This is a genomic window from Lonsdalea quercina subsp. quercina (assembly GCF_000688695.1).
Classification (GTDB): Bacteria; Pseudomonadota; Gammaproteobacteria; order Enterobacterales; family Enterobacteriaceae; genus Lonsdalea; species Lonsdalea quercina_D.
Genome location: NZ_JIBQ01000018.1, coordinates 1 through 57671 on the forward strand (window position 1 = coordinate 1; position 57671 = coordinate 57671).

The following is a 57671-nucleotide window of genomic DNA, read 5'->3' on the forward strand; positions in this document are numbered from 1 at the left end:
ACGGCGGAAGTGGAGCTAAAAGACTACAGCTTCAAGACCCCGGCCTATGNCCTGTCGCACAAAAAGTTGGGNGACGCGTTAGACCATCAGCGCGAAAGCTATCAGCACTACGACTACCCGGGACGCTTCAAGAAAGACCCGAGCGGCAAGGCATTCAGCGGCCACCGGCTGGATGCGCTGCGCGCCGACGCGGTCACCGGACAGGGCGCGTCAAACTGCGCGGCGCTGATGCCGGGGAGCGCGTTTACCCTGACGGAGCACCCGAACCTGACGCTGAACATCGGCTGGCAGGTGGTGACCGTCAGCCACACCGGCACCCAGCCGCAGGCGCTGGAAGAGGAAGGCGGCGGCGAGCCGACGACGTTGACCAACACCTTTGGGGTGGTGAAGGCCAGCACCACGTGGCGAGCGAAAATGCCGCATCGCCCGATGGNGGACGGTCCGCAAATCGCCACGGTGGTCGGCCCGGCGGGGGAAGAGATTTACTGCGATGAATACGGCCGGGTGAAGCTGCAGTTCCCGTGGGACCGCTACGGGGCGAGCGACGACCAGAGCTCGTGCTGGGTGCGCGTCAGTCAGGGCTGGGCGGGCGGTCAGTACGGGATGATGGCCATCCCGCGTATTGGCCATGAGGTGGTGGTGAGTTTTCTGGAGGGCGACCCGGACCAGCCGATCGTCACCGGGCGCACCTATCACGCCACCAATCCCGCGCCCTATGAGCTACCGGCGCACAAGACCCGTATGAGCATCAAAAGTGCGACCCACAAAGGGGTCGGCTTCAACGAACTGCGCTTTGAAGACCAGGCCGGGCAGGAAGAGCTGTTCCTGCATGCCCAAAAAGACATGAACACCGTGGTGCTGAACAACCGCAGCACTTCGGTCAATGTCGATCACAGCGAGAACGTCGGGCGCGACCAGACGCAGGTGGTGCAGCGCAATCAGACGGTGTCGGTACAGGGCGATCAGGTGACGGAAATTCAGGGACAGCAGACCATCGCCGTGACGAAAAACCGCAGCACGGTGGTAAACGAGGCCGAGTCGCTGCACGTAAAAAACAACATCACCATTCAGTCGCTGGAAGGCAGCATCCAGATTGGCACCGGTAGCGGCTATATCCTCATCACTCAGGATGGCAACATCAATATCGTGGGCAAGAACATCGTACTCAACGGCACCCGCATCGATTTGAACTAAAGGACGGCAACAGCATGTATCAGATGAATGAAGGCACCCTGGCGATCCCGGCGGACTGGCGCGACGAATCTCTCCATGTTTTTGTGCTGCCGGGCGACACGGCCAATCTGGTGGTCAACCGTACGCCGATTGAGTTCGGCTTGACGCCGGAGACGGTGTATCAGCAGACGCTGGAGCAGTTCGCCGCGCACCTAAAAAATTATGAGGAGCGCGCCGCCTGGGAACTCACGTTGGATGGCGAACCGGCGCGCGCGCTGGAGTATACCTGGCGTTCGACGGAGGGACCGATGCATCAGGTGGTGGTGATGCAGGTGCGCGGTCAACTGCTGCTGACGTTTACCGTCACGGCGGCGGGCGAACTGCGGGAAGAGCAGAAAACTGCGCTATTAGCGGTGGTGGAGAGCTTTAAAAGCGCGTCCTGAAGGGAGTCGACATGCTGAACGACATACTGAACCGGGTGGCCCGCGTGGGGGCCATGCATGCGGGGAGTCAGCCCGCGCCGCCGGCGGAACGACCACAGCCGTGTCACGGCAAACCGCCGACCTCGCCGGGCAAGACCATCAAGCACGCCAGTTTTCTGGGCGCGCTGCTGGGGGCTATCGCCGGGGCGTTGGTGGCCGCAGCGGCCTTTGCCGTAGCGGCCGCTGCGGTGACGGCGGTGGTCGCCTTGACCGGCGTTACCGGAGGGCTGGGGCTGGCGCTGGTAGTAGGAGCGGTCAAGCTGGCGGCTGGGTTCGGGCTCACCTATTTGCTCAAAGATCAGATTGCCGCGATTTCCGGCGGCGTCGCCGCGATGGTAGACAGCGTGACGCCGCCGTTTGGCCCGGTGATCACCGGCTCCGGCAATGTCTTCGTCGAGAAACTGCCGGTGTCCCGTGCCGTAGTCGATAAGGTCGCCTGCACCAAACACAACTCGCCGCAGCCGATTGCCCAGGGCAGCGACACGGTGTACGTCAATCAGCATGCCGCGGCGCGCATCGATGATAAAACCGTGTGCGGCGGCACCCTGAAAGAGGGGGCGTCCACCGTCTATTTCGGCGCGGGACAGCAGACCCTTTTGGATATTCAGGACGAATTTAGCTGGTGGGAAAAAGCCATCCTGATTGCGGTGGAGTTTCTGGTGCCACCGAGCCGTGGCCTGTTCAAAGGGCTGGGAAGACTGTTGACCCACCCCCGAGCCGCGCTCAGGGGAATGTACGCCGGTGCGTTGATGACCGCCCGCGAGTTAAAACGTATCGCGGGGTGCGCCAGTCGCGCTTTTCGTGATAGCAAAGGCCTGGCGCGCGTCAAGGAATCGGTAAGAGCCTTTCTGAAAGACCCGGTGTATATCGCCAGCGGCGAAGTGATTGAGTCGCGGCAGGATATCGCGCTGGGACAGACCCTGCCGCTGGTGTTCGAACGGACCTACCGCACGGCCTCGTCGCATACCGGCTTGCTGGGGCACGGCTGGCACGACAGCTGGAGCGAAGTCGCCCGGGTCAGTCAGGAAGGATTGAATACCCATGTCGTCATCACGCTGGCGCAGGGCTATGACATCGACTTCACCTTTCATCAGGACATCCAGGCAGTGTTCTGTCCGCTTTACCCCGCTTTTACCCTTTACCGCCGCGGCGAAGGTTTCAGCCTGTGGCACCGGGACAGCCAGACCTGGCGCACATTCAGCGTGGTGCGAGGTGATACGCGGTTGCTGAGTGAAATCCGCGACACCCATGACAACCACATCGCCCTGCTGCGTGACAGTCAGGGTCGCCTGCAGCAGGTGCGTCACAGTGACGGCATCGATGTGCGGCTGGTGTGGCAGGGCGAGTTCGTGCATCAGCTTATCCGCACCGACGGCGCCCAGCACACCGAGCTGGCGTTGTATCGTCAGGACGAGCAGGGCCGCCTGATGGAGGCGGACGCCACCCAGCTGTACCACCTCTACTACGAGTATGATGCGGCCAACCGGCTGACGCGCTGGGACGACCACGACCAGACCTGGGCGCGTTACGAGTATGACGAACAGGGGCGCTGCGTCTTCACCACCTGCGCCGATGGCTTTCTGACCGGACGCTTCGAGTATTACCCCAACCGCGTCATCATGACCGACGGTCAGGGACACCGCAGCGAATACGGCTTTAACGACCTGTCGCTGATGAGCTATCAGCGCTCGCCGCTCGGCCATGAGACCCGCTACGAGTACGACGAGCACGGTAACCTGCTGCGGGAGATTTCGCCGCAGGGGCGCGTCACCGCCTTCAGCTATCTGGAGCAAACCGGACTGGTCAGCACCTTCACCGACGGCGGTGGTCAGATGNGGGCCTACGACTATGACGCGCAGGAACGGTTGTGCGGCGTGACGGACCCGCTGGGCCGCACCTGGGCGTGGGAATACGACGCGGCGGGCGACCCGGTGCAGCTGACCGGGCCTGACGCCAGCGAAGTACACTTCACGTGGAACCGCTACGGGCTGCTGACTCAGGTCAGCGACCGGGCGGGCGAGGTGCAGGCGCGGTTGCAGTATGACCATCGTCAGCGCCTGCTGAGCGCCACGGACGCGGAAGGCCGTATGCAGCACCTGCGTTACGACCCGCAGGACCGGGTGGTGCAGTGGCTGCGCCCGGACGGCGCGGCGTATCAGTTTGGCTACCGGCGCGCCAGCTGGCGTCTGCCGGAGCAGCTGTTGCGCCCGGATGAGCGTGAGGAGCAACGGCAATATGACCGTCACAACAACCTGCTGAGCTATATCGACGGCAACGGGGCGATGTGGCGTCAGAGCTACGGCGCGTTCGACCTGCTGCGCTCGCGCACCGATGCACAGGGCCGGACCTGGCGCTACGACTACGACCCGGAGACGCAGCAGCTGACATCGGTCACCGCGCCGGACGGCAGCCGCTGGCAGTGGTGGTTGGATGCAGATGGGCGAGTCATTCGCGAACAGGATATGGCCGGCACGGTCACCCACTACGGTTACGACGAAGACGGGCACTGTATCGAGGTACGCAACGGCGAAGGCGAGCAGCGTCGCTTCCAGTACGACGGACGCGGTTTACTGATACAGGAAACCTCGCCGGAAGAGACAGTGCACTATCGCTACGACGCAGTGGGACGACTGACCGAGGTGACGTCGTCGGTCAGCCACGTGCTGCTGGAATACGACCTGCGAGACCGGGTGGTGCGCGAGTGGCAGAACGGCACGGAAGTGCGCAGAGTCTACGACGAGCACAGCGTCACGCGCACCCTGCTATGGTCGGAAGAGGAAAAGGAAGAAGGGTTGACCAGCACCTTCTGCTACAGCCGCACCGGTGAGCTGAAGCAGGTGGTACTGCCGGACGGCGCTGAACTAACGATAAACCACGACGCCGCCGGGCGCGAGAGCGAACGCCGGGGCGGGCGCTTCCTGCAGACGCGCGAGTACGACGCGATGGGGTGGCTGACGCGCGAGATGAGCGGTCAGGCGCACGACGGACGCCTACAGGCGCAGCAGACGCGGGAATACCGCTACGACGGCGCGGGCAACGTGACGGGCGTGCGCACCAACCGCGACAGCGAAGGCTATCGGCTGGACAAGACCGGGCGGGTGCTGTCGGTCCTGACCGGCGGCGCGGGCAGGACGCCGACCGCCGAGACCGACTACCACTACACCCGCACCGGCCTGCCGCAGGAGAAAGGACGGCTGACCGAGTGGGAAGCAGGAAGGCTGGTACAGCGCGACGACACCTATTACACCTATGACCGGGCGGGGCGTCTGGTGCGCCGACAGGCGGTGAAACCGGGATTCCGGGCGCAGGTGTGGCACTACCGCTGGGACAGTCGCAACCAGCTGCGGGCGGTGGACACGCCGAGCGGAGAGACCTGGTACTACCGCTACGACCCGTTCGGGCGTCGGGTCAGCAAACGCTGCGCCGAGCGCGGCGAAGAGGTGCGCTACCTGTGGGACGGCGACCAGATAGCGGAAGTGCGGCACTATCATCAGGGGCAACAGACGTCGCGGCGTCACTGGGTGCACAACGGCTGGGAGCTGGTGGTGCAGCAGCGGCACACTGCGGCGGGCGGCTGGGACACGGATTTTGTGAGCAGCGCGCCAAATGGTGCCCCGCAGGCGCTGTACGATAGCGAAGGCGAACTGCGCTGGCAGGCCCCGAAAGCGACGCTGTGGGGCCAACGCACAGTTGCGAAAACGGAGAGCGCAGACCCGGAACTGGCGTTCGCCGGGCAGCTCCGTGACAGCGAAAGCGGCCTGTGCTATAACCGATTTCGGTACTACGACCCAGCCGGCGGCGGGTATATCTCGCCGGACCCGATAGGGCTGGCGGGGGGACATAACCCGTATGCTTACGTTCACAATCCGCTGGGATGGATAGATCCATTAGGGCTAGCTGGATGTTCTACTCTTGATCGCATTATTGCCGATGCTAATAAGGTTGCGTCACCTGGAGGGCATATAACTCCAAAGCAAGCAGAAATATTAAAAGGTAATTTACCGGTAGTTCAAAGACGTAGTGCTTTCCAAAATAGGCTGTCACGTAAAGAATTTGTGAGAGATCAAAAATATCTTATGAGTCAATGGGAAGCGAATACAGGAAGAGTTTGGCCTACTGGGGCAACTCCGCATCATATAATTCCATTGGAAAGTGGGGGGGCGAATAAATGGTGGAACTTAATGCCTACACATGGAGCATTACCAAACCACTCTTTACCTGGAATACCTGGCCCACACGCAGCAGGTGGTGTGCTTCGTACTACAGTCCAACAAGGTAGGAAAGCTTTACCGCCAGGAACCATAACCGATTTGAGATTGTAATATGATTGATATTAATAAAGTGTTGGAAGAAATAGAGAAGGCAAGCTTCTTTTCAAAAATGGGGATGTCTGATATCCAGAATGAAAAGGTTATTTTAATTAAAGATGTTGAAAAGGTTTTCATTAATCCATCTGATGTAGAGTTTAATGGCCTTTATGCTAGTACTGAGTGGCTTCCGACCTCGCCAACTCAAGATGACCCATTTTATAAAGGTCAAACTACATCTAAAGAGCTTGCAGAGCTTAGAATTAAAGTAAATAAAGCAGTATTAAATGCAACTAAAGGGTTACCTAAAGATAAATTTATATGCTTACCACATGATTTTAGCCAAGCGGCAAGAAATGGAATATGTTTTGCTTTTAGGCAGTATGTATCTGAAAAATATCTAAACCTAGGAGCTAGATGGGAGGATGTTGTGCGGATATATTATGCTGGGCATTGGCCTGTTGGCTTTGCTAAAGAAAAAATAATAGCTATTTAATATAAGGCTAGATAGATCCAAGAAGGATCTATCTAGTTATTTAGAACTGTGGTTACGCCAGCATATTCCCCTGCTGCACCCGAATCAATACCTGACCAGGCATCACGCTGATCGCCAGCGGTTGCCCGGTCAGGCCACACTGTGTCAGCCAATCCCCCGCCAGATACAACTCGCCGTTATCCCGTATCCAGTCCACGCCGATATTAGGAGCTGCGTCCACCTCCAATAATAACCGCTCAATCTCTGCCTCATCAGAAACAAACGTTATTATCAGCCCATCCCGATACGGCTCTATCTTAAATACTGCACCCGGCGTAAACCCCGCTTTAATAATATCCTGGCTATCGATAATCAGCTCAGGAATAAATCCGCCTGTGGTGGCCTGTATAATAGTGCCTCCGTTCATACGCTTCCCTCCACCTGAATAATCAATCTTCCGTGTTCAATATTTACCGTGACCGGCTGGCCGGTGATAAAACCCAACGCTTCCAGCCAGCGGCCCTCGAAGTTAATCGCGGACGGTGGGTTAGGCCTGCCATTATGCGGGGCGTATCCCACCGTGTAGTGTATCCCACCGTGTAGTAATGTACTGTTTTGGTTGCTTTATTCATTGTGACGTCGTCGGTCAGCCACGTGCAGTTGGAATACGACCTGTGCGACCGGGTGGTGCGCGAGTGGCAGAACGGCACGGAAGTGCGCAGAGTCTACGACGAGCACAGCGTCACGCGCACCCTGCTGTGGTCGGAAGAGGAAAAGGAAGAAGGGTTGACCAGCCCCTTCCGCTACAGCCGGACCGGTGAACTGAAACAGGTGGTGCTGCCGAACGGCGCTGAACTAACGATAAACCACGCCGTTGCCGGGCGTAAGAGCAAACGCCGAAGCTTACGCGTCATGTCCGCGGTAGGTGAGTGACGTTTGCCTTCCCGCGAGAGCAGGAAAGCAAACGGTGATGGTATGAGAGCGGCGCAGAGCGAGCCTGCGCCTGAGGTGGGTTTTATTGGGCCTGCGGCGTCGGCAGGGCGTCTGCCTCGGCTGCTGGCGTAGACTGCAACGACAGCAGGAGCCCTTCGCGGCGCAGCGTGGCGGCGTCTTCGTACCTTTTCAAACGGTCGTAGACGTCGGCGCACCAGGCGTAGTCGTAAGCGTCCGGGCGTAGCGCCAGCGCGGCCTGGAAAGCTTCGGCGGCCTGTTCCCATTCGCCGTGTTTCATCAGCAGCTGGCCCAGCGTACTGTGCAGTAGAGGAACGTCGGCGTGCTGTTTGATCAGCTGGCGCAGAATTTTTTCCAGCTGTTCCGGGTTACCGGCGTCCAGCCGCGGCATCAGCAGGATCAGTCTTTCGTCATATTGACGTTTCAAAGCGTCGACGATGGTTTGCTGCGCGGTCTGGTGGTCGTCGCATTCAATCAAATGCTCCGCCATCGCAACCTGCAACGCCTGCTCGTGCCGTACGCGGCGGCTCTGATTTTTCCACCACTGTTTCAATCCTTCGCTGCCGCCTTCCGACATCGCCTGATTCATCAGACCCAGTGTCGCCTGCTGTTGCAGGGCCGCCAACTCGGCTTCATCGTGCAACTGGGTTTTGCGCATGGCGGGCAGGATATCCAGCAGCGCGCTGTAAGCGTGGGTGCGCAGAAATGCCTGCTCGGCCAGCCTCAGCACTTCTGGATGGCGCGGTGCGACTTCCAGCAGACGATCCGCGCCGTGGCGTGCGGCATGGTCTTCATGACGGGCCAACTGAATACGAACACGGGTGATATCGACCGGTAGCTGGTCGGTGTCGGCGATTTCGGCGGCGCGTTCCAAATACTGCCGGGTGCGGAATTCATCGCCTCGCTGCTGTGCGGCTTCGGCCGCCAGCAGATAGTTCACCACCGGTTGATCGGCATGATCGGCGTTACGCGTCATTAGCTTCTCGACCTGACGATAATCGCCTTCCGCCAATTTGAGCAGCGCGGCTTTGGTCTGCTTGCGAGCCCGACTGCGTTTACGGCCGAGGAACCAGCCGCGCGTGCGTGCGCCGGTGCGGAAAACGCGTCGCAGTATCCACTCGACCAGCAGAAAGGCCAGAAGGAACAACACCAGCATGATGACCAGCCCGGTAACGCTGGTTTCCACGTTGTAGTTATCGGTCTGGATCAGCACGTAGCCCTGATGGCCAGCGACCATCGGTCCCGCGACCAGACCGGCGATCAGCACGATAAAAAGCAGAAGTACCTTAAGCATAATCACTCTCCCTGCGGCGCGGCTGACGGTTGCGCCAGCAGGTTACGAACCCGGGTCTGCATCACTTTTTCCAGCAGAGGCTGGCTTTGCAGTTCGGTAGGAACGTCCATCGAGACCGACTGTTGGCTGAGTGCGTCCAGCTGTTCCAGGAAGGCTTTGGTTGCCGCGTCGTTGTTATCGAAGTAAGCGCGAACCCATACCGCGGCGGTTTCCAGCGACTGTCGATAGGTTTCATTCTGATGACGCGGCACCGCCTGAGCGGCAACCAGCAGGCGGGCGCGGATATTTTCGCGCAGGTAGATATCCTGGTTCGGCGCCAGCAGCGGTTCGGCGCCGCTGTCGCGACGACGGACGGTGATGAATTCCGACAGGAAGTTGTGCCAGCTTTTGCTCAGATTCTGACGCCATTCGCTCAACGAGGCGGACAGGGACGTGTCGTTCTCGTCCATCGGCGCTTCGTCCAGATCGCTGTCCGCCATGCGCAGGTTATCCACCTGATCGGCCAACTGATTTACCTTGAGAATGATGCCGTCGAAATCGACCTGATTGACGCTGGCTAACGTGCTGATGTCTTGCGTAATGGCGCGGCGGAGGTCAATCAGACTCGGGTCTTTCATCTCCGCCAGGCTGGCGTCTGCGCTTTTCAGCAGCGTACCTGCGGTCGTGACGTCTTTGTCTGCCCACATTTTGCGGCCGGCCATTTTCACCAGGAAGTCGGCTTCGGACAGCAGCCAGGTTTTGGCGTCATGATTGGAGAGCGCATCCAGCTTTTCCTGCAGGTCGCCCACCTGACTGTTCAACGCCGTGAGACGCTGCTCGCTGGCGTTTTGCGTCTGGCTTTGCTGAGCCAAAGATTGCTGCCAGGACTGCTGGTTTTGCTGCTGTTGCTGTTTGAACCCGTCAAGTTGCTCCTGTAATTGCGCGACGAGCGCCGACTGTTTCGACGTCTGTTGATGCGCGTAATAGTAAACGCCGCCGCTTAAGCCGAGTGCGATAACGATGGCTGCGACACCCAGGAGCACACCGTAACGCTGAGGTGCTGACGGTGTCGGTTCGGGTTGTGTAGAGGAAGATTCTGCCCGTTCAACAACCTCTTCATTCGAAGTTGTGGGGGTAATGCGTTCCGTCATAATGAGACATCCTATGATCAGGTTTGTTGTAGTGCGCGCAGCAGCGCATCGTTATCTGCATTATCGGCGACCAACATGTCGCGCCAGCCAAAATCATGGGCCAGGGCGGCCAGTCGTTCGCTGACCACCACCATTCGGCAGCTCAGTAGCCACGAAGCCCGATAATAATCAGGAACTAAAGTATAGATCTGTTGCAGCATTTCTCCGCTGGTGACGATCAGCGTATCCACGCCGAGCGTTTGCCAGCGCAGCGTTTGCTCTGTGCCGTCATACTGTACCGGCGTCCGCTGGTAACATTCGCAGTAGCTGACCTGCGCGCCGCGCTGGCGGAGCGTATCGGCCAGCAACTCCCGGCCGCCGTTCCCGCGCAGCAGCAGCGCTTGCTTGCCTGCAACCTGCTGGAGCGACGGCTCATGCAGCAGCGTTTCGCTGGTGCCGTGACTCTCAGGATAGATGACCGGCCGACGGGTGACGGTATGAAGCGCCAGCCCGGTGGTGCGGCCGACGGCATAGTAATTCAACGTTGTCGGCCAGCGTAGACCCGCTTGCGATAACGCCGGCTGAGCAAACTTTACGGCCTGGTTGGAGAGTGCGAACACCAGATCGCCCGGCTGCAATGTATTCAGCATAGCGGGTAACTGGGGCAGTTCGCGACCCATCGTAAATTCAATCAATGGGTAGTGGTAGGCCGTGAGTCCGGCCTGACAGAGACGGGAAACCAGTTGCTCGCCCGCAGGAGAGGGGCGGGTAACTAAAATCGTCATGACGATGAGGCGCCGTAAACGGCCTGCAAAATCTCGGCGGCGCCGCAAGACAGCAGCTCTTCCGCCAGCGCCACGCCGATGCTCTCCGCCTCTGCGCGTGGTCCACGCCGTTCGCGCAAGAGGATGCGGCTGCCGTCCGGCGCGCCGACCAAGGCACGCAGCCACAGGCTATCGCCCTCCAGCTCCGCATAGCTGCCGATCGGCACCTGGCATCCGCCCTCGAGACGTGTGTTCATGGCGCGCTCCGCCCGCACCCGCGTAGCGGTGTCGGTGTGATTCAGCGGGGCCAGCAGGCGTTGTGTTCGGGCGTCGTCCAATCGGCATTCGATACCGACCGCGCCTTGGCCCACCGCCGGCAGCGAAGCTTCAGGGCTCAACGCACAGCGCACGCGGTCTTCCATGCCCAGCCGTTTGAGGCCCGCAACGGCCAGAATGATGGCGTCATATTCGCCGTTATCCAGTTTAGACAGACGGGTGCCGACGTTACCGCGCAGATCGCGCACCNCCAGGTCAGGCCGATTCGCGCGCAGCTGGCATTGCCGACGCAGGCTGGACGTACCGACACAGGCACCTTCAGGCAGCGCGTCCAGATTGGGGTAAAGGTTGGAGACGAATGCATCGCGGGGATCGTCGCGTTCGCAGATGGTGACCAGTCCAAGCCCCGGCGGGAAGTCTACCGGCACGTCTTTCATGGAGTGAACGGCGATATCGGCGCGATGTTCAAGCAGTGCCAGCTCTAACTCTTTGACGAATAGACCTTTCCCGCCGACTTTGGCGAGCGGAGTATCCAGCAGAACGTCTCCCCGTGTTACCATCGGCACCAGCTCCACCTGTAAATCCGGGTGACAAGACTGCAGCTGTTGTTGTACATAATGGGCCTGCCATAGGGCGAGCGGGCTCTGTCGGGTGGCAATTCTGAGAATATTGTCTAACATGCTGGATACCGTTGTTATCGTTTCGTTGCATCGTACCATTGATGCTGCGCCAGTGTCAGTTGCCGGGCCGTGGCTAAACCTCAGTTGGTGACGATTGCAATGATAGCAGCCATAAATCATAAATGCTGGCGGGGGTCTGAGTGAGCGACAACAGGACCAATCCCGCAGTGTAGACCGAAAATTCTGACTTTTTTTACTTTCTTTACGCCTTTTCAGCAAGGTGTTAAATTGATCACGTTTCCAGCAATAAACTGTCCGCCATTCCTCTAAATCATGACTCAGGACAGGTTTGGAAAAACGGCTTTTTTTAGTCACTGGGATAATCAGGCGAAACGTCTTGTACCTCTACATCGAGACACTGAAGCAGAGACTGGACGCGATTAACCAACTGCGAGTTGATCGCGCTCTGGCAGCAATGAGACCCGCTTTCCAGCAGGTTTACAGTCTTTTGCCAGTTTTATTACATCACCACCACCCCCAGATGCCGGGCTACCTTGAAGGTAAGGTTCCACACGGCATATGCCTCTACACGCCTGATGAAAACCAACAACGCTATTTCGATGATGCCCAGCTGATTGGCGGGATGGCGGAGCCGCTGTGCAAGCAGGGCGAATTTCCCATCAACGGCATTTATTCGATGGGCAGCACCTCATCGATTGGTCAAAGCTGTACTTCCGATCTGGACGTGTGGGTCTGCCATCAATCCTGGCTCGATACCGCAGAGCGTCAGCGCTTACAGCAGAAATGCACGCTGCTGGAACAGTGGGCGGCGGGGCTGGGGGTGGACGTCAGTTTCTTCGTGATGGACGAGAATCGCTTCCGTCACAACGAGAGCGGCAGTCTGGGCGGCGAAGATTGCGGTTCGACTCAGCACATTTTGTTGCTGGATGAATTCTACCGTACCGCCGTTCGCATGGCAGGCAAACGTATTCTGTGGAACATGGTGCCGATAGAAGAAGAGCCGAGCTACGACGAGTACGTCATCAACCTTTATTCGCAGGGCGCACTGGCGCCGAATGAGTGGCTCGATCTGGGCGGCCTCAGCACCCTGTCGGCGGAAGAGTATTTCGGCGCCAGCCTGTGGCAGCTCTACAAAAGCATCGACTCTCCCTATAAAGCAGTGCTGAAAACGCTGCTGCTCGAAGCCTACTCTTGGGAATATCCCGATACCTGCCTGCTGTCGGCCGAGATCAAAACGCGCTTGCATAAAGGCGAAATCGTGTCGTTCGGGCTAGATCCGTACTGCATGATGCTGGAGCGCGTCACTCACTATCTCACCGCCATCGACGATATGCCGCGGCTGGATCTGGCGCGCCGCTGCTTCTATCTCAAAGTTTGCGAAAAACTGTCTACTGGCGTTGGCAAAACCGCCTGGCGCGAGCAGATCCTGACACAGCTAGTTGAGCAATGGGGATGGGACGACAAGCGTCTGCAAATGCTGGATAACCGCGCTAACTGGAAAATCGAGCAGGTGCGCGAAGCGCATAACGAACTGCTGGATGCGATGATGCAGAGCTATCGAAATCTGATCCGATTCGCCCGGCGCAACAACTTGAGCGTCAGCGCCAGCCCTCAGGATATCGGCGTGCTGACGCGCAAGCTGTACGCCGCCTTCGAGGCGCTGCCGGGGAAGGTGACGCTGGTGAATCCGCAGATCTCTCCCGATTTGTCCGAGCCGGACCTGACGTTCATTTATGTCCCCGCCGGGCGCGCCAATCGTAGCGGCTGGTATCTGTATAATCAGGCGCCGTTGATGGATGCGATTATCAGCCATCAACCGCTGGAATATAACCGCTATCTGAACAAGCTGGTGGCCTGGGCCTATTTCAACGGTCTGCTGACGTCCGCCACGCAACTGCATATCAAAGGCGGAGATCGCTGCGATTTAGCCAAGCTCAAAGAGCTCGTGTCCGACGTCGCGAGTCACTTCCCGCTCCGCGTCGCGCCGCCCACGCCCAAAGCGCTATATAGTCCGTGCGAAATTCGTCATCTGGCGATTATCGTCAATTTGGAGCAAGATCCGACGGCGGCCTTCCGCAATCAGGTCGTGCACTTCGACTTCCGTCAACTGGACGTATTCAGCTTCGGTCAGCAGCAGCAGTGTCTGGTCGGCAGCATCGACCTGCTATACCGCAACTCCTGGAATGAGGTCAGAACCCTGCACTTCAGCGGCGAACAAGCGGTATTGGAAGCGCTGAAAACCATTCTGGGCAAAATGCATCAGGATGCGGCGTTGCCGGAGTCGCTGAACGTCTTCTGCTACAGCCAGCATTTGCGCGGACTGATCCGCACGCGCGTACAGCAACTGGTGTCTGAGTGCATCGAACTGCGCCTGTCCAGCACGCGACAGGAGCCGGGCCGCTTCAAAGCGGTGAAGGTAGCGGGACAGACCTGGGGACTGTTCTTTGAACGGCTCAGCGTGTCGGTGCAGAAGCAGGAAAATGCGGTGGAGTTTTACGGCGCGATTTCCAACAACAAACTGCAAGGGCTGCCTATACAGGTGGAAACCGCCGCGCAGGTGCACCTGCCGCCGGTGATAGACGGCGTCGCCAGCGAAGGGATCATTCAGTTCTTCTTTGAAAACCGGACGGATAACGAAGGTTTCAATATCTACATTTTGGATGAAACCAACCGGGTGGAAGTGTTTCATCACTGCGAAGGCAGCAAAGAGGAGTTGGTGCGCGACGTCAGCCGCTTCTACTCTTCCTCTCACGACCGTTTTACCTACGGCGCCAGCTCGATCAATTTCAATCTCCCGCAGTTTTACCAGATCGTCCTGGTAGACGGCCAAACGAAGGTGATTCCATTCCGTAAGAGCGACCTCTCGCCGATGTGTATGACCTCGTTTCAGGACGGTTCCCCGCGGTTGAGCCCGCGACAGCTTCAGACGCTGTAGTCCGACATAAGACCGAAAATCAGCCGCGGCATTAACGGGCGTTTCCCGACGCGCCGCCTTCTGGCGCTACTCGAGCGATACTTATCCCTCTCTTGACCTCAGCGAACCCCGTCAGCGAAGTGCCCTCGTGCATCGGTCCGATTCATTGAACTCGCCGCCGTTGATTTTCGATTCCTGTTGATTTTCATGATCCAGCTGCGATTATAGAGAGCATTAGTCTCTGAACGACAGGTTTAACGTTATGAAAACGCTATTTCGCCAGGCTACGCTGGCGCTGGTTGCACTCGCGGTGGTCGGCTGTGGTCTGAAAGGGCCGTTGTACTTTCCGCCGGAGCAGAAAAGCCCGACGCCGAGTGAGTCTCAGACGCAGAAAAATACGACACCGCAACCATCGGCTAACCGGCCATAACGGCAGACGATCAAACGGGATTTCCCATCTTTTAACAGGTCACGATAGCGTATTTACCGCGTCCGGTTGAGCCAGCGGAGTCAGGATAATGCAGTTCTCCAAAATGCACGGTTTAGGCAATGACTTTATGGTCGTCGATGCCGTTACGCAAAATGTCTATTTTTCGCCCGAGCTAATCCGCCGTCTGGCGGATCGCCACTGCGGCGTGGGCTTCGACCAGTTGCTGGTCGTTGAACCGCCGTACGATCCTGAGCTGGATTTTCATTACCGTATCTTCAACGCCGACGGCAGCGAAGTGGCGCAGTGCGGCAACGGCGCCCGCTGCTTCGCCCGTTTCGTGCGGCTGAAGGGGCTAACGAATAAGCGCGATATCCATGTCAGCACCCACAGCGGACGCATGGTGCTGTCGGTCACCGAAGACGAACTGGTGCGGGTTAATATGGGCGAGCCCAACTTTGAACCGCAGCAGATCCCGTTTCGCGCTGCGAAAGCCGAGAAAACCTACATCATGCGGGTGGCAGACCACACTGTGCTGTGCGGCGCGGTCTCGATGGGCAACCCGCATTGCGTCGTGCAGGTCGATGACGTCGATACGGCGGCGGTAGAAACGTTGGGGCCGTTGCTCGAAAGTCATGAACGTTTTCCCGAACGCGCTAACATTGGTTTTATGCAGGNCGTTAATCGCGATTCCATCCGGCTGCGCGTCTTCGAGCGCGGCGCGGGAGAAACTCAGGCCTGCGGCAGCGGCGCCTGTGGGGCTGTCGCGGTAGGGATTCAGCAAGGGCTGCTGTCGGCGGAAGTCAACGTGAAACTGCCGGGTGGCGAGCTGAATATTCATTGGGCGGGGCCGGGAAACCCGTTGTTCATGACCGGTCCGGCCACGCATGTTTATGATGGATTCATTCATTTATGAAACGCGTCGAGGAACAGCAGGAACAGGTCGATCGTGAGGTTGAACTAACGGATGACATGGTGCTGCAGTTTCTGCATCAAAACCCCGATTTTTTCATCCGCAATGCTCGCCACGTTGAACAGATGCGCATCCCGCACCCGGTGCGAGAAAGCGTGTCTTTGGTCGAGTGGCAGCTGTCGCGTCAGCGCACCCAGATCCAGCATCTGGAAGAGGACATTACGCTGCTGATGGAGCAGGCCGCGCAGAACGAGGCGCTGTTTAATCAGCTGTTGCAGTTACAACTGGCCTTGTCGGCGGCGGATTCGCTGCAGGATCTGCTAGACCGTTTGCAGCGCTGGGCGCGCAAACTGGGGCTGTCCGGCGCCACGGTGCGGCTGTTCAGCGATAAATGGCGTATCGGCGCGCCGTCTGATTTCACGCATCTCGCGCTGAATCGCACGTTGTTCGAACCCTTGCGCATTCAGCGGCTGGGAAAACGTAATCACTATCTTGGCTCGCTTAACGGACCCGAACTTCTGCTGCTGCTGCCTCAGGCGCGGCAGGTGGGGTCGGTCGCGCTGTCCATGATGGGCGAAAAAGGCGATCTGGGACTGCTGATTTTCAGCAGCCGCGACAGCCATCATTATCAGGAAGGGATGGGGACCGTACTCTTGCAGCACCTGGCGACGATTTTGCCGATGGTCCTGCAACGCTGGATCGAACGGCTATGAACGTCCCCGACTCGCCCTTGCTGACGCAGGCCGACGCCTTTTTACGCTATCTGCGCGTCGAGCGNCAGCTTAGTCCGCTGACGCAAAGCAGCTATGCGCATCAACTTCAGGCCGTTATCACCCTCTTATCCGCCTCCGGCATAAGCGACTGGCGTCAGCTGGACGCCGCCGGGGTGCGTGCGGTGGTGGCGCGCAGCAAGCGCGATGGACTGCAGTCCTCCAGTCTGGCGCTGCGCCTCTCCGCGCTGCGCAGTTTTCTGGACTGGATGGTGAGCCGCGGCGAGTTGAACGCCAATCCTGCCAAAGGGATTGCCACGCCGCGCGCCGGGCGTCATCTGCCCAAGAATATGGATGTGGACGAGGTTAACCGTCTGCTGGACATCGACGAGAGCGATCCGCTGGCGGTGCGCGATCGGACGATGCTGGAAGTGATGTACGGCGCGGGTCTTCGTCTGGCTGAGCTGGTCGGTCTGGACCTTAGACATATCGATCTGGACAGCGGCGAAGTCTGGGTGATGGGGAAAGGCAGCAAAGAGCGTCGTTTGCCTTTGGGCGGAACGGCGGTCACCTGGCTGCATCGCTGGCTGGCCCTGCGGGAAATCTATGCGCCGGATGACGACGCGGTGTTCGTGTCCAGTCTGGGCAAACGTATCTCCATGCGCAACGTTCAGAAGCGCTTCGCCGAGTGGGGCGTGAAACAGGGCGTGAACAGCCATATCAATCCCCATAAGCTCAGGCACTCCTTTGCAACACACTTGTTGGAGTCGAGCGGCGATCTGCGCGCGGTTCAAGAGCTGCTCGGCCACGCTAACCTCACCACGACGCAGATTTATACGCATCTGGATTTTCAGCATCTGGCTTCGGTCTATGATGCGGCGCATCCTCGCGCCAAACGAGGCAAATCCTGATGCACGTTTATCGTCCCCTCGGCCGAATCGAGGCCATCACCTTCGATCTTGACGACACGCTGTACGACAATTTCGAGGTTGTGCGGCGCAGTTCACGGGAAGCGCTGCAGTTCCTGCGTGATCTCCATCCGGGGTTGCGTTCGTTGACCGAGGCGGAATTCGGCACGATGCGTAGCGAATTGCGCGCGCAGGAGCCGGAGATTTATCACGACATGACCGAGTGGCGTCGCCGCACGGTCGTGCTGGCGCTACGGCGTCAGGGGATGAGCGAGGCGGAGGCGGACGACGGCGCAGCAAAAGCGATGACACACTTCGCCTATTGGCGCAGCCGCATCAGCATTTCGCAGGAAACCCACGATACGCTCGGGGCGCTGGCCCAACGCTGGCCGCTGGCGGCGATCACCAACGGCAATGCCGATCCTCATGCGTGCGGGCTGGGCGAGTACTTCCAGTTTGTGCTCCGCGCTGGTCCGGACGGCCGCGCCAAGCCGTGGCACGACATGTTTCATCAGGCCGCGGAACGTCTCAATTTACCATTGCATCACCTGTTACATGTGGGGGATGATCTCATCACCGACGTGGCCGGCGCCGTGCGCTGCGGGATGCAATCCTGCTGGATAGCACCGCAGGGAACTAACCTGATGCAGCTCCGCGAAGCTCGGCTACTGCCGCATATTGCAATTGCAAGGTTGGTTTCGCTGACGGCATTGCTATAATTCACGCCTTCCACTGTATGCATAAACAGAGGTGAACTGTCGCCGCGTGGTGACGGGATGCCCTTTTCACGGATAACCGACGCCTATGGACGTATCTGATCTGCTCGACAGCCTGAACGATAAACAACGCGACGCCGTCGCGGCTCCCCGCAGCAACATGCTGGTGCTGGCCGGGGCTGGCAGCGGCAAAACGCGGGTGCTAGTGCATCGTATCGCCTGGCTGATGTCGGTGGAGAACTGCTCCCCGTACTCCATCATGGCGGTGACGTTCACCAACAAAGCCGCCGCAGAGATGCGCCATCGTATCGAACAGTTGATCGGCACCAGTCAGGGCGGCATGTGGATTGGGACTTTTCACGGTCTGGCGCACCGGCTGCTGCGCGCGCATCATCTTGACGCTGGACTGCCGCAGGACTTCCAGATTCTGGACAGCGAAGATCAGTTGCGTCTGCTTAAACGTCTGATCAAAGCGCTCAATCTGGATGAGAAACAGTGGCCGCCGCGGCAGGCAATGTGGTACATCAACGGCAAAAAAGACGAAGGCCTGCGTCCTCAGCATATCGAAAGCTACGGCAATCCGGTGGAGCAGACCTGGCAGCGCGTTTATCAGGCTTATCAGGAAGCCTGCGATCGCGCCGGACTGGTGGATTTCGCCGAACTGCTACTACGCGCCCACGAGCTATGGCTGAACAAACCGCACATTCTGCAGCACTACCGTGACCGCTTTAACAACATTCTGGTGGACGAATTCCAGGATACCAACCGCATTCAGTACGCCTGGGTGCGTATGCTGGCGGGCGATAGCGCCCGTGTCATGATTGTGGGTGACGATGATCAGTCCATTTATGGCTGGCGCGGGGCACAGGTTGAAAACATCCAGCACTTCCTCAACGATTTCCCGCAGGCGTCGACCATCCGTCTGGAGCAGAACTACCGCTCCAGCGCCAACATCCTCAACGCGGCCAATGCCCTGATCGCCCATAACGGCGATCGGCTGGGGAAAAACTTGTGGACCGACGGCGTCGAAGGCGACCCGATTTCCCTGTACTGCGCGTTCAACGAACTGGACGAGGCGCGGTTTGTCGTAAGCCGCATCAAGGCGTGGCAGGAAATGGGGGGCAGTCTGAACGAGTGCGCCATCCTTTACCGTAGCAACGCCCAATCCCGTGTGCTGGAAGAGGCGCTGCTACAGCAGAGCCTTCCCTATCGTATTTACGGCGGGATGCGCTTCTTCGAACGACAGGAAATTAAAGATGCGCTGGCGTATCTGCGGTTGATCGCCAACCGCAACGACGATGCGGCGTATGAACGCGTGGTGAATACCCCGACGCGCGGCATCGGCGACCGGACGCTGGAAGTGGTACGTCAGGCGGCGCGCGACCGTCAGCTGACCCTGTGGCAGGCCACCCGCGCGCTCTTGCAGGAGAAGGCGCTGGCCGGACGCGCCGCCGGCGCGCTGCAACGTTTCCTCGAACTGGTGGACGCGCTGGCCAACGACACCGCCGAGCAGCCGTTGCATGTACAAACTGACCACGTGATTAAAGACTCCGGTCTGTGGAGCATGTACGAGCAGGAAAAAGGGGAGAAGGGACAGACCCGCATCGAGAACCTGGAGGAACTGGTCACCGCGACGCGTCAGTACAGCTATCAAGAAGAAGATCAGGACCTGATGCCGCTGCAGGCGTTTCTGTCCCATGCCGCGCTGGAAGCGGGAGAAGGGCAGGCGGACGCCTATCAGGATGCCGTCCAGCTGATGACGCTGCACTCCGCCAAAGGGCTGGAGTTTCCTCAAGTGTTCATCGTCGGGATGGAAGAGGGCATGTTCCCAAGCCAGATGTCTCTCGAAGAGGGCGGTCGACTGGAGGAGGAGCGTCGGCTGGCGTACGTCGGGGTGACCCGAGCGATGCGCAAACTGACGTTGACCTACGCGGAAACCCGCCGTCTGTACGGCAAAGAGGTTTATCACCGCCCATCGCGCTTCATCGGCGAACTACCGCAGGAGTGCGTGGAAGAGGTTCGACTGCGCGCCAGCGTATCGCGTCCCGTTAATCAGCAGCGGCTAGGGACGCCCATTTCCGAGAGCGACAGCGGCTACAAGCTGGGCCAGCGTGTGCGCCATGCCAAATTCGGCGAAGGGACCATTGTGAATCTCGAAGGCGGCGGCGACCATTGTCGCGTGCAGGTCGCCTTCCCCGGTCAGGGCATTAAATGGCTGGTGGCGGCTTACGCAAAGCTGGATATCGTATAAACTAGTGACTGAACAGATTGTTGCATTAATGGCCTGCGTGCGTGTTGACAGCCTTTTTCATCTCAGCGTAACATGCGCGCATCATTATTCCCGGAGGACCCACGCCTTGGACACACCCAGTCGATACTGGCTCACTCACCTATTTCTTAGGTACAACTTCTAAGGCTATCCTCTGTTGCTGATAGCCTTAGTGGTTGTCAGCGATCTCCTCACACATCGCATCGAGTCAGCACCGTCAAACGGTCTGGAATCTGATGGTGATTTTTCACCCTCTTTTCTGTGTTACAAGCGCGTATTGTCCCTGCCAGAACACCTTTAGGGAGCATGACCTATGCTGAGCGCATTCAAGCTGGAAAACAGCCGTTTAACCCGTCTGGAAATGGAAGAAAGCCAGGATCTCACCTCGTCTGTGTGGGTGGATTTGGTCGAACCGGACGTAATCGAGCGGGACCAGGTACAAACCCAATTGGGCCAAACCTTGGCGACTCGACCCGAACTGGAAGACATTGAAGCCTCCGCGCGTTTCTTCGAGGATGAAGACGGCCTGCATATTCACTCCTTCTTCTTTTACGAAGATGCGGAAGATCATGCGGGTAATGCCACGGTGGCATTCACCATCCGCGACGGCCGTTTGTATACCCTGCGCGAGCGCGAGCTGCCGGCGTTTCGCCTGTACCGCATGCGCGCCCGTGCGCAGACGCTGATTGACGGCAACGCCTATGAGCTGCTGCTGGACCTGTTTGAAACCAAAATCGAGCAGTTGGCGGACGAAATCGAAAACATCTACAGCGATTTGGAAGCATTGAGCCGCGTCATTATGGATGGCCGACAGGGCGACGAGTACGACGATGCACTGTCGACGCTGGCGGAGCTGGAAGATATCGGCTGGAAGGTGCGTTTGTGTCTGATGGATACCCAGCGTGCGCTGAACTTCCTGGTGCGCAAAGCGCGGCTGCCGAGCGGTCAGCTGGAGCAGGCGCGGGAAATTCTGCGAGATATCGAATCGCTGCTGCCGCACAACGAATCACTGTTCCAGAAAGTTAACTTTTTGATGCAGGCGGCGATGGGGTTCATCAATATCGAACAGAACCGCATCATCAAAATCTTCTCGGTGGTGTCCGTGGTGTTCCTGCCGCCGACGCTGGTGGCTTCCAGCTACGGCATGAACTTCGAATTCATGCCGGAACTGAAGCTGACCTTTGGTTATCCGGCGGCGCTGGTGCTGATGGTGTTGGCCGGTCTGGCGCCTTATCTGTACTTTAAACGTCGCAACTGGCTGTAACCGCCGAAAAAGAGAAAGGACAGGCCTCGTCGATAGCGACGGGGCCTTTTTTTACGCCAGACGTTTCTGCATCTGCTTCTGCTGGGTACGAAGCGCGTCGCCGATGAAAATCGCCAGCGCCAGCCAGATGAAGGCAAAGGTGACCAGTTGATCTTGTGTGAACGACTCGCCGTAGGCCACAACAGCCAGTAAAAACACCAGCGTCGGGCCGATGTACTGGAAGAAGCCGAGCGTGGAGAGACGCAGGCGCACCGCGGCGGCGGTGAAGAACAGCAGCGGGACGGTGGTAACGATACCGGCTGAGAGCAGCAGCAGATTCAACGACAGCGAGTTCTGCGTTAAGTGGCTGGTCGGCGTGTCGGCGTAGCAAAACAGGTACACCAACGCGACGGGGATTAGCCACAGAGTTTCGACCAGCATACCCGTTTGCGCATCGACCCCAATCTTTTTACGCAACAGGCCATAGACGGAAAAGCTAAAGGCCAGCCACAGCGCGATAGACGGCAGGGAGCCGAATTTCCACAGCTGAACCAGTACTCCGCATACCGCCAGCGCGACGGCGAGCCACTGCATGGGGCGGAACCTTTCACCTAAAAACACGAGTCCGAGCAGCACGCTGACCAGTGGATTTATGAAGTAACCCAGGCTGGCTTCGAGCATGTGGTGATGGTTGACGGCCCAGATATAGGTGAGCCAGTTGCTGCCGATAAACAGGGCGGTCACCGCCAGCATCAGCAATCGTTTCGGCTGGTGCAGGAGGGCGATGGCCTGCTTCCATTGACGACTGACGCTGAGCAGGATGAGGATAAAAAAGAACGACCAAATCACGCGGTGCGAAACGATTTCAGTGGCGGGAACCTGTTCGATGAGTTTGAAATAGGCCGGGGCGATACCCCAGATGATGTAAGCGCCAAGAGCGAACAGGACTCCCTGGCGAGTTTGCTGCGTTTCCATTGTAATTGCTCAGTATAAACAGGGTGAAAGGGCTATTTTACTTAAAATAAAGTCCGCCAACACCCGTATATTGCGGTTAACACGGCGGCAATAGCGGATTTTCCCAGCATGAGATGCGGCGTTGTCCGGCAGGTAAAGGTCAGCGCCGAGTCTGCGCGACGCGTCGTGAATAAGGTCGGCACGTGGGAAATGGGCGCCGCCGCCATACAGAAAATACCGATTCGTGGCTGTCTATAACGTAACCGGTTATTTTCTGTGTACAATGCCAGCGGCAAATCAAAAATAACCTTACGGTCAGTTGGAGAAATACGTGCATGCGTAAAATTTGGGGTGGTGTGCTGGCGTTGCTGTTAACGGCGCAGGTCCAGGCGCAGGAAGCCACAGTGCAGGAAATTCATGATAAACCGGCGGTCCGCGGCAGCATTATCGCCAGCCTGCTGCAAAAGCATGACAGTCCGTTCATTCTTTACCCATACGAAAATAACTACCTGCTTTACACCTATACCAGCAATATCAACCGGGAAGCGATTCAGAGCTACAACTGGGGAAATAACGCTCGCAAAGACGAGGTTAACTTCCAAATCAGTTTAGGCTTCCCGCTATGGCGCGGTATTTTGGGCGACAACTCGCTGCTGGGCGCGTCCTACACCCAAGGCTCCTGGTGGCAGCTTTCCAACAAAAGCGAATCTTCCCCTTTCCGTGAAACCAATTACGAGCCGCAGATCTTCCTGGGCTGGGCGACGGACTACAGCCTGGCGGGCTGGACCTTACGCGATGTGGAAGTGGGCTTTAACCATCAGTCCAATGGCCGCTCCGATCCCACGTCACGTAGCTGGAACCGCGCCTATGCGCGTCTGATGGCGCAGAACGGCAACTGGCAGGTGGAGCTGAAACCCTGGCTGCGTCTCTCCGACAACAAAGACGACAACCCGGATATCACCCGCTACATGGGTCATTACCGTGTCCGTGTCGGTTACCTGTGGGGCGACAGCATTTTCAGCGCGGAAGGACGCTACAACTGGAACAGCGGCTACGGCGGCGGTGAAGTCAGCTGGAGCTACCCGTTGACCGAGCACGTGCGCTTCTACACCAAAGTCTTCAGCGGCTACGGCGAATCGCTGATCGACTACAACCATCGTCAGACGCGTGTCGGCGTCGGCGTGACCCTGAACGATATGTTCTGAGGCCGCGTTGGGCCGGGATTGTCGAGGGTGGTAAGTAAAAGCCTGCATACAAACGTTGCAGTTTTATCAAACGGCGCTGAAAATAGCGCCTGTTTGTTTTTATAAAAGCGGTGAAGGCGTGTCTACGGCAGAAGTATTGAATAAAGAAGCGCTGGCGACGCAGGTGTTGCGCGAAACCTTCGGGTATCAGCAGTTTCGGCCCGGCCAGCAAGCGATTATCAACGCTGCCCTCAACGGGCAGGACTGCCTGGCGATCATGCCCACGGGTGGCGGTAAATCCCTGTGCTATCAAATCCCTGCTCTTGTCATGGAAGGGCTGACGCTGGTGGTGTCTCCGCTCATTTCCCTGATGAAAGACCAGGTGGATCAGCTTCAGGCCTACGGCGTTTCCGCCGCCTGCCTTAACTCCACGCAAACGCGCGAGCAGCAGCATCAGGTCATGACCGGCTGCCGCAACGGCGACGTCAAACTGTTGTATATCGCTCCCGAGCGCCTGACTTCTGAAAGTTTTCTCGATCATCTGTCTCACTGGCAGCTGGCGATGATCGCCGTCGACGAAGCGCACTGTATTTCCCAATGGGGGCATGATTTCCGGCCGGAGTACCGGGCGCTGGGGCAGGTGAAACAGCGTTTCCCCGGCCTGTCGGTGGNGGCGCTGACCGCCACGGCGGACGACACCACGCGTCAGGACATCGTCCGTCTGCTGGATTTGCACGATCCCCTGATTCACATTAGTAGCTTCGACCGACCTAACATCCGCTATACGCTGGTGGAGAAATTCAAACCGCTCGATCAGCTGTGGATGTTCGTGCAGGGCCAACGCGGTAAATGTGGCATCGTTTACTGCAACAGCCGCGCGAAGGTCGAAGACCTGTGCGCTCGCCTGCAAAATCGCGGCTTAAGCGTGGGGGCCTACCATGCAGGTCTGGAGAACGAGCGCCGGGCTCAGGTGCAGGAAGCGTTTCTGCGCGACGACCTGCAGGTCGTCGTGGCCACGGTGGCGTTCGGGATGGGGATCAACAAGCCTAACGTCCGCTTCGTGGTGCACTTCGATATTCCACGCAACATCGAATCGTATTATCAGGAGACCGGCCGCGCCGGGCGCGACGGCCTGCCTGCGGAAGCGGCGCTGTTTTACGATCCGGCCGATATGGCCTGGCTGCGTCGCTGTCTGGAAGAAAAACCCGCGGGTCCGCAGCTGGATATCGAGCGTCACAAACTCAATGCCATGGGCGCGTTTGCGGAAGCGCAAACCTGTCGACGGCTAGTGCTACTCAACTACTTTGGCGAAGGGCGCCAGCAGTCGTGCGGCAACTGCGATGTCTGTCTGGACCCGCCGAAAAGTTACGACGGACTGGTCGATGCGCAGAAAGCCTTATCCTGCGTGTACCGCGTCGGCCAGCGTTTCGGCATTGGCTATATCGCGGAAGTGCTGCGCGGCGCCAACAATCAGCGTATTCGCGAGTTCGGCCACGACAAGCTGCCGGTCTACGGTCTCGGCAAAGATAAAACGCAGGAACAGTGGGTCAGCGTGCTGCGCCAGCTAATCCACTTGGGACTGTTGATGCAAAATGTGGTGCAGCACTCCGCGCTGCAACTGACCGAAGCGGCCAGACCGGTTCTGCGCGGCGACGTCCCGCTGCAACTCGCCGTACCGCGGTTGATCAACCTGAAACCGCGCGTCAGCCAGAAATCATACGGCGGCAACTATGACCGCAAACTGTTCGCCAAACTGCGCAAGCTGCGTAAATCCATCGCCGATGAAAACAACATTCCGCCGTACGTCGTCTTCAGTGACGCGACGCTGCTGGAGATGGCGGAAATCCTGCCGGTTACGGCCAGCGAGCTGCTGAACGTTAACGGCGTGGGCCAACGCAAGCTAGAGCGCTTCGGCGTGCCGTTCATGACGCTCATCCGCGAGCATCTGGAAGACGACGATTAAGCTGTTTTATGCCTCTGAACGAACCACGATAACGGGAGTGTCATTATGCTGTTCCTGACCCTAGCCTTGGTCCATTTCGTCGCCCTGATGAGCCCGGGGCCGGACTTTTTCTTTGTTTCGCAGATTGCGGCCAGCCGTTCGCGCCGTGAAGCGATGATGGGCGTGCTAGGGATCACACTGGGCGTGATGGTCTGGGCGGCGATCGCCCTGATGGGCCTGCACCTGCTGCTGATGCAGATGGCGTGGCTGCACCGCATCATCACCGTCGGCGGCGGCCTTTACCTGTGCTGGATGGGATGGCAAATGTTGCGCTCGGCGCGCCAGAAAGCGCAACAGTCCGACGTCGCTGAAGCCAGTGTTGATTTGCCTAAGCGCGGCAAGTTCTTCATTCGTGGATTTGTCACCAACCTGTCGAATCCCAAGGCGTTGATCTACTTCGGCAGCGTTTTTTCCCTGTTCGTCGGCGATAACGTGGGCCCGAGTGAGCGCTGGGGGCTATTTGCGCTGATTTCGCTAGAAACGCTGGTGTGGTTCACCATGGTGGCGATGGTGTTTGCGCTGCCGGTCATGCGCCGGGGCTATCAGCGTTTGGCGAAATGGGTAGACGGCGTGGCGGGCATCCTCTTCGCGGGATTTGGTATTCATCTTATCGTCTCGCGCTAAACGCGAGGTCATGACGAGCGCATCGCCATGACCTTTTGCGCGTCTTGGCATTACGCTCGACGGGCCGAGGCCAGCAGCGCTCCCACCATAATGAACATCGAACCGAAAACTCTATTCAGACGCTTCACCTGTCGCGGTCCCTTCAGCCACTTGGCGATCCGCGTCGCCAGCGAGGCATAACCAATCATCACGACGATATCCACGGCGATGGTGGTGACGCCCAGCACCAAATATTGCATGGTCTGAGGCTGATGCGGGATGACAAATTGCGGGAACAGCGCGGCCAGAAACACGATGCTTTTCGGGTTAGTCAAATTGACCAGTACGGCCCGTTTGAACAGCCTGCGTCGCGGCATAGTGTTTGCCAGCGTGTTCAAATCCAGACCGCCTGCGCTACGCCATTGCTGAATGCCAAGCCAAATCAGATAGCCCGCCCCGACCCATTTGAGCACTTCAAACGCCAGAGCGGACTGAGACAACAGCGCACCGAGGCCGATGCCCACCAGCGCAATATGGCAGATCAACCCGACCTGCAGGCCGGCAATCGAAGCAAAGGCGCCGCGATAACCGTGACTGATGCCGGTGCTCATGGTGTTGATGGCGCCGGAACCCGGCGAAAGGCTCAGAATCAATGTGGTCACGAGATAGGTAAACCACCACTCGATGGTCATGCGTCAGTGCTCCCTGAATGTCGCTTTTTATGCCACAATACGCCAACGCCGATTTTTGCGCCAGAGCTCACAAAACCAGGTCTAGCCGTCATGAATAACTGCGAGAATGTGTGATGACTCAGTACCCTGAGTGTCTACTAAACCGAGAGGCGCAGTACGCTGCGTTTTCCAACGGACCTTTGCTGGACTTCTGGCGGCGGCGGGACGAGGGCGAGTTCATCGGCGTCGATCGCGTTCCTATCCGCTTTGCCCGCTTTGCCTCTCCGCGCCATCATCAGGTGGTGATGCTGCTCACCGGCCGCACCGACAGCTACGTCAAATATTCCGAGGTCGCCTACGACCTGTTCCACAATGGTTATGATGTGCTGATGATGGATCATCGCGGGCAGGGACGTTCAGGACGTTTGCTGAAAGATACTCATCGCGGTCACGTCGAGAATTTCAGCGACTATGTAGATGACGTGGCGCAGTTCTGGCAACTGCAGCTGGCGAAAAGCGGCTATAAACGGCGCTTTGCGTTGGCGCACTCAATGGGCGGTGTGATTCTGGCCGATTTTCTGGCCCGTAGGCCCGAGGCATTCGATGCCGCCGCGCTCTGCGCGCCCATGTGCGACATCCATCTGCCCATGCCGGAATGGCTGGCCTGGCGCATTCTGGACCGGACCGAACGTTACCCGAAGCTGCGTGACTACTATGCCATTGGCGCCAGCCAGTGGCAGCCATTGCCTTTTGTCCTCAACGTGCTGACCCACAGCCGTGCCCGGCATTTGCGCAGCATGCGCATCTATGCCGACGACCCGTCTCTGCGGATCGGCGGGCCCNCCTACCACTGGGTGCGAGAAGCGTTGTTAGCGGGAAGAGATTTGATGTCGAGAGCCGCAAAGATGACGGTGCCGCTGCTCGTGCTGCAGGCGGAGGACGACCGGGTGGTGGATAACCGTGGGCAGGATGCATTCTGCAAAGCGATGGCGGTGGCGGGTCATCCGGTGGCCGGAGGAAAGCCGCAAGTGATACGCGGCGCCCGACATGACATGCTGTTTGAAGAAGATACGGTGCGTGCCGACGTTTTACGCCGGATTCTGCACCATTTTGCGCAATATCACTAAATTCTGCGGCCCGGCCGCGTTTAACCTGCGGAGGTTAGATTCCAACGTATGTACCCAATTGTCGCTTCCGATTTGGATGGCACGCTGCTGTCCCCCGCTCATACGCTTACCCCCTATGCCAGAGAAACGTTGCAACTGCTGACGGAGCAGGGCGTTCATTTTGTCTTCGCCACCGGACGGCATCATAAGGATGTCGCACAGATCCGCGACAGGCTGGGGATCAGCGCGTACATGATCACCTCAAACGGCGCCCGCGTGCACAACACCGACGGAGAGTTGCTGGTCAGCCACAATCTTGACAGCGATATCGCGCGCGACCTGTTCGGCATCATGTACGACCGCGAGGACATCCTCACTCACATCTACCGGGGCGATGACTGGTTCATGAGCCGTTCCCGACCGGAGGAGGAGCAGTTCTTCCAGGAGTCCGTCTTCAAGTACCAGTTGTTCGATCCGTCGGCGCTGGACACCGACGACGTGGGGAAAGTCTTTTTCACCTGCGACGATCACGAACGCCTGCTGCCGTTGGAAGAGGCGCTCAACGCTCGCTGGGGCGACCGCGTCAACGTAAGCTTTTCTTCGGTGAACTGTCTGGAAGTGATGGCGGGCGGCGTATCGAAGGGACACGCGCTGGAGCAGGTGGCGAAACTCATGGGGCACGGCGTGAAGGATTGCATCGCGTTTGGCGACGGCATGAACGATCTGGAAATGCTCTCGATGGCGGGAAAAGGCTGCATCATGGCGGCCGCCCACCAGCGTTTGAAAGACCGTTTGCCAGAGCTGGAAGTGATCGGCACTAACGCGGATGACGCGGTGCCGAACTATCTGCGCAGAGTGTATGCCCCGCTGATCGCACGCTAATGCATGGGTGATGTGCCAGGATATGTCGAGATGTGCGATGTGTAAGCAGAGTGACAAGACCAAAAAAACGCTTTACAGGTGCGAATGATAATGATTATTATTGCCATGCGTTCCGGGAAAGCCCCTCTGTCTCGATCTCGATGATTCAGTGAGGTTTTGCTGTGAAAGCACGACATTGCTCACATTGCTTCCAGTATTTATTTAGCCAGCTCGGGTGCTGGCTTTTTTTTGTCTGCATTATTTATGGAAACTAGTTTCCATAAATACCGCTATTTTTTTGAACGGTACGGTGAGTTTTTTACGCTATCTTCCCGACGCGCCGTCGCTAGACTGTTCAAAACGACGGAGGAAGCAACGATGATCTATTTACGTCAGGCGCAGCAGCGCGGACATGCCAACCACGGCTGGCTCGACAGCTGGCATACATTTTCATTTGCCGATTACCACGATCCCGACTTCATGGGATTTTCCGCCCTGCGGGTGATCAATGAAGATCGTATCGAAGGCGGGCAGGGATTCGGCATGCATCCGCACCGGGATATGGAAATTTTGACCTATGTGTTGTCCGGCACCATTGAACATCAGGACAGCATGGGGAATCACGAGCGGATCCCGGCCGGAGAGTTCCAGATCATGAGCGCGGGCACCGGTGTTCGCCATTCGGAATACAACGCCAGCCCGGATGCGTTGCTGCATCTGTATCAGATCTGGATTATCCCGGACCGTAAAGGCCTGACGCCGCGCTATGAGCAGCGTCGCTTTGACGATAAGCAAGGCAAACAGCGGGTATTGTCGCCGGAGGGGAGCGACGGTTCTCTCAAGGTCTTTCAGGACATGTCGCTGTGGCGCTGGGCGCTGAAGGCGCAGGAGCAGGCGGAGCATGACATCGAGACCGGCCGCCGCGTCTGGATCCAGGTCGTGCGCGGCACGGTCACGGTAAATGGACAGTCGGCGAGCACCAGCGATGCGCTGGCGTTATGGGACGAAAGCACGCTCTCGATCAGCACGGATGAAGACAGTGAAATCCTGCTGTTTGATTTACCGCCGGTGTAAGGGCCTGTGCCTGTGGGCAATAAAACGCATCATGCCAAGCCGGGGCGTCGGCAGTGACCACCGTGTCGGCGCCGTTTCAGCGCGTAATCGAGTTCCGACCCATGCTGCGAAGCCGGTCTCACCCGTCATGAAAGTCGGGGTCATCCGGTATGGTATTGATACTCACTCCCCGGTTTTTTGTTAGACTCCGACTACTTTCCCCGAGTTGGATAGCCACGGATGATCAAGAAGAAAAGACCGGCTCTTCAGGATGTCGCAGATCGCGTCGGCGTCACGAAAATGACGGTCAGCCGCTATCTGCGTAATCCTTCCCAGGTGTCTGCTACGCTGCAAAAGAAAATCGCCGCCGTACTGGATGAGCTGGGATACATTCCCAACCGCACGCCCCATATTCTGGCCAACGCCACCAGCCGCGCCATCGGCGTTCTGCTGCCATCGCTAACGAATCAGGTTTTTGCAGAAGTGCTGCGGGGTATTGAGCGGGTAACGGAAGCGCGGGGTTATCAAACCATGCTGGCGCACTATGGCTATCATCCTGAGAAGGAAGAGCAGCGCTTGATGTCGCTGTTGTCTTACAACATCGACGGCTTGATATTAGCGGAACGCACCCATACGGTCCGCACCCGGCAGATGATCAACGTTTCCGGTATCCCGGTCGTGGAGCTGATGGATTCTGTGTCACCCTGTCTGGATATGGCGGTGGGTTTCGATAACGTCGAAGCCTCACGACAGATGACGCGGCACATCCTTGGGCGAGGACGTCGACACGTGGTGTATCTGGGCGCGCGGCTGGATGAACGCACCCTGATGAAGCGGCAGGGCTATGAGCTGGCGATGCAGGAGGCGGGTTTAACCCCCCACAGCGTGATGAGCGAAAGCGCCTCGTCTTACACGCTGGGCGGTGAACTGCTGCGGCGAGCGCAGATGGAGTGCCCGGACATCGACAGCGTGTTCTGCACCAACGACGACCTGGCGATCGGCGCGATTTTCGAGTGTCAGCGTCAAGGACTGAGTATTCCTCGGCAGATGGGGGTTGTCGGCTTCCACGGTCACAACATCGGCCAGGCGATGGTTCCCCGCTTGACGAGCGTCCTGACCCCGCGTGAGCGCATTGGCGAAGTGGGCGCCGAAATGCTGCTGGCGCGTTTGAACGGCGAGCCGGTGACGTCGGCCCTGCACGACGAAGGTTTCGAACTGCTGCCCGGCGACAGTTTGTAAGTCAATCATTCATGGCGCCTTATCATTGGGGCGCCAGTACGCGATGTCTCCCTCCTCATGACACACCGGCTCGTTCGCCGCGGGCGGATTCGACTACGGCAACGTTGGCTGTCGACTCGCTTTTGTCGAAAAATTCATCATCGCCAAAAGCGCCCCTCTCGCCTGGCAATATTTGATCTTTATCCCAAACTGTAAATTAAGTGCTACAGGCTAGTTCCAGTTCTTAACATGTTACCGGTATCATGATACCGGTAACATTACGGGTATCGTCCGTTTTCCTGATGGTGCTTCACCCATCGCTTCTGATGTTTCATCGCTGCTGCCGTACTCGGCCATTGATGGGCCGTAGCAGAATCACCTTCGCCTTCGTTCTCCGGTGGTTTCCGGGAGCGATGAGGCTCTGCCGGAGAAAGGTTATGCCATTAGTCATCGTTGCTGTCGGTGTCGCCATACTGCTGTTGTTAATGATTCGATGTAAGTTGAATGGGTTTATCGCGCTGGTGCTGGTGGCCCTGGCCGTCGGGATCTTGCAGGGCATGCCGGTCGATAAAGTTATCGCGTCCATCAAAAACGGGGTCGGCGGGACATTGGGCAGTCTGGCGCTTGTCATGGGTTTCGGCGCGATGCTGGGGAAAATGCTGGCGGACTGCGGGGGCGCGCAGCGGATCGCCACCACGCTGATTGACGGGTTCGGCCACAAAAACATCCAGTGGGCTATCATGCTGACGGGTTTTACCGTTGGCTTCGCCTTGTTCTATGAGGTCGGTTTTGTTCTGTTGCTGCCGCTGATATTCAGCATCGTCGCCTCCGCGCGTATTCCTTTGCTGTATGCCGGCGTGCCGATGGCTGCGGCGCTGTCCGTCACCCACGGTTTTTTACCGCCGCATCCGGCGCCGACGGCTATCGCCGCCATTTTCCATGCTGATATGGGCAAAACGCTGCTCTATGGTACGCTGCTCGGGATCCCCACCGCCATACTGGCCGGTCCGGTTTTCGCCCGTTTCCTGAAGAAAATCGATAAGCCGGTGCCCGAAGGTCTGTACAACCCTAAGCAATTTACCGAAGAGGAAATGCCCAGCTTCGGCGTCAGCGTCGGTACGGCGCTGGTGCCGGTCATTCTGATGGCGGTGAGGGCGATTGCTGAAATGGTGTTGCCGCACGGACACGCGCTGCTGCCTTACGCGGAGTTCTTCGGCGATCCGGTGATGGCGACGATGATTTCGGTGCTGATCGCGATTTTTACCTTCGGCCTTAACCGCGGACGCACGATGGATGAGGTGATGGCGACCGTCTCCGACTCCATCAAAATCATCGCCATGATGCTGTTGATTCTGGGCGGCGGCGGCGCCTTTAAGCAGGTGCTGGTCGACAGCGGGGTGGATAAATACATCGCCCACATGATGGAAGGCAGCAGCCTGTCGCCGCTGTTCCTGGCCTGGTTGATTGCCGCGACGCTGCGCATTGCGCTCGGCTCGGCGACCGTGGCCGCCATGACGGCGGGNGGCATCGCCGCNCCGCTGATCGCCACGACCGGCGTCAGTCCAGAACTGATGGTGATAGCCGTGGGGTCCGGAAGCGTGATTTTCTCTCACGTTAACGATCCCGGCTTTTGGCTGTTCAAAGAGTATTTCAACCTGACCATCGGCGAGACGCTGAAATCCTGGTCGGCGCTGGAAACGATCATCGCGGTTTGCGGGTTGCTCGGCTGTCTGCTGATGAGCCTGGTGGTCTGACGCTGGGCTTCTGCCGGGCGGATCCCGGCAGAATATCGGATTACAGCTGCAGGTAAGCGCGAATGCCGTCGAGGAACATTTGCGTGGAGAGCATCACCAGCACCAGCCCCATCAGTTTTTCCAACGCGCTGACCCCTCGGTCTCCCAGCAGTCGCAGGAACAGGTTGGACATCAGCAGGATCATGAAAGAGATGCCCCAGGCGATAAACAGCGCCAGCGTCAGATGAGCCAGCTTCTGCGGATATTGGTGGGACAGCAGCATCAGCGCCGCCAATATAGACGGGCCGGCGACCAGAGGGATCGCCAACGGCACCAGAAAGGGTTCATCCGTCTCCGGCAGGCTGGTGGACTCATTTTTCGGTGAAGGGAAGATCATGCGGATAGCGATCAAAAACAGGATGATCCCGCCGGAAATCGACACGGTCTCGGTACGCAGGTTCAGTACCGCCAGGATTTTCTCTCCCGCGAACAGAAAAATTAGCATCACGCCCAGCGCAATCACCATTTCCCTGACCAACACAACGCGGCGACGTTTAGCGGGAAGGGGCTTCAATACCGACATAAAAATCGGCATGTTTCCCAGTGGATCCATGATGAGCAGTAGTAAAACGGTGGCTGAAATCATTTCGGTCATGGGGAGTTGACTCCTGTCGTCATGAGGCGCGAATTCGCGCGCTGTTATTAGCTGTGCTGCTGAAAAAGCCGACGAGATTGAATAAATTAACTTGCGACTTTACGTACATTTTGTAAGGTTGAACGTCATCACTTTAAACAATGTTACTGCCAGAAACGGCAGCCAGACTTCTTTTCGTCACCCCCAAGCAGGACAGCAAACATGAAAAATGTTGGTTTTATTGGCTGGCGCGGAATGGTCGGTTCGGTACTCATGCAACGCATGGTAGAAGAACGCGATTTCGATGCCATCCGCCCGATCTTCTTTTCCACTTCCCAGCACGGCCAGCCGGCTCCTACGCTCGGCGGGCAGCAGGGCGTATTGCAGGATGCCTACGACCTGGAGGCGCTGCGGGCGCTGGATATTATCATCACCTGTCAGGGCGGCGATTATACCAACGAAGTCTATGCGAAGCTGCGTGAAAGTGGCTGGCAGGGTTACTGGATTGATGCGGCGTCCACGCTGCGCATGAGTGATGACGCTATTATTATCCTGGATCCGGTCAACCATGCGGTCATCCAACAGGGTCTGAATGACGGCATCAAAACGTTTGTCGGCGGCAACTGCACGGTCAGCCTGATGCTGATGTCGCTGGGCGGCCTGTTTGCTAACAATCTGGTGGATTGGGTGTCCGTATCGACTTATCAGGCGGCGTCCGGCGGCGGCGCTCGCCACATGCGCGAACTGTTGGTGCAGATGGGGATGCTGAATGCGGAAGTGGCGAAAGAGCTGCAGAGTCCAGCCTCCGCCATTCTGGATATTGAACGTAAAGTGACGGCGCTGACCCGAAGCGGCACATTGCCGACCGACAATTTCGGCGTTCCGCTGGCGGGGAGTCTGATCCCGTGGATCGACAAACAGCTGGATAACGGCCAGAGCCGCGAAGAGTGGAAAGGTCAGGCGGAAACCAACAAGATTCTGGCGACCCGCGATGTGATCCCCGTTGACGGTCTGTGCGTGCGCGTCGGCGCGTTGCGCTGCCATAGCCAGGCATTCACCATCAAACTGAAGAAAGACGTATCGGTGCCGGAAATCGAACAGCTGCTGGCCAGCCACAATGACTGGGTGAAAGTGGTGCCGAACGATCGCGAGCTCAGCATGCGTGAACTGACGCCCGCCGCCGTGACCGGTACGCTGTCTACGCCGGTTGGCCGTCTGCGTAAGCTGAATATGGGGCCGGAATATCTGTCCGCCTTTACCGTCGGCGATCAGCTGCTATGGGGCGCGGCGGAGCCGCTGCGTCGCATGCTGCGTATCCTGCTCTAAATGATATCGCCCCACTGCGCAGGCTGCGCGGNGGGGCGATTACCCTTCCTGCTCTTTTCCTGTTTCCTGCCGGTTTTCTTTACTGCACGCGTGTTCTCGCTGGCGCCTCGGCTGTCGGCAGGGGACTAATGGCTCAGGGGGCCCGCCGTCACCGCATGCCGTGACGGAATAGTCTCTTCCGCGCGCTGGCGCCGGTAATGCTCTAGCCAAGCGCTGACGCGCTGCTGCTGATTTTCGTCCAGCCACATGCCGAGCTTGGTTCTGCGCCACAGCGCATCCTCCACGGAAACGACCCACTCATGTTCGACCAGATAGCGCAGTTCGGCCTCATAGAGCATATGCCCGAAGTGTTCGCCCAGTTCGCCGACGCTGTGCGCGTCGCCCAGAAGCTGTTCGGTCTGGCTGCCGTAAGTGCGGCTGTAGCGTCGGGCTAAAGACTCCGGCAGGTTGTAATGCTGACGCAGGCGGGATGCGTAATCGTCGCGGGAGCCCTGAATGTCTCCGCCCGGCAGCGTCGCCTGCTGCGTCCAGGCTTTGCCGGCCTGTGGGTAGTACTTCGCCAGCTTGTCCAGCGCATGTTCCGCCAGCTTACGGTACGTGGTGAGCTTGCCGCCGAAGACGGATAGCAGCGGGGCGCGTCCGTGATCGTCGTCGATCGCCAGCGTGTAATCGCGGGTGATCGCCTGCGGTGAATCGGACTCATCGTCGCAGAGCGGCCTTACCCCGGAGTAGCTCCAGACGATGTCATCGCGGGTCAGCGGTTTCTTGAAATAGCGGTTGTAGATGTCCAGCAGATAGTCGACTTCGTCGTCATTAATGCTGACATGGCGCGGATCGCCGTGGTACTCCATATCGGTGGTGCCGATGATGGAGAATTCATCCATCCACGGAATGACGAAAACGATGCGGTGATCCTGATTTTGCAGAATATAGGCCTGCGGCTCGTTATGAACTTTCGGCACCACGATATGGCTGCCTTTGATCAGGCGGATACCGTAGGGCGAGGGCAAAGACAGCCCTTCGTCGAAGAAACTTCGCACCCAGGGGCCCGCCGCGTTCACCAACCCTTTAGCCTGCCAGCTGTGTGTTTCGCCGGTCAGCGCATCTTCCGCCTCGACGTGCCACAGACCGTCGACACGGCGCGCGCGCGTGACTTTGGTGCGGGTACGTACCTGGCCGCCGTGGCGCTCAACCTCTTGCGCATTCAGCACCACCAAGCGGGCGTCGTCGACCCAGCAATCGGAATATTCGAAACCGCGCGTCATCTCTGGTTTCAGGGCCGACTCGGGTCCAAAACGCAGACCGCGGCTGGCCGGAAGGCTGACGCGTTTGCCCAGATGGTCGTACATAAACAGCCCTGCGCGGATCATCCATGCCGGACGCAGATGAGGTTCATGGGGCAGGCGAAAACGCAACGGCGATATGATATGCGGCGCCATTTTTAACAGGACTTCGCGTTCGGATAAGGCCTCGCCAACCAGCCGGAATTCGTAGTGTTCCAGATAGCGCAGGCCGCCATGAATCAGCTTGGAGCTGGCGGAAGAGGTGGCGCAAGCCAGGTCCTGCGCTTCCAACAGCAGCACTGACAGGCCTCGGCCCGCCGCATCCGCAGCAATACCCGCGCCGTTGATTCCCCCGCCGATCACGATCAGGTCTTTGGTTTCCACATTCCCCTCCGCCGTATTTCGCATAAATGTTCGTTTTCGCTCACGATGATAATCGCAAACAAACATTCACGCCAAGGTTTAACCAAATAAATACATTTATACGTGACTCAGTTAACAATAATGGGGCCATAGTAAGAGAAATGTGCTCTTCCTCCCGGCTTTTGTGGGGTCCGGCGTGGGGAGTGCGATACAATCGACACAATTTGATAACAATGGGGGCGGAGAATCATGGAGCAGTTTGAGGCGATTGATGTAGAGCAGGCTTATCAGCGCTGGCAGTCAGGTGAGGTACTGGTCGATATTCGAGACCCGCAAAGTTTTGCCGCCGCGCACGTGCCGGGCGCGGTCCATCTGACCAATGACTCGCTGAATGGCTTTGTCGACGGGGCGGATCTCGCGCAGCCGGTGATGGTGTTGTGCTATCACGGCATCAGCAGTCGCAACGCCGCTCAATACCTGCTTAGCCTCGGATTTTCCTCTGTGTACAGCGTCGACGGCGGTTTTGAGGCCTGGCAACGCCGCTTCCCGCAGGACACGTCGGCGGGCTGACGAGGATTCGTTAGGGATGGCGCTGATTTTCCCGCGCTAAATGTTTTAGAATCAAGCTCATTGAACGATACAGCGAGAAGCATAGCCACCATGATCCGGATTATCGCTTTACCCAACCCGCGCCAAGCTCAGGCGTTCGTGGATTACATGCGCACTCAGCACATTCGGCTGGCGATACGCGTCAACGACGGCGAGTACGAGCTGTGGCTGCAGGATGATAGCGAGCTGGCGCGGGTGGATAAGGAGCTGGATCGTTTCATGGAAGAGCCTTGGCACGCGCGATACCAGGCGGCCAGTTGGCAAAGCGGCACCACGCGCACGGGATTGCGCTATCCTGCCTTCTCCTTTGTCGGCGAGCTTCGTCAGCGCGCGGGGCCGCTGACGTTGGCAGTATTGGTCGTCACCATCGCCGTTTATCTCCTGATGCAGTTCTACGGCGTTGAACGGATGATGCTGCTGCTGTCCTACCCGGAGAGTGGTCAAGGGATGCAACTGTGGCGCTGGTTTAGCCATATCCTGCTGCACTTCTCGCTGCTGCATATCCTGTTCAACCTGATGTGGTGGTGGTATCTCGGCGGGCCGGTAGAAAAAACGCTCGGTACCCGCAAGCTTTCCGTGATCCTGCTGCTGTCCGCGGCGCTCAGCGGCTGGGTGCAGTCGTGGTTCAGCGGCGTCTATTTCGGCGGCCTTTCCGGCGTGGTCTATGCCCTGATGGGCTATGTCTGGCTGCGGGGAGAGCGGCAGCCAGACGGGCCGTTGCATCTACAGCGGGGACTGATGGTGTTCTCCGTCCTGTGGCTGGTCGCGGGCTATTTCGATATCTTCGGCATGTCCATCGCCAACGGCGCCCACATTGCCGGGTTAGTGGTGGGACTGCTGATGGCGTGGTGGGATACCGGGCGTCGCGTACCGGCGAAGAGGGGATAATCATGAAGCAAACGCAGCGGCATGAGGCCATTATCGAACTGGTGCGCCAGCAGGGCTACGTCAGCACCGAAGAGCTGGTAGCGCATTTTTCCGTCAGCCCGCAAACCATCCGTCGCGATCTTAACGACCTGTCCGAGCGGAATCAGATCCACCGTCATCACGGCGGCGCCGCACTCCCTTCCAGCTCCGTCAATGCCGCCTATCAGGATCGCAAAACGATGTGGTCGGATGAAAAAGCCCGCATCGCCCGGCAGGTCGCCAGTCAAATCCCGGACGGCGCGACGCTGTTTATTGATATCGGCACCACGCCGGAAGCGGTCGCACACGCGTTGATGAACCACAAGGGGTTACGTGTGGTCACCAACAATCTCAACGTGGCGACCCTGTTGAAAAGCAAAGACGATTTCCGCCTGATTCTGGCCGGCGGCGAGGTGCGTAGCCGCGATGGCGGCATCATTGGCGAGGCGACGCTGGACTTCATTTCTCAATTCCGCCTCGACTACGGCATTCTCGGGATCAGCGGCATCGATATAGACGGCTCCCTGCTGGAGTTCGACTACCACGAGGTTCGCACCAAGCGTGCAATCATCGACAACTCCCGCTGCGTGATGTTGGTCACCGACCACTCCAAATTTGGCCGTAACGCGATGGTGAATCTCGGCACTATGGATTTAATCGATTATTTGTTCACCGACCGGCTGCCGCCCGCCGGCGTGCTGAAAATTATCGAAAAATCCAAGGTGCAGCTGTCGCTGTGCTGAGGTAAAGCGTGTCAGCGGTTCCTCTGTTTTATCGCCGCCATGGCCGGATGCGGGAACGTAAGCGTTCCTCGTCGGCGAAGATATAACGCGTTGATCTTGCTATGCCTATCAGCGGCAATTGCACGATGATCATCAGCTCGATATAGTTCCGATATACCCTGCTTGGATGCAGGCGTTCGATTAGGCTGCCATCTACCGCCGGTGACGTGATGCACGACACGTCTACATCAGTCACTCTCGCCGGCGACCATCCGGACATTGGCTCGACAGACTCCGTCGTGGCTTTCGAGGTTTAGCCCGCTCTGCGGCGATCCGACGGCATGGCGAAGCGACGGTATCGCTCACTGAACTGCTCTCAGCCGTAGACTGAAGGAGTATGATCGTTACAGCCTGACGAGGGTGAAGCGCCTGGCTTGCCCCCGGAAATGGCTGGCTGAGTGGGTATTTTCCCTGAGAGCTATCGACAATCCCGCTCTGATATACAGTCATCCACAGCCGAGTGAACTCGCTGTACCGTAACGGAATGCGCGACTGTGCTGCCGCCAGGTGAATCGCGCGCTCTTTATGGAGATGTTCAGGCCGATCGGACTCATGATTATCAAAACGCATGGGGCAGATGCGTTGTTAAGGAAGCAATAAACATGGCGTTAGAGGCTAATAAAACGATACCCCGGCGAATCTCCATCGCCGAGACCTACGTTGACGACACCGGTCGCCATCAACGAATCGACAGGTCCACACAAGCGAAACTGTTGAGCCTGCTGAGCGCAGAGGGGATCAATAACCAGCCGATTCCGCCGGTGAAAGTGTGGCGCGAAGGTGAACCTGTGACGATCTGGGTGCAGGGCGACGGCCACTATCGCTGGACGTTCCATTACGAGCAAGGCGGCCTGATTGAGGGCGAGATCGCGGGAGGAACTGTCCTGACGCTGCCCGAGCCTTTACCCCAGGGGTATCATCGTCTGACGCTGGAACAAGCCGGTCGGCGGTGGCGCTGTCAGGCGATTATCGCGCCGGTGTGTTGCTACGAACCGGATGCGCTTTCGCAGGGGAAACGCTGGTGGGGCGTCTCCGTACAGCTGTATACCCTGCGTTCTCAGCATAACTGGGGTGTTGGCGATTTCGGCGATCTAAAAACGCTGCTGGAAGAGGTGGCGCGGCGCGGCGGCGCGTTCGTCGGACTCAACCCTCTGCATGCGCTGTCTCCCTCCGGGCCGGATAACGCTAACCCTTACAGCCCCTCATCGCGTTACTGGATTAACACCATCTATATCGACGTCAATCACGTGGATGATTTCCTCCAGAGCGAGGAGGCGCAGCGGTGGTGGCGCAGCGATGAAACGCAGCGTCGGTTATCCACCGTTCGCGGCAGCCGCTGGGTGGACTATCGCTCGGTCGCCGCGCTGAAGCGGGACGCTTTGCGCCTGTCGTTCCAACACTTCAACCTGCGCGGCGTGCTCGATCCGCGTCAGCTCGCCTTTCAGCAATTCATCGCCCGCGGCGGCGACAGGTTGCGGCAACAGGCGACCTTTGATGCGTTATACGCGTGGCTGGAACGTGACGGCGACGCGTTCAGCGATTGGAGCCAATGGCCCGAGTGCTATCAGGATGCGCGGGGCGAAAGCGTGGTCAGCTTTCAGGAGTCTCACGCTGAAGATGTCGTGTTCTATTGCTGGCTACAGTGGCTGGCTCACGAACAGCTGGCGGCCTGCTACGACCACAGCAAACAGCTGGGGATGCCGCTTGGGCTGTATCGTGAAGTGGCGGAAGGCGTGGCGTGTCGCAGCGCCGATTCCTGGCAGGAGCGTCCCCTGTTCTGCCATGACGCCAGTATTGGCGCCGTGCCGCAAACACGGATGCCGCAAGGACAAAGCGGGCCGCTGGCGCCGATCAATCCAGTCCAGTTGCAGAGCAGTGGCTATCAGCCTTTCATCGATATGATTCGCAGCAACATGGCGCATACCAGCGCGATATGTCTCCATCATGTGGCGTCGCTGATGCGTGAGTGGTGGGTTCCGCAGGAGCGCGCGTCGGAGGACGGCGGCTTTATCTATTATCCCGTGGACGACCTGCTGGCGATCCTGGCGCTGGAGAGTCAGCGTCATCGCTGTATGGTGATGGGCGATGAGCAGGGCGTTTTGCCTGAAGGGATGGTCAGCAAATTGCGCGATAGCCGTATCTACTCCTGTCGGGTGCTGTTTTTCGAGCGCAACCAGCAGGGGGAATTTTACGCGCCGCAGGACTATCCGCCGCGCTCGATGGCGACGGTGACCACGCACGATTTACCGACGCTGAGGGGCTACTGGCAAAGCATTGATCTCATGTTGACGCACGAACTGGGCCTGTGCGCCGGCGACGTGCTGTTGAGCCGCAGACTGAAGGCGCGTGAGCAGGCTAAACAGGCATTGCTGGATGCGTTGCATCAGTATGGTCATCTGCCTCAGCGCGTTGGGCGCAACGCGACGCTGACGACGATGAGCGCCCAGTTAAATCGCGGCGTACAGCGCTACCTGGCGGAAAGCGCCAGCGGCCTGCTGGGACTGCGGCTGGAGGAGTGGCTGGATATGGCGACGCCGGTCTGTGTGCCGGGCGGAGAACAGCAATATCCCAACTGGCGGCGCAAGCTGAGTCGGACTCTGGATTCCATTTTCGGCGATAGTTATCTGGAACGGCTAATACGTGATATCGATCTGCGACGAAACGGACCGTTGCCGAGCAGGAATGGCGGCGCGCCCGCGGGGAAATAACTCCGGTCGTTGCCGNCCCGTCTGGGTCGGCAATGTGGAGCGCGGGGATATTAGTAGTAAGAGTGCTCGCCGGGCTGATGCTCGGTGAGATCGCGAACGCCCGCCAGTTCCGGGAACTTCTGCAGCAGCTCTTTCTCAATCCCTTCTTTCAGGGNGTAATCCACCATAGAACAGCCGTTGCAACCGCCGCCGAACTGCAAAATAGCGTAACCGTCATCGGTGATTTCCATCAGCGACACCTGTCCGCCGTGACCGGCCAGCTGCGGGTTGATCTGCGACTGCAATACATATTCCACGCGTTCGACCAGCGGAGCATCGTCTTCCACTTTGCGCATCTTGGCGTTAGGCGCTTTCAGCGTGAGCTGGGAGCCCAGCTGATCGGTGACGAAATTGATCTCGGCATCTTCCAGGNAAGGGGCGCTGAGTTCGTCGACGTAGGCCGACAGCTTCTCAAACTTCAGCTCGGTATCGTTCGGCTCAACGGCATCGGGCGGGCAGTAAGAAACACCGCACTCAGCACTCGGGGTGCCGGGATTGATGACGAAAACACGGATCTGGGTGCCTTCCTCTTGCTTTGCCAGCAGTTTGACAAAATGCTCCTGAGCAGTGTCGGTAATATGGATCATAATTTTAACTCAATAGTTGACTACGCCAGTTGGTTATAATACGCCCATCCCGCCGGTCACTACAAGGTGCGGCACAGACACCAGACCTGGATGTGCGCCGCGCCCTGCCTCAGCAGCACCCGGCCGATCTCCGCCATCGTACTGCCGGTGGTCACCACATCGTCCAGCACAACGATCCGTTTCCCCGCCAACGGCAGCGTACAGCTAAACGCCCCGCGCAAATTACGGCGGCGGGCCGAGGCGGTCAATGACCTTTGTGGCGGAGTAGGGCGTGTGCGCGTGAGGCCGTCGGCCACATAGCCACAGTTCAGCCAGCGCGCCAGCGGCGCGGCCAAGAGCGCCGTTTGATTATAGCCTCGCCGCCACTGCCGTCCCCGGTGCAGCGGTACGGTCAACAGCAGGTCTGGCGGCGGAAACCCCGAATGCGGCGCGCTCAGCGCCGACTGCCGATAGCGTTGGCGCCAGCATAGCCACAGCAGGCGCGCCAGCGCGGGGGCGATGTCTCCCTGACCGTAAAATTTCAGCTGTTTGATCAACCCATCCAAAGGCGGCCGATAATCGGAGACAAAGAGCAGTGCATGCCAGGGCGGCGGATGTTGCAGACAGCGACCGCAAGGGAGCGATGCCGAAGCCGCGGGCAGGCCGCAGCGCGGACAACAGCAGGGCGGTGGCGGAAGACGACGCAGGCAGTGACTGCATATCCCATGATGACTATCATACAGCGGCTGCCGGCAAAGCCGGCACTGCGCCAAAAAGGTGAACATCCTGTTTCCCCTCATGATGAAAACGACGCGACATCACTATTTACGTATAAGAAGAAGGACGATAACGCATGGCAACGTTGCATTGGCAGACGGAAGGTGAAGGCGAACAAGAAATTGTGCTGCTGCACGGATGGGGACTGAATGCGCAGGTATGGAACAGCATCGTTCCGCGATTGGCGCCGCATTTTCGCCTGCACCGCGCCGATCTGCCGGGCTTTGGGCAAAGTCAGGGGTTTGGGCCGATGCCGCTGGCGGAGATGGCCGCCGAAGTACTGGCCCGCGCGCCGCAGAACGCCATCTGGCTGGGTTGGTCGCTGGGCGGACTCGTGGCCAGCCAAATCGCGCTGACTCACCCGGAGCGCGTTACCGCGCTGGTGTCGTTATCCTCCTCTCCCTGCTTTCAGGCGCAAGAGACATGGCCGGGCATCAAACCCACCGTACTGGCGGGTTTTCAGCAGCAGTTGCAGGAAGATTTTCAGCGAACCGTGGAGCGTTTTCTGGCGCTGCAAACGCTGGGAACCGCCAGTGCAAAACAGGACGCCAGGCTACTGAAATCCGNGGTGCTGGACCAGCCGATGCCGACGGTGGACGTACTGAACGGCGGGCTGCAGATCTTATCGCAGGTGGACTTGCGGGCGCCGTTGGCGTCGCTCACCGTTCCTTTCCTACGGATATATGGCGCGCTGGATGGCCTGGTGCCTCGCGCTATCGTGCCGCTGCTCGATGAGTGCTGGCCGCAGTCGACCTCGGTGATCATTCCCAAGGCGTCGCACGCGCCGTTTATCTCGCATCCTGATGATGTGGTCGAGGCGTTGCTGGCGTTCACAAGGGTGCAGTAACGGCATCTCCCGTCGTTCTTATTGCGCGAATGCGCAGCACCCGCAGTTTTGTCCAGGTGATGCCAGTTGTGACGGGGTTCATCAAAATGTAAGAAATCATCACTAGCTTATGTCCGGACCATGATTAACTGCGAAGGACATAAATAGAATGAAACTCCGTTGGCTACTCCCCTTGTTAATGGCGTCATCTCTGCCCGGTTTCTCCCACGCACAGGCTATTTATCCCATTGACCGCGCGACTATGCCGGCGGGTGGGCGATTCGACTTCAAAGTTGAGTTCGACGAGGTGCTGAAGCCGGAAGATATCCGCATTCAGATCAACGGCCGCGACTACCAGCAGGTGCTGGGCAAACAGGCCACGTTCGTCGAACGCGAAGACGGCGCTCCCGTATCTACCGTGTGGGTCCGCGACGTCGGTCTGACGCAGGCGGGTCGTTATGACGTTGAAGCGCAGGCCAAAGGCAAGACCGCCAAGGTCAGCTGGGAGGTTTATCCGGCTCCGCAGACCCGTAAGGCGAAAAACGTGATCCTGTTTATTGGCGATGGTTTGTCGGTGGCTCACCGCNCCGGCGCACGCATTCTGTCCAAAGGGATCACGGAAGGAAAGGCCGCCGGAAAACTGGCGATCGACGACCTGCAATATATGGCGTTCGCCGGTACGTCCAGTACTGACTCCATCGCGGCGGACAGCGCCAACACGATGAGCGCTTACATGACTGGCCATAAGTCCGGCGTCAACGCGATTGGGGTTTACGTCAGCCGCAGTAAAAACTCGCTCGAACATCCCAAGCAGGAAACGTTGGGAGAGCTGGTGACCCGTTCGACCAATATGGCGCTCGGCATCGTCAGCGATGCCGAGCTGGAAGATGCGACGCCCGCCGCCGTGGTATCGCACACGCGCCGCCGCGCCGACAAGGCCGAAATCGCGTCCATGTTTTACGACGTGCAGCCAACCGTGATGCTGGGCGGCGGCTCGGCTTATTTCCTGCCGAAAAGCATTCCGGGCTCAAAGCGCAAAGACGATATCAACTACGTCGAGAAGTTCCAGCAGGCCGGCTATACGCTGGCGACGGACGCGCAGACGCTGAAACAGAACGCGGCGACCGCCACCAAACTGTTGGGCCTGTTCCACACCGGCAACATGGACGGCGTGCTTGACCGTCGCTTCCTGAAAAACGACGTCGCCAAGAAATTCCCCCACCAGCCGGATCTGACGGAAATGACGCAGGCGGCGCTGGATGTGCTGTCCAAAAATAAAGACGGTTTCTTCCTGATGGTGGAATCGGCGTTGATCGACAAGGCTTCTCACCCGCTGGACTGGGAGCGCGCGTTCTACAACACCATCATGCTTGACCAGTCTGTGGCGGTGGCGAAGAAGTTTGTGGAAACGCACCCGGACACGTTGATCATCGTGACCGGCGACCACACCCACGGCATCTCCATCATCGGTACGGTGGATGACGATAAGCCGGGTACGGAGATGCGTGAGAAGGTCGGCGTGTATGAAGATGCGGGCTACCCGAACTATCAGGATGCCAATAAAGACGGCTATCCGGATGACGTTAACGTCTCCAAACGTCTGGCGGTCTTCTTCAACAACTACCCGGACTACTACGAAACCTTCCGTCCGAAGCTGGATGGCACGTTCGTCCCGTCGGTGAAAAATGAAAAGGACCAGTACGTCGCCAACAAGGCTTATGCCTCTGTCCCCGGCGCCGTGCTGCGCGAAGGCATTTTGCCGCGTTCGGTCGATACCGGCGTACATGCCGTGGACGACATGGTGATTCAGGCCAGCGGCCCCGGCGGAGAAGCCATCCGCGGCTATATGGACAACACGCAGCTGTTCCGGGTGATCGTCGATGCGCTGGCTATCGATGCCCGCAACACCGCGAAGAAATAACGTGTTATGCCGCGGTTAACACGTTTTGCCACGGGGCTGATTGCCCCGTTGTGCCTGCTTATTTTCTCTCTGAGCGTGATGCAGCCCGTGCGTGCGGCCTCGGTCCCTGAACTGTCATTCGACAAGCTGTATGCCTCGTTCGGCGTGCTGGGCGCCGAATTTTCCAACGACGTAAAAACGCTGTCGGGGCAACGCGTGAAAATGCGGGGATTCATGGCGCCGCCGTTGAAGGCGGAGGCGCAATTCTTCGTCCTGACCAAAATGCCGATGGCGCTGTGCCCGTTTTGTTCGTCGGATGCGGACTGGCCGGAAGATATCGTCGTGGTCTATCTCGGCAAGCGGCAGACCTTCGTGCAGAACAACACCATTATCGAGGTGGATGGCGTGCTGGAATATGGATCGTGGACCGATCCGGAAAGCGGGTTCGTCAGCCTGCTACGCCTGCGCGACGCGCACTTCAAAACGCCATAGGAGCCGGTTGCGATGATACAGATGACGCAATTACAGGTGACATTTCCCGATCTGCCGGAGCCCGTATTAGACATTCCGCATCTCCATATTGCGGAGGGAGAGCGGGTAGCGATCGTCGGGCCGTCCGGATCGGGCAAAACCACCCTGATCAATGTGATGACGGGGCTTCATGGCCGCGCCAGCGGTTCACTACGCTGGGATCGGCAAGAGTTATTAACCCTCAGCGAAGCCGGTCGCGATCGCTGGCGCGCTCGCCACGTCGGTCTGGTCATGCAGGACTTTCATTTATTTCCCGGCCTGTCGGCGCTGGAGAATGTGTTGCTGCCCGCGCGCTTTCACCATTGGCGGCTGCCCCGCGCGCTGAAAACTCGGGCGGCGGAGCTGCTGGAACGCGTGGGGCTGGAGACGGGAAAACGGACGGTGGAACGACTGTCTCGCGGTGAAAAACAGCGGGTAGCGGTGGCGCGAGCGTTGCTGGGCGAGCCGGATATGATCGTCGCCGATGAGCCGACCGCCAGTCTGGATCGCCATAACGGCCAACAGCTCGCCGAGCTGCTAATCGCGCTGGCGCGGGATACGCACACGACGCTGATTACGGTCACGCACGATCGTCAGTTGTCCGACGGAATGGCGCGTTGCATCCGGCTGGAGCAAGGACGAATTGTGTCGGATGAGAAAAATAAGGAGCAGACGGAATGATCCCCTGGCCGTTATTACGGGCCGATATGCGCAGGCTGTGGCCTGGCATGTTGGTCGTCATGCTGCTGATCGCGCTGGCGACGGCGTTGAGTATTGCGGTTAGCCTCCAGGAACGGGCGCTACAGCAAGGGAGCGCGCGGGCGGCGGACCGTTTCGATCTGGTGATTGGCGCGCCGGGCAGCGAAACGCAGCTGGTACTGTCATCGGTCTTTCTGCAACCGTCGGCGCTGACGCTGATCCCGGCATCGGTGCTGGAAACGTTGGCGCATCATCCGTTGGTCGAGTGGGCCGCGCCGGTGGCGTTCGGCGATTTCTATCAGGGCATGCCGGTCGTGGGGACGACGACGGCGCTGGTGACGGAGAACGGTAAGCGGTCGTTGCAGGCCGGTCGGGTGTTTGAACAGGATTTCGATGCCGTCGTCGGCGCGCATACCGGCATGAAACCCGGCGATACCTTTAGTCCGATCCACGGCCGCGTCGGGGAAAGCGGCGCGCACTCGCACGAAAATGTCCGCTACACCGTCGTCGGCGTGCTGCCGGAAGACGGCAGCGCTTGGGATCGCGCCATACTGGTGCCGGTCACGGCGGTGTGGCGAGTGCATGGCATCGCGGTGCCGGGACACGAGCATAACGGCGATGAGGCACATCATCACGATGGCGATGAGGCGGAGGAGCACGACGCCGAAACGCACGCGGGCATGCCGGCTATCGTGGTGAAACCGAAAAGTATTGCCGGGGCCTATCAGCTGCGCGCCCAGTTCCGCACGGACACCACGCTGGCGGTGTTCCCCGGCGAGGTCTTGGTCAAGCTCTACGGCATTTTGGGGGATATCCGCCTGCTGCTGGACTACGTGGCGATGGGCACGCAGGGGCTGGTGGGCATTGCCGTCGCGATGGTCGCGGTGCTGCATCTGCATCAGCGTCGCAGGCAGATTGGCGCGCTCCGCGCTTTTGGGGCGCCGCGTTCCGGCATCTTTTTGCTGGTCTGGTCCGGACTGATGCTGCTGGTCAGCTCGGGCATTCTGGCGGGCGTCGGGCTCGGCTATCTCGCGGCGAAGACGATTGCCGTGGTGATGAGTGAGATAAGCGGTTTTGTTCTGCCCGTCACGCTTGGCGAGGAGGATATTCAGTTCTCGCTGTTGCTGTTGGTGATCGCGGCGGTGGTACTCACCGTTCCCGCGATGTTGTCCTGGCGACACTCTCCGGCGGAGGCTTTGCGGGAAGCGTAGTCCGCAGTCCAGGCTCTGCGCAATCAGCTCGCACTACGCGTCGTTAAGGGGGGCGGGCTTTTTTTCTGATTGCGGAACGTCTGATTTCCGACTGTTTCCGATCATGCACTGTACCTGTCATCTTTCACTGATGGGCGGTCGCCGCTTCTTCGATGGTCTTGCTGATTGCCGGTGAGTTTCCTTGACGCTGTTCCGCCCGCTGCGGCTATTCACGCGGGATCTCGCCGCCTCTGGTCTTTACCGCGCTTTCTCTCCCGCATTGATGTGGTTAACGCGGCGCTTGGCGGATCCTCTCCGGCCGGATAATCATTCAATCACTAAATAATTAGTGGCTATAAGTAATAAAAAAAACGTCATAGGGAATCATTCGGGCGGCGCTTAAATTAGCGGGTCATGTTCGGCGCAGCTGCGCGGACATCGCAAGCAAGGCGCTTTGTCTCCTGACGAGCGACGGCTTTCCACCGGGTGGGTTGATTGAAGGTATTTGGATGACGGCGTTATTGGATATACGGGGACTGAACATTCGTTTTCCCGGTCATGTGGCGGTGGATAATCTCGACCTGCAAATAGCGGCGGGCGAAACGCTGGCGCTGGTAGGCGAGTCCGGTTGCGGTAAGTCCACCACGGCGTTAAGCGTGCTGCGGCTGTTGCCAAAGCAGGCGCAGGTTCGCGGGTCGATTCGGCTGGACGGTGACGATGTGTTAGCACTCAGCGAACGCCAGATCGCCGCGCTGCGCGGCAATGTGGTCTCCATGATTTTCCAGGAGCCGATGACGTCCCTGAATCCGGTGCTGCCAATTGGACAACAGGTGGCGGAAGCCCTCACGTTGCACCAGCCGCTTAGTCGGGAACAGGCCCGCCAGCGCGCACTCGAGCTGCTGGCGCGGGTGAAAATCCCGGAACCTCAGCGTCGCTTCCACGATTACCCGCACCACCTTTCCGGCGGCCAGCGTCAGCGCGTCATGATCGCCATGGCGATAGCCTGCGAACCGCGCCTGCTGATTGCCGATGAACCCACCACCGCGCTGGATGCCACGATTCAGGCGGAGATCCTTGCTCTGATCGACGAACTGCGGCGTGAGCTGAATATGGCGGTGCTGCTGATTACGCATGATTTAGGCGTGGTAGCCCAGTGGGCTGACCGGGTCGCGGTGATGCATCACGGCCGCAAGCTGGAAGAAGGCCCGGTCGGCGACGTACTCCATCATCCGCAGCACACGTATACCCAAGGGCTGTTGCAGGCGTCTCTGCATACCCACCCCGGCCTGCATTACCGCGAAACCCGGCTGGCGGAAATTCATTACAGCGCGACCGAGGGATTCTCGCTCTCTCAGCCGCCGGTCGATCCCGCGCGTTTTACCACGGCGACACCCGCGCAGGCGCCGCTGTTGTCGGTCACGGACTTGACGGTCGGCTATGACACGGAGCGGGGACGCGTAGCGGCGGTGAACGAGGTTTCACTCACCCTCCGACCGGGCGAAACGCTGGGGTTGGTGGGCGAGTCCGGCTGCGGCAAGTCCACGCTGTCGCGCGCGATCATGCAGCTCCAGCCGGTTCAGCAGGGGCGGGTGACCTTCGACGGGCAGAATCTGCTGTCGTTATCGCGTCGACAACTGTTGCCCTGGCGCCAGCAGATGCAGATGATTTTTCAAGATCCCTTCAGCTCCCTCAATCCGCGTCAGCGCGTCGACGACATTCTTGGCTATGCGCTGGCGATCCACGGCGTAAAGGACAAACAAGAGCGCGAGCGGCGGATCGAGCGGATCCTCGATGATGTCGGGCTGGCGCGCTCGGCGCGCGAACGCTACCCGCACGAATTTTCAGGCGGTCAGCGCCAACGCATCGGCATTGCACGAGCCTTGGTGCTGCGTCCACGGTTGCTGATTTGTGATGAGCCGGTTTCGGCACTGGATGTGTCCGTGCAAGCGCAGATTATTAATCTGCTGGTGGATCTGAAAGCCGAGCTCGGGCTGACCTATTTATTTATCTCTCACGACCTTTCCGTCGTCCGTTACATCGCCGACCGCATTATGGTCATGAATGGCGGTCGGATCGTGGAGGNGGGCGACCCGCAAAACCTCTGGCAGCATCCGCGTCATCCTTACACCCGTGCGCTGTTGGACGCGGTGCCGGGGCGGCAGGCCAAAGTGGCTGCGGTACAGGCCTGAGTCGGTGACAGCTCGCCGTCCGCGCTTGATAACAACAATACAGAGAACAGCCTTACCTTGGGCCGGGCGGCTTTAGGAAAGTCTGACTTATTCATCCAGGGGAAACAGACGATGCCAAAACAGAGTTCGGACGCGCCGCGTTCCACCGACCGCGCTATAGAGGCGATGGTCGACTATGAAATTAACCGCCGCCGATTTCTCGGTATCTCCGGCGCGATCATGGCCTCCGGGGTATTTGGGGGGCTGTGGCCGCTGGCAGGCCAGGCCGAGGTCGGCAGCCTGCCGAATACCGTGACCGGCGCTGTCCGCGGGGGAACGCTGGAAGCGGTGGTGCATCCGGAACCGCCGACGCTGGCTTTCTTCATCAATACCTCCACGCCGGGCCGCACCGTCGTCAGCAAAATCTTCGACGGCCTGTTCGACTATGCGCCAGACCTGACGCCGCGGCCGCAGCTGGCAGAGAAAGTGGCCGTCTCGGACGACGGGCTGACGGTGACACTTTTTCTGCGCAAAAACGTGTTTTGGCACGATGGTCAGCCGTTCAGTTCGGCGGACGTGAAGTTTTCTGCGGAAAACGTCTGGCTGCAGTATTCACCCTATGCCCGCCGCGTTTTCCAGTACCTGACGAGCACCGAAACGCCCGACGCGCATACCGTCGTGCTGACGTTGTCCAAGCCGACGCCGGTGGTGCTCAATGCGCTGGACGTCGTGGCGACGCCGGTGTTGCCGAAACACTTGTATGAAGGCACGGACATCCCCAACAACCCCTACAACAACAAGCCCGTGGGCACCGGGCCGTTTGTGTTCAAGGAGTGGCAGCGCGGCAGTCATATCGCGCTCGAACGTTTCGATAAATACTGGCAGCCCGACAGACCTTTCCTCGACAAGCTGATATTTAAAATCATCCCTGACGTCTCGGGCCGCGCGACCGCGTTTGAAACCGGCGCGATCCAGTACGGCGAACGCAATCCCGTCACCTTTGCGGACGCCGACCGTCTGTCGAAACAGCCGAATCTGACGCTGGATACGGCGGGTTATAACGGGTTTGCGACCTCGTTCTGGCTGCTGCCCAACCTGCGCGACCCGATTCTGGGCAATTTGAAAGTCCGTCAGGCGATCGCACATGCGGTGAATAAAGATCTGCTGGTCAAAGTGGTATGGGGCGGCTACGCCAAACCGGCGACCGGTCCCGTTTCCTCACAGCTGAGCACGTTCTATACCGCCGACACGCCGCAGTATCCGTTCGATCCCAGAAAGGCGCAGGCGCTGCTGGACGAAGCCGGTTTCCCTAAGAAGGCGGACGGCTGGCGCTTCACGCTGAATCACGACTTCATCCCTTTCGGCGACGACTACCGCCGTACCGGGGAGTTCGTCCGTCAGGCCCTACGGGCCATCGGCATTGATGTGACCTTGCGGGCGCTCGATCTGGCGACCTGGAGCAAAAACGTCTTCAAGGATTACGACTATCAGTTGGCTAGCTCCTGGGGCGTCAACTGGACCGACCCGCAGCTGGGCGTGGAGCAGCTTTACTGGTCGAAGGCAGAGAGCAAGGGCACGCCCTGGACAAACGCCTCCGGTTACGCCAGCCCCGAGGCGGACAGGCTGATCGAAGCCGCGCAGATTGAGGTGGATCCCGTGAAGCGTCGGGCGCTTTATGATGAGTTACAGCGCGTGGTGCAGCGCGATCTTCCGCAAATTAACCTGTTCGAATTCAAGTGGTTCGGCATTTGGGCCAGAAATCTGCGCAACGTGACGGACACCTTCAATCACAGCCAGAACAATTTCGCTCAGGTATGGCTCGACAAAAAATAACGCCGTACGGCGCGCGGACGCACTTATGACGAAACATCTCTTTTTCCGGCTGATGCAGCTGGCGGGCATCGTGGTTTGCATCGCCACGCTGAACTTTTTTCTCCTCAAGCTGCTGCCCGGCGATCTGGTGGATGTCATCGCCAGCGAGAGCGGGAACGCCTCGCCGGAGCTGATTCAGCACCTGCGCGAACTGTACGGACTGGACCGTTCGGTACTGGCTCAGCTGTGGGCTTATCTTGGACAGCTGTTGCAGGGCGATCTGGGTTTTTCGTTCCGTTTTGGCGAGCCGGTCATGGGCCTGATTGTGGACCGATTACCCGCCACCCTGTTGCTGGTAGGCACGGCTTTATTGCTGTCGGCGGTGGGCGGCGTGCTGCTGGGGGTGGCGTCGGCGCGTCGTCCCCACGGCATCGCGGACTCGGCGATTTCGGTTCTCTCCACGTTGGGCTATTCGGCGCCGATGTTCTGGGTGGCGCTGATGCTGATCGTCCTGTTTGCCGTCAAATTGGCGTGGCTGCCGGCCAGCGGCTGGCAGGCGATCGGTGCGGGTTACCACGGCTGGCGACAGCTGTGGGACGTGACGACGCATCTGGTGCTGCCGGTGCTGACGCTGGCGATTTACTACATGGCCGTGTATGCGCGGCTGTCGCGGGCTTCCATGATTGAAACGCTATCGGAGGATTTTATCCGTACCGCGCGGGCGAAGGGCGCGCGGGAAGGCCGTGTGATTTTCGGTCATGCGCTGCGTCATGCCGTCCTCCCGGTGATCACGATGCTGGGCCTTCAAAGCAGCGCGCTGTTGGGCGGTTCCATCGTAGTGGAAACGGTGTTTGCGTGGCCGGGGCTGGGACAGCTGTCGTTTGATGCCATCCGCAGCCGGGATATCCCGGTGTTGCTGGGCGTATTGCTGTTCAGCAGCGTACTGGTCGTGTTGTCCAATCTTCTGGTGGATATCGTGCATGCCGGATTGGACCCGCGCCGGCGGCGCGTGGCGGCCCGAAGAGAGAAAGGAGACATATAATGCGCTGGTTATTACAACCTTCCGCGCTAATAGGGCTGACGATCCTGCTGGGCGTGGCGGCGATGGCGTGTCTGGCGTCCCGGCTCTTTCCCGACGATCCGCTGAATATGGTCGGCATGCCTTATCTATGGCCGGGTCAGGATGCGCAGTTTCCATTGGGAACCGATCTGATGGGGCGGGATATTCTGGCGGGCGTGTTTCACGGCGCGCGCGTGTCGCTGTTGGTTGGCGTCGCATCAACCGCAATGGCGCTGCTGATCGGTATTGCCGTCGGCGTCTTGTCCGGCTTCTATCGGGGGCGCATCGATAGCGTATTGACCAGCGTGACCACGCTGTTTCAGACCATCCCGGCGTTTCTGCTCGCCATTATCCTGGTGGCGGTGCTGCAACCCTCCATCCCCACTCTCATTTTTGCGCTGGGCATCACCTCCTGGACCAGCGTTGCCCGGCTGGTGCGTGCTGAGTTTTTGGCGCTGCGCGAGCGGGAGTTCGTGAGCGCCAGCATTTCGCTCGGCGCAAGCGATCTGCACCTGATCTTCCGTGAAATCCTGCCGAACGCCTGGACGCCGGTGGTGGTTTCCACGGCACTTCTGATCGCCAATGCCATTCTCTCTGAGGCCGGGCTGTCCTTTCTCGGGTTGGGCGATCCCAATGTCGTGAGCTGGGGGTCGATGATCGGGACGGGGCGGGATGCGCTGAGGACCGGATGGTATATGACGGCGATCCCCGGCGTGATGATTATGCTGACCGTGATGGCGCTGAATCTACTCAGTGATGCGCTGCACACCGCGCTTAACCCGCGTTTGCGTCGTAAGCGCAACGTGCTGCCGGTGCTCTGAACGCAGAGGGAGAACGCCTGGCGCGCTCTCCCTCTTAGGGGGAGGGCGTTAGCGTTTTTTGAACGCCGCCGCCAGCGCGTCGCTCATCGCGCTGTTGCCAGCCGGTGTCCCGGCCGCACGCGGACGCGGTTTATTGGCGGCCTGTTTGCGCGGCTGGGCTGTGTCCTGACTGCCTCGGCGAGCGCCGGTTTCACCCGGTTGCTCATCCAGACGCATCGTCAGCGCGATACGCTTACGCGGCAAATCCACCTCCAGCACCTTCACCTTAACGATATCGCCTGCCTTGACCACCGTGTGCGGATCTTCCACATAGCGGTTCGCCAGCGAGGAGATATGCACCAGCCCGTCCTGATGAACGCCGATATCCACGAAGGCGCCGAAGTTGGTGACGTTGGTGACGGCCCCTTCCAGAATCATGCCCGGCAGCAGGTCGTTCATCGTTTCTACGCCTTCGGCGAAGCTGGCGGTTTTGAACTCAGGGCGCGGGTCGCGTCCCGGTTTTTCCAGCTCTTTGATGATGTCGGTCACCGTCGGGATCCCGAACCGTTCGTCGGTAAATTCGCTGGCTTTCAGCGAGCGCAGCGCGTTGGCGTCGCCCATCAGGTCCTGCAGTTTTTGCTCGGTGACGGCCAGAATGCGCTCTACCACCGGATAGGCTTCCGGGTGAACCGTCGAGGCATCCAGCGGGTTGTCGCCGTGGTTGATGCGCAGGAAGCCGGCGCACTGTTCGAACGCTTTGGGACCGAGACGGCTGACTTTCAACAGCTGCGCGCGGTTAAGGAAGCGTCCGTTCTCGTCGCGCCAGTTGACGATGTTCTGCGCCATCATGCGGGTCAGGCCCGCGACGCGGGTCAGCAGCGGCACGGAGGCGGTGTTCAGATCCACCCCGACGCCGTTCACGCAGTCTTCCACTACCGCATCCAGCTTTTTAGCCAGCAGCGTCTGACTCACGTCGTGCTGATACTGGCCTACGCCGATGGATTTCGGCTCAATCTTCACCAGCTCGGACAGCGGGTCTTGCAGTCGGCGGGCGATAGATACCGCGCCGCGCAGCGACACATCCAGATTAGGGAATTCCAGCGCGGCCAGTTCGGACGCGGAGTAGACCGAGGCGCCCGCTTCGCTGACGATCACCTTCTGGGCGTTGATCGCGGGGAACTGTTTCTGAGTGTCGAGGAAGAAGCGTTCGGTTTCACGCGAGGCGGTGCCGTTGCCGATGGCGACCAGCTCTACCTGATGTTTCATACACAGCGCGGCGACGCTGGCGGCTGCTTTGGCGGCCTGACCCGTATGCGGGTAGATCGTGTCGGTCGCCACCAGCTTGCCGGTGGCGTCTACGACCGCGACCTTAACGCCGGTGCGCAGGCCGGGGTCCAGCCCCATCGTGGCGCGCATCCCGGCAGGCGCGGCCATTAGCAGATCGTGCAGGTTGCGGGCGAATACGTTGATGGCTTCGTCCTCGGCCTTTTCACGTACGCTGCTCATCAGCTCGGTTTCCAGATGCATCAGCACCTTGATGCGCCAGGTCCAGTTGACGACCGCGCGACGCCAGCCGTCGGCGGGGGCGTTGTTCAGGCGCAGGCCCAGGTGGTCGATAATAATCTGCTCGCAGTAGCTTTCACGCGGCGGCTCGTCGAACTGCGGATCGGCGTTCAGCGCCAGTTGCAGAATGCCTTCGTTGCGGCCGCGAAACATCGCCAGCGCACGGTGAGAGGGCACGTGCGCGATAGGCTCGTGATGGTCGAAGTAGTCGCGGAACTTCGCCCCTTCCACCTCTTTGCCTTCCGCCACGCGGGAGACCAGATGCGCGTTTTTCCACAGGTAGTCGCGCACCTTCGCCAGCAGGGCGGCGTCCTCGGAGAAACGCTCCATCAGAATGTAGCGCGCGCCATCCAGTGCCGCCTTGACGTCGGCTATGCCTTTATCGGCGTCAACATAGGCCTCGGCGGCGTTTTCCGGCGTTTGGGCGGGATCGGCCCACAGGCTGTCCGCCAGCGGTTCAAGGCCCGCTTCGATAGCAATCTGGCCGCGCGTACGGCGCTTGGGCTTATAGGGCAGATAGAGGTCTTCCAGCTCGGTTTTGCTGAGCGTAGTGCGAATGGACTGCGCCAAATCGTCGGTCAGTTTTCCCTGATCGTCGATGGATTTCAGAATAGTCTGGCGGCGATCTTCCAGCTCGCGCAGGTAACCCAGCCGGGCTTCCAGCTGACGCAGCTGCGTATCATCCAGCCCGCCGGTCACTTCTTTACGGTAACGGGCGATGAAAGGGACGGTGTTTCCCTCGTCCAGAAGTTGAACCGCGGCGCTGACCTGCTCGGTGCGGGCGCTCAGCTCCTGGGCGATGATATGGCTTAATGAGGCATTCATGAGGTTGATATCACTCGTCTTCAATTAAGGGGTGTAAAAGCTTGCGATAGTTATACGGATTGACGGCGAAAAATGCCAGCCGACGCAGACGCGGTGCACAAGCGGGCTGCGGCGAAAGTTTATCTGCATCAAAATTACGCCAGATTGTTGTGACTTAACGCGAAATTAGCGTATTAAATGAACAAGGGGCAGCGATGCCATGGTGATTTTAGACCGCCTACGCCAGTACGACGGGGTAAGTGTGTTCATTCGGTCGGGAGATTGAGGCATGACAGTAAAAACATCCACGCTGACGGTGGGCGGGCAGGAAAACATTGAGCTGGAGATTCGCCGCGGCGTGATGGGGAGAGAGGCGGTTGATGTCCGTCCCTTAGGCGAGCGCAATCTGTGCAGCTTCGATCCCGGCTTCGCCAACACGGCCGGCTGCGAGTCCGCCATTACCTATATCGACCCTGTCGACAGCGTGCTGCTGCATCGCGGCTTTCCCGTCGAACAGCTGGCGGAACAGTGCGATTTCCTTGAGGTCTGCTTTATCCTGCTGCACGGCGAAGCGCCCTCACGGAAGGAGTACGACACATTTTCAGAGACGATTACCCGCCATACGTTGATCCACGAGCAGATCAGCCGGATGTGCAGCGGATTTCGTCGGGATTCTCATCCTATGGCGCTGATGTGCGCCGTCGTTGGGGCGCTGGCCGCGTTTTATCACGATGTGCTGAATGTGGAGCAGCCGGAGGACAGAGAGCTGGCGGCGGTGCGGCTGCTGTCGAAGATGCCGACGCTGGCCGCCATGAGCTACAAATTCTCCATTGAGCAACCGGCGGTTTACCCGCGCAATACGCTCTCTTACACCGCGAATTTCATGCACATGCTGTTCTCTATTCCGGCGGAAAAGTATGAAGTGAATCCGGTACTGGAGCGGGCGATGAACCGAATTTTGATCCTGCACGCCGACCACGGGCAGTGTCCTTCGACGATGGCGGTTCGGGCCTCCGGGTCATCCGGCGCCAACCCGTTCGCCTGTATTGCGGCGGGTCTGGCGTCTATGTGGGGACCGCGACACGGCGGCGCGAACGAAGCCTGTATGCGCATGCTGGGCGAAATCAAAACGGTGGATCGCGTTCCGGAGTTCGTCCGTCGGGCGAAAGAGGGCGGCAGTGCGATGCATCTGATGGGATTCGGCAATTCGGTGTACCACCACTTCGACCCCCGCGCGGCGATCCTGCGTAAAACCTGTTACGAGGTGCTCAACGAACTGGGCATGGCCGACGATCTGCTGCAGGTGGCGATGGAGCTGGAGCATGTGGCGCTGACCGACGCTTATTTCCTTGAGCATCGGCTCTACCCCAGCGCCGACTTCTATACGGC

At 58.9% G+C, this 57671-nt stretch carries 50 protein-coding genes (1 of these 50 running past the window's edge); 37 read left to right on the forward strand and 13 right to left on the reverse strand.

The features are described from left to right. The 4 genes from tssI to SB13_RS15675 all read left to right on the forward strand — a co-directional run. Nucleotides 1-1194, forward strand: a 1194-nt coding sequence (gene tssI, locus SB13_RS15660) for a type VI secretion system tip protein TssI/VgrG (protein WP_026741245.1), incomplete at its 5' end; no start/stop codon positions are given. A 14-nt stretch (nucleotides 1195-1208) separates the two neighbouring features. Further along, complete coding sequence (locus tag SB13_RS15665; protein WP_026741246.1) at nucleotides 1209-1616, forward strand: DUF1795 domain-containing protein; 408 nt, start codon at nucleotides 1209-1211, stop codon at nucleotides 1614-1616. An 11-nt stretch (nucleotides 1617-1627) separates the two neighbouring features. Then, nucleotides 1628-5977, forward strand: coding sequence for an RHS repeat-associated core domain-containing protein (locus SB13_RS15670; RefSeq protein ID WP_081821875.1), 4350 nt, complete (start codon nucleotides 1628-1630; stop codon nucleotides 5975-5977). A 1-nt stretch (nucleotide 5978) separates the two neighbouring features. After that, entirely contained in the window at nucleotides 5979-6458 is a 480-nt protein-coding gene (locus SB13_RS15675) for a hypothetical protein (protein ID WP_036150158.1), read from the forward strand. Between the two features lie 52 nt (nucleotides 6459-6510). Here SB13_RS15675 and SB13_RS15680 read toward each other — a convergent pair whose 3' ends face one another. Then, on the reverse strand, nucleotides 6511-6864 hold the full coding sequence (locus SB13_RS15680) for a SymE family type I addiction module toxin (protein ID WP_026741248.1): 354 nt from the start codon (nucleotides 6862-6864) through the stop codon (nucleotides 6511-6513). Beyond that, entirely contained in the window at nucleotides 6861-7028 is a 168-nt protein-coding gene (locus SB13_RS17465) for a SymE family type I addiction module toxin (RefSeq protein ID WP_072000271.1), read from the reverse strand. Before SB13_RS17465 ends, SB13_RS15680 begins: the two co-directional genes overlap by 4 nt. Nucleotides 7029-7052: 24 nt before the next feature. On the opposite strand from SB13_RS17465, the gene SB13_RS15685 reads away from it, so the two are divergent. After that, nucleotides 7053-7370, forward strand: coding sequence for a hypothetical protein (locus SB13_RS15685; RefSeq protein ID WP_026741249.1), 318 nt, complete (start codon nucleotides 7053-7055; stop codon nucleotides 7368-7370). An 82-nt stretch (nucleotides 7371-7452) separates the two neighbouring features. On the opposite strand, the gene hemY is transcribed toward SB13_RS15685, so the two are convergent. The 4 genes from hemY to hemC are packed head-to-tail and all read right to left on the reverse strand — an operon-like array spanning nucleotide 7453 to nucleotide 11511. Next, nucleotides 7453-8682 (reverse strand): protoheme IX biogenesis protein HemY, encoded by a 1230-nt coding sequence (gene hemY, locus SB13_RS15690; protein WP_026741250.1) that lies wholly within the window; start codon nucleotides 8680-8682, stop codon nucleotides 7453-7455. A gap of 2 nt (nucleotides 8683-8684) precedes the next feature. Next, nucleotides 8685-9812, reverse strand: a complete 1128-nt coding sequence (gene hemX / locus SB13_RS15695; RefSeq protein ID WP_026741251.1) for a uroporphyrinogen-III C-methyltransferase — start codon at nucleotides 9810-9812, stop codon at nucleotides 8685-8687. Nucleotides 9813-9829: 17 nt separating this feature from the next. Beyond that, the gene (hemD, locus tag SB13_RS15700; RefSeq protein ID WP_026741252.1) at nucleotides 9830-10576 is read right to left on the reverse strand and encodes a uroporphyrinogen-III synthase; all 747 of its coding nucleotides are present in this window, start codon (nucleotides 10574-10576) and stop codon (nucleotides 9830-9832) included. Further along, nucleotides 10573-11511: a hydroxymethylbilane synthase gene (gene hemC / locus SB13_RS15705; protein WP_026741253.1), complete on the reverse strand. Its 939-nt coding sequence runs from the start codon at nucleotides 11509-11511 to the stop codon at nucleotides 10573-10575. Before hemC ends, hemD begins: the two co-directional genes overlap by 4 nt. 337 nt (nucleotides 11512-11848) lie before the next feature. Here hemC and SB13_RS15710 point away from each other — a divergent pair, with 337 nt between their 5' ends. The 9 genes from SB13_RS15710 to corA all read left to right on the forward strand — a co-directional run bounded on the left by SB13_RS15710 (nucleotide 11849) and on the right by corA (nucleotide 21593). Further along, nucleotides 11849-14407: a class I adenylate cyclase gene (locus SB13_RS15710; protein ID WP_026741254.1), complete on the forward strand. Its 2559-nt coding sequence runs from the start codon at nucleotides 11849-11851 to the stop codon at nucleotides 14405-14407. Nucleotides 14408-14648: 241 nt separating this feature from the next. Continuing rightward, nucleotides 14649-14816: an LPS translocon maturation chaperone LptM gene (gene lptM, locus SB13_RS17825; protein ID WP_072000273.1), complete on the forward strand. Its 168-nt coding sequence runs from the start codon at nucleotides 14649-14651 to the stop codon at nucleotides 14814-14816. Between the two features lie 88 nt (nucleotides 14817-14904). Then, nucleotides 14905-15729 carry a diaminopimelate epimerase gene (dapF, locus tag SB13_RS15715; protein WP_026741255.1) on the forward strand — a complete coding sequence of 275 codons (825 nt, stop codon included), beginning with the start codon at nucleotides 14905-14907 and terminating at the stop codon, nucleotides 15727-15729. Beyond that, nucleotides 15726-16439 carry a DUF484 domain-containing protein gene (locus tag SB13_RS15720; RefSeq protein WP_026741256.1) on the forward strand — a complete coding sequence of 238 codons (714 nt, stop codon included), beginning with the start codon at nucleotides 15726-15728 and terminating at the stop codon, nucleotides 16437-16439. Before dapF ends, SB13_RS15720 begins: the two co-directional genes overlap by 4 nt. Next, entirely contained in the window at nucleotides 16436-17347 is a 912-nt protein-coding gene (gene xerC, locus SB13_RS15725) for a tyrosine recombinase XerC (protein ID WP_026741257.1), read from the forward strand. The genes SB13_RS15720 and xerC overlap by 4 nt, the downstream gene beginning before the upstream one ends. Then, nucleotides 17347-18063 carry a 5-amino-6-(5-phospho-D-ribitylamino)uracil phosphatase YigB gene (gene yigB, locus SB13_RS15730; RefSeq protein ID WP_026741258.1) on the forward strand — a complete coding sequence of 239 codons (717 nt, stop codon included), beginning with the start codon at nucleotides 17347-17349 and terminating at the stop codon, nucleotides 18061-18063. The genes xerC and yigB overlap by 1 nt, the downstream gene beginning before the upstream one ends. Before the next feature lie 85 nt (nucleotides 18064-18148). Next, entirely contained in the window at nucleotides 18149-20311 is a 2163-nt protein-coding gene (gene uvrD, locus SB13_RS15735; RefSeq protein WP_026741259.1) for a DNA helicase II, read from the forward strand. A gap of 28 nt (nucleotides 20312-20339) precedes the next feature. Next, nucleotides 20340-20474 (forward strand): YsgD/CorL family protein, encoded by a 135-nt coding sequence (gene ysgD / locus SB13_RS18200; RefSeq protein WP_394296379.1) that lies wholly within the window; start codon nucleotides 20340-20342, stop codon nucleotides 20472-20474. Nucleotides 20475-20642: 168 nt separating this feature from the next. Continuing rightward, on the forward strand, nucleotides 20643-21593 hold the full coding sequence (gene corA / locus SB13_RS15740; protein WP_026741260.1) for a magnesium/cobalt transporter CorA: 951 nt from the start codon (nucleotides 20643-20645) through the stop codon (nucleotides 21591-21593). 51 nt (nucleotides 21594-21644) lie between these two features. Here corA and rarD read toward each other — a convergent pair whose 3' ends face one another. Then, nucleotides 21645-22547, reverse strand: coding sequence for an EamA family transporter RarD (gene rarD / locus SB13_RS15745; RefSeq protein WP_026741261.1), 903 nt, complete (start codon nucleotides 22545-22547; stop codon nucleotides 21645-21647). Between the two features lie 314 nt (nucleotides 22548-22861). Between rarD and pldA the strand changes: the two genes are divergently transcribed. The 3 genes from pldA (at nucleotide 22862) to rhtC (ending at nucleotide 26336) form a co-directional block, all read left to right on the forward strand. After that, nucleotides 22862-23731, forward strand: a complete 870-nt coding sequence (gene pldA, locus SB13_RS15750) for a phospholipase A (protein ID WP_026741262.1) — start codon at nucleotides 22862-22864, stop codon at nucleotides 23729-23731. Between the two features lie 118 nt (nucleotides 23732-23849). Next, on the forward strand, nucleotides 23850-25673 hold the full coding sequence (recQ, locus tag SB13_RS15755) for an ATP-dependent DNA helicase RecQ (RefSeq protein WP_026741263.1): 1824 nt from the start codon (nucleotides 23850-23852) through the stop codon (nucleotides 25671-25673). A gap of 45 nt (nucleotides 25674-25718) precedes the next feature. Then, the gene (rhtC, locus tag SB13_RS15760; RefSeq protein ID WP_036150161.1) at nucleotides 25719-26336 is read left to right on the forward strand and encodes a threonine export protein RhtC; all 618 of its coding nucleotides are present in this window, start codon (nucleotides 25719-25721) and stop codon (nucleotides 26334-26336) included. A 50-nt stretch (nucleotides 26337-26386) separates the two neighbouring features. Here the strand turns inward: rhtC and rhtB are convergent, their stop codons facing one another. After that, the gene (gene rhtB, locus SB13_RS15765) at nucleotides 26387-27007 is read right to left on the reverse strand and encodes a homoserine/homoserine lactone efflux protein (RefSeq protein WP_026741265.1); all 621 of its coding nucleotides are present in this window, start codon (nucleotides 27005-27007) and stop codon (nucleotides 26387-26389) included. Nucleotides 27008-27120: 113 nt separating this feature from the next. On the opposite strand from rhtB, the gene pldB reads away from it, so the two are divergent. From pldB to gntT, 5 genes are all read left to right on the forward strand, one after another. Beyond that, complete coding sequence (gene pldB, locus SB13_RS15770; protein ID WP_026741266.1) at nucleotides 27121-28113, forward strand: lysophospholipase L2; 993 nt, start codon at nucleotides 27121-27123, stop codon at nucleotides 28111-28113. Between the two features lie 48 nt (nucleotides 28114-28161). Beyond that, on the forward strand, nucleotides 28162-28974 hold the full coding sequence (gene yigL / locus SB13_RS15775) for a sugar/pyridoxal phosphate phosphatase YigL (protein ID WP_026741267.1): 813 nt from the start codon (nucleotides 28162-28164) through the stop codon (nucleotides 28972-28974). Nucleotides 28975-29331: 357 nt separating this feature from the next. Next, complete coding sequence (locus SB13_RS15780; RefSeq protein ID WP_026741268.1) at nucleotides 29332-30027, forward strand: pirin family protein; 696 nt, start codon at nucleotides 29332-29334, stop codon at nucleotides 30025-30027. A gap of 222 nt (nucleotides 30028-30249) precedes the next feature. Next, the gene (gene gntR / locus SB13_RS15785; RefSeq protein ID WP_026741269.1) at nucleotides 30250-31245 is read left to right on the forward strand and encodes a gluconate operon transcriptional repressor GntR; all 996 of its coding nucleotides are present in this window, start codon (nucleotides 30250-30252) and stop codon (nucleotides 31243-31245) included. 416 nt (nucleotides 31246-31661) lie between these two features. After that, the gene (gene gntT, locus SB13_RS15790; RefSeq protein WP_026741270.1) at nucleotides 31662-32978 is read left to right on the forward strand and encodes a gluconate transporter; all 1317 of its coding nucleotides are present in this window, start codon (nucleotides 31662-31664) and stop codon (nucleotides 32976-32978) included. A 40-nt stretch (nucleotides 32979-33018) separates the two neighbouring features. Here gntT and SB13_RS15795 read toward each other — a convergent pair whose 3' ends face one another. Further along, a complete protein-coding gene (locus SB13_RS15795; protein WP_026741271.1) occupies nucleotides 33019-33612 on the reverse strand; it encodes a YhgN family NAAT transporter in 594 nt (197 codons plus the stop codon). A 201-nt stretch (nucleotides 33613-33813) separates the two neighbouring features. On the opposite strand from SB13_RS15795, the gene asd reads away from it, so the two are divergent. Then, nucleotides 33814-34917, forward strand: a complete 1104-nt coding sequence (asd, locus tag SB13_RS15800) for an aspartate-semialdehyde dehydrogenase (protein WP_026741272.1) — start codon at nucleotides 33814-33816, stop codon at nucleotides 34915-34917. 125 nt (nucleotides 34918-35042) lie between these two features. Here the strand turns inward: asd and glpD are convergent, their stop codons facing one another. Beyond that, nucleotides 35043-36584 carry a glycerol-3-phosphate dehydrogenase gene (gene glpD / locus SB13_RS15805; protein WP_051616393.1) on the reverse strand — a complete coding sequence of 514 codons (1542 nt, stop codon included), beginning with the start codon at nucleotides 36582-36584 and terminating at the stop codon, nucleotides 35043-35045. A 228-nt stretch (nucleotides 36585-36812) separates the two neighbouring features. On the opposite strand from glpD, the gene glpE reads away from it, so the two are divergent. The 4 genes from glpE to malQ all read left to right on the forward strand — a co-directional run bounded on the left by glpE (nucleotide 36813) and on the right by malQ (nucleotide 41568). After that, nucleotides 36813-37133, forward strand: a complete 321-nt coding sequence (glpE, locus tag SB13_RS15810; protein WP_026741273.1) for a thiosulfate sulfurtransferase GlpE — start codon at nucleotides 36813-36815, stop codon at nucleotides 37131-37133. Between the two features lie 90 nt (nucleotides 37134-37223). Further along, entirely contained in the window at nucleotides 37224-38060 is an 837-nt protein-coding gene (gene glpG, locus SB13_RS15815) for a rhomboid family intramembrane serine protease GlpG (protein ID WP_026741274.1), read from the forward strand. A gap of 2 nt (nucleotides 38061-38062) precedes the next feature. Further along, nucleotides 38063-38821 (forward strand): DeoR/GlpR family transcriptional regulator, encoded by a 759-nt coding sequence (locus SB13_RS15820; RefSeq protein ID WP_026741275.1) that lies wholly within the window; start codon nucleotides 38063-38065, stop codon nucleotides 38819-38821. A 641-nt stretch (nucleotides 38822-39462) separates the two neighbouring features. Continuing rightward, the gene (malQ, locus tag SB13_RS15825) at nucleotides 39463-41568 is read left to right on the forward strand and encodes a 4-alpha-glucanotransferase (protein WP_026741276.1); all 2106 of its coding nucleotides are present in this window, start codon (nucleotides 39463-39465) and stop codon (nucleotides 41566-41568) included. A 50-nt stretch (nucleotides 41569-41618) separates the two neighbouring features. Here the strand turns inward: malQ and nfuA are convergent, their stop codons facing one another. Both nfuA and gntX read right to left on the reverse strand, forming a co-directional pair. Then, nucleotides 41619-42194, reverse strand: coding sequence for a Fe-S biogenesis protein NfuA (gene nfuA, locus SB13_RS15830; protein WP_026741277.1), 576 nt, complete (start codon nucleotides 42192-42194; stop codon nucleotides 41619-41621). 59 nt (nucleotides 42195-42253) lie between these two features. After that, on the reverse strand, nucleotides 42254-42958 hold the full coding sequence (gene gntX, locus SB13_RS15835) for a DNA utilization protein GntX (RefSeq protein WP_026741278.1): 705 nt from the start codon (nucleotides 42956-42958) through the stop codon (nucleotides 42254-42256). A gap of 68 nt (nucleotides 42959-43026) precedes the next feature. On the opposite strand from gntX, the gene bioH reads away from it, so the two are divergent. From bioH to SB13_RS15880, 9 genes are all read left to right on the forward strand, one after another. Continuing rightward, the gene (gene bioH / locus SB13_RS15840; protein WP_026741279.1) at nucleotides 43027-43797 is read left to right on the forward strand and encodes a pimeloyl-ACP methyl ester esterase BioH; all 771 of its coding nucleotides are present in this window, start codon (nucleotides 43027-43029) and stop codon (nucleotides 43795-43797) included. Nucleotides 43798-44038: 241 nt separating this feature from the next. Then, nucleotides 44039-45697: an alkaline phosphatase gene (locus tag SB13_RS15845; RefSeq protein WP_463605563.1), complete on the forward strand. Its 1659-nt coding sequence runs from the start codon at nucleotides 44039-44041 to the stop codon at nucleotides 45695-45697. A 6-nt stretch (nucleotides 45698-45703) separates the two neighbouring features. Beyond that, nucleotides 45704-46168, forward strand: coding sequence for a hypothetical protein (locus SB13_RS15850; RefSeq protein ID WP_026741281.1), 465 nt, complete (start codon nucleotides 45704-45706; stop codon nucleotides 46166-46168). Nucleotides 46169-46180: 12 nt separating this feature from the next. Beyond that, nucleotides 46181-46867: an ABC transporter ATP-binding protein gene (locus tag SB13_RS15855; RefSeq protein WP_036151883.1), complete on the forward strand. Its 687-nt coding sequence runs from the start codon at nucleotides 46181-46183 to the stop codon at nucleotides 46865-46867. After that, on the forward strand, nucleotides 46864-48096 hold the full coding sequence (locus tag SB13_RS15860; protein ID WP_026741283.1) for an ABC transporter permease: 1233 nt from the start codon (nucleotides 46864-46866) through the stop codon (nucleotides 48094-48096). Before SB13_RS15855 ends, SB13_RS15860 begins: the two co-directional genes overlap by 4 nt. Nucleotides 48097-48584: 488 nt before the next feature. After that, nucleotides 48585-50264, forward strand: a complete 1680-nt coding sequence (locus SB13_RS15865; RefSeq protein WP_026741284.1) for an ABC transporter ATP-binding protein — start codon at nucleotides 48585-48587, stop codon at nucleotides 50262-50264. A gap of 111 nt (nucleotides 50265-50375) precedes the next feature. Continuing rightward, complete coding sequence (locus tag SB13_RS15870; protein ID WP_026741285.1) at nucleotides 50376-52076, forward strand: ABC transporter substrate-binding protein; 1701 nt, start codon at nucleotides 50376-50378, stop codon at nucleotides 52074-52076. Between the two features lie 25 nt (nucleotides 52077-52101). Continuing rightward, nucleotides 52102-53097 carry an ABC transporter permease gene (locus SB13_RS15875; protein ID WP_026741286.1) on the forward strand — a complete coding sequence of 332 codons (996 nt, stop codon included), beginning with the start codon at nucleotides 52102-52104 and terminating at the stop codon, nucleotides 53095-53097. Further along, entirely contained in the window at nucleotides 53097-53936 is an 840-nt protein-coding gene (locus SB13_RS15880; protein WP_026741287.1) for an ABC transporter permease, read from the forward strand. The genes SB13_RS15875 and SB13_RS15880 overlap by 1 nt, the downstream gene beginning before the upstream one ends. 48 nt (nucleotides 53937-53984) lie before the next feature. Here the strand turns inward: SB13_RS15880 and SB13_RS15885 are convergent, their stop codons facing one another. Then, nucleotides 53985-56303: a Tex family protein gene (locus SB13_RS15885; protein WP_026741288.1), complete on the reverse strand. Its 2319-nt coding sequence runs from the start codon at nucleotides 56301-56303 to the stop codon at nucleotides 53985-53987. 268 nt (nucleotides 56304-56571) lie between these two features. Here SB13_RS15885 and SB13_RS15890 point away from each other — a divergent pair, with 268 nt between their 5' ends. Beyond that, nucleotides 56572-57671 carry the 5' portion of a citrate synthase gene (locus SB13_RS15890; protein WP_026741289.1) on the forward strand. Its footprint extends 184 nt past the window's final position, so 1100 of the gene's 1284 nt are visible here — the first part of the coding sequence; its start codon is at nucleotides 56572-56574; its stop codon lies off the right edge, out of view.

What these genes read in the sequence shown, in the direction of transcription:
- SB13_RS15780 (WP_026741268.1), top strand. Translation starts at nt 29,332, where the DNA reads ATGATCTATTTACGTCAGGCGCAGCAGCGCGGACATGCCAACCACGGC.
- corA (WP_026741260.1), top strand. Translation starts at nt 20,643, where the DNA reads ATGCTGAGCGCATTCAAGCTGGAAAACAGCCGTTTAACCCGTCTGGAA.
- glpG (WP_026741274.1), top strand. Translation starts at nt 37,224, where the DNA reads ATGATCCGGATTATCGCTTTACCCAACCCGCGCCAAGCTCAGGCGTTC.
- SB13_RS15870 (WP_026741285.1), top strand. Translation starts at nt 50,376, where the DNA reads ATGCCAAAACAGAGTTCGGACGCGCCGCGTTCCACCGACCGCGCTATA.
- SB13_RS15720 (WP_026741256.1), top strand. Translation starts at nt 15,726, where the DNA reads ATGAAACGCGTCGAGGAACAGCAGGAACAGGTCGATCGTGAGGTTGAA.
- SB13_RS15860 (WP_026741283.1), top strand. Translation starts at nt 46,864, where the DNA reads ATGATCCCCTGGCCGTTATTACGGGCCGATATGCGCAGGCTGTGGCCT.
- gntX (WP_026741278.1), bottom strand. Translation starts at nt 42,958, where the DNA reads ATGTTCACCTTTTTGGCGCAGTGCCGGCTTTGCCGGCAGCCGCTGTAT.
- SB13_RS15665 (WP_026741246.1), top strand. Translation starts at nt 1,209, where the DNA reads ATGTATCAGATGAATGAAGGCACCCTGGCGATCCCGGCGGACTGGCGC.
- yigL (WP_026741267.1), top strand. Translation starts at nt 28,162, where the DNA reads ATGTACCCAATTGTCGCTTCCGATTTGGATGGCACGCTGCTGTCCCCC.
- pldA (WP_026741262.1), top strand. Translation starts at nt 22,862, where the DNA reads ATGCGTAAAATTTGGGGTGGTGTGCTGGCGTTGCTGTTAACGGCGCAG.
- SB13_RS15880 (WP_026741287.1), top strand. Translation starts at nt 53,097, where the DNA reads ATGCGCTGGTTATTACAACCTTCCGCGCTAATAGGGCTGACGATCCTG.
- SB13_RS15850 (WP_026741281.1), top strand. Translation starts at nt 45,704, where the DNA reads ATGCCGCGGTTAACACGTTTTGCCACGGGGCTGATTGCCCCGTTGTGC.
- hemY (WP_026741250.1), bottom strand. Translation starts at nt 8,682, where the DNA reads ATGCTTAAGGTACTTCTGCTTTTTATCGTGCTGATCGCCGGTCTGGTC.
- glpE (WP_026741273.1), top strand. Translation starts at nt 36,813, where the DNA reads ATGGAGCAGTTTGAGGCGATTGATGTAGAGCAGGCTTATCAGCGCTGG.
- SB13_RS15675 (WP_036150158.1), top strand. Translation starts at nt 5,979, where the DNA reads ATGATTGATATTAATAAAGTGTTGGAAGAAATAGAGAAGGCAAGCTTC.
- lptM (WP_072000273.1), top strand. Translation starts at nt 14,649, where the DNA reads ATGAAAACGCTATTTCGCCAGGCTACGCTGGCGCTGGTTGCACTCGCG.
- SB13_RS15820 (WP_026741275.1), top strand. Translation starts at nt 38,063, where the DNA reads ATGAAGCAAACGCAGCGGCATGAGGCCATTATCGAACTGGTGCGCCAG.
- SB13_RS15680 (WP_026741248.1), bottom strand. Translation starts at nt 6,864, where the DNA reads ATGAACGGAGGCACTATTATACAGGCCACCACAGGCGGATTTATTCCT.
- hemD (WP_026741252.1), bottom strand. Translation starts at nt 10,576, where the DNA reads ATGACGATTTTAGTTACCCGCCCCTCTCCTGCGGGCGAGCAACTGGTT.
- SB13_RS15855 (WP_036151883.1), top strand. Translation starts at nt 46,181, where the DNA reads ATGATACAGATGACGCAATTACAGGTGACATTTCCCGATCTGCCGGAG.
- SB13_RS15875 (WP_026741286.1), top strand. Translation starts at nt 52,102, where the DNA reads ATGACGAAACATCTCTTTTTCCGGCTGATGCAGCTGGCGGGCATCGTG.
- hemX (WP_026741251.1), bottom strand. Translation starts at nt 9,812, where the DNA reads ATGACGGAACGCATTACCCCCACAACTTCGAATGAAGAGGTTGTTGAA.
- asd (WP_026741272.1), top strand. Translation starts at nt 33,814, where the DNA reads ATGAAAAATGTTGGTTTTATTGGCTGGCGCGGAATGGTCGGTTCGGTA.
- rhtB (WP_026741265.1), bottom strand. Translation starts at nt 27,007, where the DNA reads ATGACCATCGAGTGGTGGTTTACCTATCTCGTGACCACATTGATTCTG.
- SB13_RS15885 (WP_026741288.1), bottom strand. Translation starts at nt 56,303, where the DNA reads ATGAATGCCTCATTAAGCCATATCATCGCCCAGGAGCTGAGCGCCCGC.
- uvrD (WP_026741259.1), top strand. Translation starts at nt 18,149, where the DNA reads ATGGACGTATCTGATCTGCTCGACAGCCTGAACGATAAACAACGCGAC.
- malQ (WP_026741276.1), top strand. Translation starts at nt 39,463, where the DNA reads ATGGCGTTAGAGGCTAATAAAACGATACCCCGGCGAATCTCCATCGCC.
- rhtC (WP_036150161.1), top strand. Translation starts at nt 25,719, where the DNA reads ATGCTGTTCCTGACCCTAGCCTTGGTCCATTTCGTCGCCCTGATGAGC.
- ysgD (WP_394296379.1), top strand. Translation starts at nt 20,340, where the DNA reads ATGGCCTGCGTGCGTGTTGACAGCCTTTTTCATCTCAGCGTAACATGC.
- yigB (WP_026741258.1), top strand. Translation starts at nt 17,347, where the DNA reads ATGCACGTTTATCGTCCCCTCGGCCGAATCGAGGCCATCACCTTCGAT.
- rarD (WP_026741261.1), bottom strand. Translation starts at nt 22,547, where the DNA reads ATGGAAACGCAGCAAACTCGCCAGGGAGTCCTGTTCGCTCTTGGCGCT.
- SB13_RS15795 (WP_026741271.1), bottom strand. Translation starts at nt 33,612, where the DNA reads ATGACCGAAATGATTTCAGCCACCGTTTTACTACTGCTCATCATGGAT.